The sequence below is a fragment of the Candidatus Lokiarchaeum ossiferum genome, from assembly GCA_025839675.1.
Taxonomy (GTDB): domain Archaea; phylum Asgardarchaeota; class Lokiarchaeia; order Sigyniarchaeales; family Promethearchaeaceae; genus Lokiarchaeum; species Lokiarchaeum ossiferum.
Window position 1 is genome coordinate 4,554,233 of the sequence record CP104013.1, and the last position, 57,671, is coordinate 4,611,903.

General features: G+C 33.2%; 51 protein-coding genes and 1 tRNA gene (2 of these 52 running past the window's edge). 28 read left to right on the forward strand and 24 right to left on the reverse strand.

Going from position 1 to position 57,671, the window contains the following annotated elements:
* Positions 1-103, reverse strand: the 5' portion of a protein-coding gene (locus NEF87_RS19560; RefSeq protein WP_371803162.1) for a hypothetical protein. The gene continues 953 nt to the left of window position 1, outside the view; only the first 103 of its 1,056 coding nucleotides appear in the window; it begins with the start codon at positions 101-103; the stop codon falls past the left edge of the window.
* Positions 104-451: 348 nt separating this feature from the next.
* On the opposite strand from NEF87_RS19560, the gene NEF87_RS19565 reads away from it, so the two are divergent.
* Complete coding sequence (locus NEF87_RS19565; RefSeq protein WP_457917156.1) at positions 452-1,876, forward strand: hypothetical protein; 1,425 nt, start codon at positions 452-454, stop codon at positions 1,874-1,876.
* Positions 1,873-3,291: a hypothetical protein gene (locus NEF87_RS19570; RefSeq protein WP_457917157.1), complete on the forward strand. Its 1,419-nt coding sequence runs from the start codon at positions 1,873-1,875 to the stop codon at positions 3,289-3,291. The genes NEF87_RS19565 and NEF87_RS19570 overlap by 4 nt, the downstream gene beginning before the upstream one ends.
* 94 nt (positions 3,292-3,385) lie before the next feature.
* Here NEF87_RS19570 and NEF87_RS19575 read toward each other — a convergent pair whose 3' ends face one another.
* The gene (locus NEF87_RS19575) at positions 3,386-4,411 is read right to left on the reverse strand and encodes an ABC transporter substrate-binding protein (protein WP_457917158.1); all 1,026 of its coding nucleotides are present in this window, start codon (positions 4,409-4,411) and stop codon (positions 3,386-3,388) included.
* Between the two features lie 125 nt (positions 4,412-4,536).
* Between NEF87_RS19575 and NEF87_RS19580 the strand changes: the two genes are divergently transcribed.
* The 6 genes from NEF87_RS19580 to NEF87_RS19605 all read left to right on the forward strand — a co-directional run bounded on the left by NEF87_RS19580 (position 4,537) and on the right by NEF87_RS19605 (position 10,358).
* Positions 4,537-5,205 carry a hypothetical protein gene (locus tag NEF87_RS19580; protein WP_457917159.1) on the forward strand — a complete coding sequence of 223 codons (669 nt, stop codon included), beginning with the start codon at positions 4,537-4,539 and terminating at the stop codon, positions 5,203-5,205.
* Positions 5,206-5,209: 4 nt separating this feature from the next.
* Entirely contained in the window at positions 5,210-6,049 is an 840-nt protein-coding gene (locus tag NEF87_RS19585) for an ABC transporter permease (RefSeq protein ID WP_457917160.1), read from the forward strand.
* On the forward strand, positions 6,049-6,801 hold the full coding sequence (locus tag NEF87_RS19590; protein WP_457917161.1) for an ABC transporter ATP-binding protein: 753 nt from the start codon (positions 6,049-6,051) through the stop codon (positions 6,799-6,801). The genes NEF87_RS19585 and NEF87_RS19590 overlap by 1 nt, the downstream gene beginning before the upstream one ends.
* A 231-nt stretch (positions 6,802-7,032) precedes the next feature.
* Positions 7,033-8,499 (forward strand): MFS transporter, encoded by a 1,467-nt coding sequence (locus tag NEF87_RS19595; RefSeq protein ID WP_457917162.1) that lies wholly within the window; start codon positions 7,033-7,035, stop codon positions 8,497-8,499.
* Positions 8,500-8,612: 113 nt separating this feature from the next.
* The gene (locus NEF87_RS19600; RefSeq protein ID WP_457917163.1) at positions 8,613-9,641 is read left to right on the forward strand and encodes an alpha/beta fold hydrolase; all 1,029 of its coding nucleotides are present in this window, start codon (positions 8,613-8,615) and stop codon (positions 9,639-9,641) included.
* A 78-nt stretch (positions 9,642-9,719) separates the two neighbouring features.
* Positions 9,720-10,358, forward strand: a complete 639-nt coding sequence (locus tag NEF87_RS19605; RefSeq protein WP_457920138.1) for an HAD family hydrolase — start codon at positions 9,720-9,722, stop codon at positions 10,356-10,358.
* Here NEF87_RS19605 and NEF87_RS19610 read toward each other — a convergent pair.
* From NEF87_RS19610 to NEF87_RS19620, 3 genes are read right to left on the reverse strand one after another with little or no spacing between them, the layout of a single operon-like run.
* Positions 10,355-11,398, reverse strand: a complete 1,044-nt coding sequence (locus tag NEF87_RS19610) for an alpha/beta hydrolase family protein (RefSeq protein WP_457917164.1) — start codon at positions 11,396-11,398, stop codon at positions 10,355-10,357. The two genes, NEF87_RS19605 and NEF87_RS19610, sit on opposite strands and share 4 nt — an antisense overlap.
* Positions 11,399-11,413: 15 nt before the next feature.
* Positions 11,414-12,199 carry a hypothetical protein gene (locus tag NEF87_RS19615; RefSeq protein WP_457917165.1) on the reverse strand — a complete coding sequence of 262 codons (786 nt, stop codon included), beginning with the start codon at positions 12,197-12,199 and terminating at the stop codon, positions 11,414-11,416.
* A gap of 33 nt (positions 12,200-12,232) precedes the next feature.
* Positions 12,233-12,850 (reverse strand): hypothetical protein, encoded by a 618-nt coding sequence (locus NEF87_RS19620; RefSeq protein WP_371803173.1) that lies wholly within the window; start codon positions 12,848-12,850, stop codon positions 12,233-12,235.
* Positions 12,851-13,220: 370 nt separating this feature from the next.
* Between NEF87_RS19620 and NEF87_RS19625 the strand changes: the two genes are divergently transcribed.
* Positions 13,221-14,690 carry an MFS transporter gene (locus NEF87_RS19625; RefSeq protein ID WP_457917166.1) on the forward strand — a complete coding sequence of 490 codons (1,470 nt, stop codon included), beginning with the start codon at positions 13,221-13,223 and terminating at the stop codon, positions 14,688-14,690.
* Between the two features lie 199 nt (positions 14,691-14,889).
* Here NEF87_RS19625 and NEF87_RS19630 read toward each other — a convergent pair whose 3' ends face one another.
* Positions 14,890-16,332, reverse strand: coding sequence for an aspartate aminotransferase family protein (locus tag NEF87_RS19630; RefSeq protein ID WP_457917167.1), 1,443 nt, complete (start codon positions 16,330-16,332; stop codon positions 14,890-14,892).
* 123 nt (positions 16,333-16,455) lie between these two features.
* Here NEF87_RS19630 and NEF87_RS19635 point away from each other — a divergent pair, with 123 nt between their 5' ends.
* Entirely contained in the window at positions 16,456-18,063 is a 1,608-nt protein-coding gene (locus tag NEF87_RS19635; protein ID WP_457917168.1) for a 1,4-alpha-glucan branching protein domain-containing protein, read from the forward strand.
* A 151-nt stretch (positions 18,064-18,214) separates the two neighbouring features.
* The gene (locus NEF87_RS19640) at positions 18,215-20,332 is read left to right on the forward strand and encodes an endonuclease/exonuclease/phosphatase family protein (RefSeq protein ID WP_457917169.1); all 2,118 of its coding nucleotides are present in this window, start codon (positions 18,215-18,217) and stop codon (positions 20,330-20,332) included.
* Positions 20,333-20,474: 142 nt separating this feature from the next.
* Here NEF87_RS19640 and NEF87_RS19645 read toward each other — a convergent pair whose 3' ends face one another.
* Positions 20,475-20,837: an Hsp20/alpha crystallin family protein gene (locus NEF87_RS19645; protein ID WP_457917170.1), complete on the reverse strand. Its 363-nt coding sequence runs from the start codon at positions 20,835-20,837 to the stop codon at positions 20,475-20,477.
* A gap of 213 nt (positions 20,838-21,050) precedes the next feature.
* Between NEF87_RS19645 and NEF87_RS19650 the strand changes: the two genes are divergently transcribed.
* Genes NEF87_RS19650 through NEF87_RS19670 form a run of 5 tightly spaced genes read left to right on the forward strand, consistent with a single transcriptional unit; the run spans position 21,051 to position 28,004 of the window.
* The gene (locus tag NEF87_RS19650; protein WP_457917171.1) at positions 21,051-21,263 is read left to right on the forward strand and encodes a hypothetical protein; all 213 of its coding nucleotides are present in this window, start codon (positions 21,051-21,053) and stop codon (positions 21,261-21,263) included.
* Between the two features lie 2 nt (positions 21,264-21,265).
* A complete protein-coding gene (locus NEF87_RS19655; RefSeq protein ID WP_457917172.1) occupies positions 21,266-23,881 on the forward strand; it encodes an AAA family ATPase in 2,616 nt (871 codons plus the stop codon).
* A 13-nt stretch (positions 23,882-23,894) separates the two neighbouring features.
* Positions 23,895-24,440 carry a hypothetical protein gene (locus NEF87_RS19660; RefSeq protein WP_457917173.1) on the forward strand — a complete coding sequence of 182 codons (546 nt, stop codon included), beginning with the start codon at positions 23,895-23,897 and terminating at the stop codon, positions 24,438-24,440.
* A gap of 20 nt (positions 24,441-24,460) precedes the next feature.
* On the forward strand, positions 24,461-25,384 hold the full coding sequence (locus tag NEF87_RS19665) for an AAA family ATPase (protein WP_457917174.1): 924 nt from the start codon (positions 24,461-24,463) through the stop codon (positions 25,382-25,384).
* A 31-nt stretch (positions 25,385-25,415) separates the two neighbouring features.
* Positions 25,416-28,004: a VWA domain-containing protein gene (locus NEF87_RS19670; protein WP_457917175.1), complete on the forward strand. Its 2,589-nt coding sequence runs from the start codon at positions 25,416-25,418 to the stop codon at positions 28,002-28,004.
* 5 nt (positions 28,005-28,009) lie between these two features.
* On the opposite strand, the gene NEF87_RS19675 is transcribed toward NEF87_RS19670, so the two are convergent.
* The 9 genes from NEF87_RS19675 to NEF87_RS19715 all read right to left on the reverse strand — a co-directional run bounded on the left by NEF87_RS19675 (position 28,010) and on the right by NEF87_RS19715 (position 38,962).
* A complete protein-coding gene (locus NEF87_RS19675) occupies positions 28,010-29,155 on the reverse strand; it encodes a hypothetical protein (protein ID WP_457917176.1) in 1,146 nt (381 codons plus the stop codon).
* Between the two features lie 146 nt (positions 29,156-29,301).
* Positions 29,302-29,823 (reverse strand): hypothetical protein, encoded by a 522-nt coding sequence (locus tag NEF87_RS19680; RefSeq protein ID WP_371803185.1) that lies wholly within the window; start codon positions 29,821-29,823, stop codon positions 29,302-29,304.
* 65 nt (positions 29,824-29,888) lie between these two features.
* On the reverse strand, positions 29,889-32,465 hold the full coding sequence (locus NEF87_RS19685) for a hypothetical protein (RefSeq protein ID WP_457917177.1): 2,577 nt from the start codon (positions 32,463-32,465) through the stop codon (positions 29,889-29,891).
* 1 nt (position 32,466) lies between these two features.
* The gene (locus NEF87_RS19690; RefSeq protein ID WP_457920139.1) at positions 32,467-33,555 is read right to left on the reverse strand and encodes a hypothetical protein; all 1,089 of its coding nucleotides are present in this window, start codon (positions 33,553-33,555) and stop codon (positions 32,467-32,469) included.
* Between the two features lie 49 nt (positions 33,556-33,604).
* Positions 33,605-34,297, reverse strand: coding sequence for a hypothetical protein (locus NEF87_RS19695; RefSeq protein WP_457917178.1), 693 nt, complete (start codon positions 34,295-34,297; stop codon positions 33,605-33,607).
* A 28-nt stretch (positions 34,298-34,325) separates the two neighbouring features.
* Positions 34,326-34,667: an ArsR/SmtB family transcription factor gene (locus tag NEF87_RS19700; RefSeq protein WP_371803188.1), complete on the reverse strand. Its 342-nt coding sequence runs from the start codon at positions 34,665-34,667 to the stop codon at positions 34,326-34,328.
* A 3-nt stretch (positions 34,668-34,670) separates the two neighbouring features.
* Positions 34,671-35,474, reverse strand: a complete 804-nt coding sequence (locus NEF87_RS19705; RefSeq protein WP_457917179.1) for a metalloregulator ArsR/SmtB family transcription factor — start codon at positions 35,472-35,474, stop codon at positions 34,671-34,673.
* Between the two features lie 157 nt (positions 35,475-35,631).
* On the reverse strand, positions 35,632-36,510 hold the full coding sequence (locus NEF87_RS19710; RefSeq protein WP_371803190.1) for a PHP domain-containing protein: 879 nt from the start codon (positions 36,508-36,510) through the stop codon (positions 35,632-35,634).
* 1 nt (position 36,511) lies between these two features.
* On the reverse strand, positions 36,512-38,962 hold the full coding sequence (locus NEF87_RS19715) for an ERCC4 domain-containing protein (RefSeq protein ID WP_457920140.1): 2,451 nt from the start codon (positions 38,960-38,962) through the stop codon (positions 36,512-36,514).
* 225 nt (positions 38,963-39,187) lie between these two features.
* Between NEF87_RS19715 and NEF87_RS19720 the strand changes: the two genes are divergently transcribed.
* Both NEF87_RS19720 and NEF87_RS19725 read left to right on the forward strand, forming a co-directional pair.
* Positions 39,188-39,466: a histone gene (locus NEF87_RS19720; protein WP_371803191.1), complete on the forward strand. Its 279-nt coding sequence runs from the start codon at positions 39,188-39,190 to the stop codon at positions 39,464-39,466.
* 97 nt (positions 39,467-39,563) lie between these two features.
* On the forward strand, positions 39,564-39,980 hold the full coding sequence (locus tag NEF87_RS19725; protein WP_457917180.1) for a GNAT family N-acetyltransferase: 417 nt from the start codon (positions 39,564-39,566) through the stop codon (positions 39,978-39,980).
* Positions 39,981-39,987: 7 nt separating this feature from the next.
* On the opposite strand, the gene NEF87_RS19730 is transcribed toward NEF87_RS19725, so the two are convergent.
* The 3 genes from NEF87_RS19730 to NEF87_RS19740 all read right to left on the reverse strand — a co-directional run bounded on the left by NEF87_RS19730 (position 39,988) and on the right by NEF87_RS19740 (position 40,789).
* Positions 39,988-40,236 carry a hypothetical protein gene (locus NEF87_RS19730; protein ID WP_457917181.1) on the reverse strand — a complete coding sequence of 83 codons (249 nt, stop codon included), beginning with the start codon at positions 40,234-40,236 and terminating at the stop codon, positions 39,988-39,990.
* A 128-nt stretch (positions 40,237-40,364) separates the two neighbouring features.
* Positions 40,365-40,440 (reverse strand) — tRNA-Val (locus tag NEF87_RS19735).
* Between the two features lie 55 nt (positions 40,441-40,495).
* Positions 40,496-40,789 carry a DNA-directed RNA polymerase subunit K gene (locus NEF87_RS19740; RefSeq protein WP_371803194.1) on the reverse strand — a complete coding sequence of 98 codons (294 nt, stop codon included), beginning with the start codon at positions 40,787-40,789 and terminating at the stop codon, positions 40,496-40,498.
* Between the two features lie 219 nt (positions 40,790-41,008).
* On the opposite strand from NEF87_RS19740, the gene NEF87_RS19745 reads away from it, so the two are divergent.
* Positions 41,009-41,509 (forward strand): GNAT family N-acetyltransferase, encoded by a 501-nt coding sequence (locus NEF87_RS19745; protein WP_371803195.1) that lies wholly within the window; start codon positions 41,009-41,011, stop codon positions 41,507-41,509.
* A gap of 98 nt (positions 41,510-41,607) precedes the next feature.
* Positions 41,608-42,150 carry a Rab family GTPase gene (locus NEF87_RS19750; protein ID WP_371803196.1) on the forward strand — a complete coding sequence of 181 codons (543 nt, stop codon included), beginning with the start codon at positions 41,608-41,610 and terminating at the stop codon, positions 42,148-42,150.
* Between the two features lie 38 nt (positions 42,151-42,188).
* Here the strand turns inward: NEF87_RS19750 and guaA are convergent, their stop codons facing one another.
* Together guaA and NEF87_RS19760 are read right to left on the reverse strand one after the other, a co-directional pair.
* The gene (guaA, locus tag NEF87_RS19755; protein ID WP_457917182.1) at positions 42,189-43,757 is read right to left on the reverse strand and encodes a glutamine-hydrolyzing GMP synthase; all 1,569 of its coding nucleotides are present in this window, start codon (positions 43,755-43,757) and stop codon (positions 42,189-42,191) included.
* Between the two features lie 62 nt (positions 43,758-43,819).
* Positions 43,820-44,776, reverse strand: a complete 957-nt coding sequence (locus NEF87_RS19760; protein WP_457917183.1) for a HEAT repeat domain-containing protein — start codon at positions 44,774-44,776, stop codon at positions 43,820-43,822.
* A 130-nt stretch (positions 44,777-44,906) separates the two neighbouring features.
* Between NEF87_RS19760 and NEF87_RS19765 the strand changes: the two genes are divergently transcribed.
* The 5 genes from NEF87_RS19765 to NEF87_RS19785 all read left to right on the forward strand — a co-directional run bounded on the left by NEF87_RS19765 (position 44,907) and on the right by NEF87_RS19785 (position 53,586).
* Positions 44,907-45,986, forward strand: a complete 1,080-nt coding sequence (locus NEF87_RS19765; protein ID WP_457917184.1) for a hypothetical protein — start codon at positions 44,907-44,909, stop codon at positions 45,984-45,986.
* 122 nt (positions 45,987-46,108) lie between these two features.
* Positions 46,109-47,515: a hypothetical protein gene (locus tag NEF87_RS19770; protein WP_457917185.1), complete on the forward strand. Its 1,407-nt coding sequence runs from the start codon at positions 46,109-46,111 to the stop codon at positions 47,513-47,515.
* An 83-nt stretch (positions 47,516-47,598) separates the two neighbouring features.
* Complete coding sequence (locus tag NEF87_RS19775; protein ID WP_457917186.1) at positions 47,599-48,516, forward strand: alpha/beta hydrolase; 918 nt, start codon at positions 47,599-47,601, stop codon at positions 48,514-48,516.
* A gap of 145 nt (positions 48,517-48,661) precedes the next feature.
* On the forward strand, positions 48,662-51,811 hold the full coding sequence (locus tag NEF87_RS19780; protein ID WP_457917187.1) for a hypothetical protein: 3,150 nt from the start codon (positions 48,662-48,664) through the stop codon (positions 51,809-51,811).
* A gap of 131 nt (positions 51,812-51,942) precedes the next feature.
* The gene (locus tag NEF87_RS19785) at positions 51,943-53,586 is read left to right on the forward strand and encodes a HEAT repeat domain-containing protein (protein ID WP_457917188.1); all 1,644 of its coding nucleotides are present in this window, start codon (positions 51,943-51,945) and stop codon (positions 53,584-53,586) included.
* Here NEF87_RS19785 and NEF87_RS19790 read toward each other — a convergent pair.
* On the reverse strand, positions 53,583-54,206 hold the full coding sequence (locus NEF87_RS19790) for a Loki-CTERM sorting domain-containing protein (RefSeq protein ID WP_457917189.1): 624 nt from the start codon (positions 54,204-54,206) through the stop codon (positions 53,583-53,585). The genes NEF87_RS19785 and NEF87_RS19790 overlap by 4 nt on opposite strands.
* 72 nt (positions 54,207-54,278) lie before the next feature.
* Here NEF87_RS19790 and NEF87_RS19795 point away from each other — a divergent pair, with 72 nt between their 5' ends.
* From NEF87_RS19795 to NEF87_RS19805, 3 genes are all read left to right on the forward strand, one after another.
* Entirely contained in the window at positions 54,279-55,202 is a 924-nt protein-coding gene (locus NEF87_RS19795) for a TatD family hydrolase (RefSeq protein WP_457917190.1), read from the forward strand.
* A gap of 203 nt (positions 55,203-55,405) precedes the next feature.
* Positions 55,406-55,600, forward strand: a complete 195-nt coding sequence (locus NEF87_RS19800) for a 4Fe-4S binding protein (RefSeq protein ID WP_371803206.1) — start codon at positions 55,406-55,408, stop codon at positions 55,598-55,600.
* A gap of 84 nt (positions 55,601-55,684) precedes the next feature.
* The gene (locus NEF87_RS19805) at positions 55,685-56,107 is read left to right on the forward strand and encodes an arsenate-mycothiol transferase ArsC (RefSeq protein ID WP_371803207.1); all 423 of its coding nucleotides are present in this window, start codon (positions 55,685-55,687) and stop codon (positions 56,105-56,107) included.
* Between the two features lie 25 nt (positions 56,108-56,132).
* Here NEF87_RS19805 and cdhD read toward each other — a convergent pair whose 3' ends face one another.
* Both cdhD and NEF87_RS19815 read right to left on the reverse strand, forming a co-directional pair.
* Positions 56,133-57,326, reverse strand: coding sequence for a CO dehydrogenase/acetyl-CoA synthase subunit delta (gene cdhD, locus NEF87_RS19810; RefSeq protein WP_457917191.1), 1,194 nt, complete (start codon positions 57,324-57,326; stop codon positions 56,133-56,135).
* A gap of 50 nt (positions 57,327-57,376) precedes the next feature.
* Positions 57,377-57,671, reverse strand: the 3' end of a protein-coding gene (locus tag NEF87_RS19815) for a translation initiation factor IF-2 subunit gamma (RefSeq protein ID WP_457917192.1). Its footprint extends 1,136 nt past the window's final position; 295 of the gene's 1,431 nt are visible here — the last part of the coding sequence; its start codon lies off the right edge, out of view; its stop codon occupies positions 57,377-57,379.

Genomic DNA, 57,671 nt, shown 5'->3' on the forward strand with positions numbered 1-57,671 from the left:
TCAATTTGGCGATGTGAGAATAGAATTCTGTAAGTATTTCTTCAAAAGATTTAATTTTACCCTCAAATCGAAAATCGTGATTATACATATTTTTCATGTTCATTAAGTCCAAAATCGTTAAAATGCTTTTTTTCTAAATACAATAATGGGTGCAACACCTAAAAATATATTGAATTTTGATATTATATGCAACACGGCTGAAAATACTGAATAAACCCTATTAAATTATTTTAAATTATAATATCTGTAATAATATTTGTTATATCAAAGAAAAATGGAATAATAAAACTATATTGTGGATTATCGTAATTTTGTGTAATACAATTTTTCTATTATTTTAAAATTCATTTTCAGTAAAATTTATATTGTCGAAGTTATTCAATTTATTTGACCTGACTCGTGTCAAAAAAAGAAAGTAATTACATATTTCATAAAATTTAGGTGTTTAAAGATGAAAAAAAAAACTGGAATTGCATTTAGTGCTGTTGTTATTCTTTTGGCCCTTTTTATTTCTTCGTTTATTGGAATTGTTGTTGCAGATAGACAAAGAACTTATCATGAAGAATTTAGCATTAGCAAGGAACAGTATGATGTTTCTACCATAGAAATTTATAATAGAGCAAATAATATTGATATAGATTTCATCTTTTTACCACAAAATTCTACTAATATATTAGATGCATTTATGAACTGTTCTGTTATCGAATCATATCTGCATATTCCGCTTGAAATATCCATTTCCCATCGTAAGAGTGGAGAAGCTTTAAAAATTTTCATTCGGGGATCCTATCATGAAGATGATTATTTCTCTAAAACGCTTTCCTGGAATTATACTATCAAAATTAGCTCAGATTATGAAAGTTATATTTTTGACAGTGATACTCGGGATGCTAATATTTATTTGAGCGCAAAAGGCGATTTTGCTTTTGAAGAGTTCAAAGTATCTACTCGAACAGGGAGTTTCGCAGGATATCTTAATCACACTTCCATAAAATCCGATATATCTTTGAATTCTAAATCTGGTGATTTACTTCTAGTTGCAGATCAATTGGAAATAGAAGGTAATTTATATGCGGAATCTGAAAGTGCTACAATTACATTAAATTTTTGGGATGTTATCTTCTCTAAACCATCTAAGTTAAACATGACAAGTGATACAGGCTCTGTGATATTATTTTGGGCTCAACATGCTAAGTACAATAACTGTGTGGATGTTTGTTTGAATTCAAATTTCCTGTCAAAGGTAAAATTTTGGTGTCGTAATGAGTTTATGAGAATGGATCTAAAAATGATTACTGAGGGAACACTTGATTTTGGATCAAAATATTCTGGTATTTTCAATAAAATTAGTGAAAACCATTATCAAAATACAAATTATGCGGATCAAACATTAGATTTTTTCAAGCTCCTAGTTTCAGGAAAATTTGAATCCGATGTTTATATCGTGAATTGTTTTAAACCTGTTCGATATCATATGGTTGGCGAATTACTACCGGATGGATGGTCAAAGAGTATGAGTTCTTTTAGATCTATAGCTGGGAACTACACGCTTATGAATTCTGATTTTGAAATCACTGAAATCCAATTTACCAATAAGGCTGTTGAAAATTTTGATATTCCTTCAAATCTTAATGTAACGATTGGATCTTTAAATACTACATCTGACAGCATTCTTGAAGCTTCATGGAAATTAAGTTATAAAATTGGAAGTAATTCTGGATTTGGCTCTCTACTTCCAGCATTTAACTATACTGTTGAAAAATCGATTCTATATCTTGATTTATTTTTGAATTTCGATATTACTCGAATTTATCCTCAATTTACAGATGGAAATCTAATAATAAACATTCATCCAGCACTGGGTGTTCAATCATGAAAAAAAAAACTGGAATAATAATTGCTGTAGTTGTGCTTTCTTTAGCACTTGTAGGATCTTCCCTCTATGGTATTTTTGAAATGGAAAAGAGGCGAACATATGTTGATGAATACAGTATCTCAAAGGAACGCTATGATATTTCCAAAATTGAGATCTATAACCGCGCAGATAATATCGACATGAACATTGTATTCCTTCCCCCAAATTCAACCAATATTTTAGATGCCTATTTAAACTGCACAGTGGTTGAATCATTTCTCCATGTTCCATTAAGTATTTCCATTTCTCAAAGAAAAAGTGGTGACACCCTGAAGATATTTATAAGAGGTATATACCATGAAGATGATTATTTTTCTCGTACGATTGACTGGACATACAACATTTGGATAAGTTCTGATTATGAAAGCTATATCTTCGATAGCGATACTAAAGACGGTGATGTTTATTTAGATGCTAAAGGTGATTTTGAATTTGATGAATTTAAAGTTTCAATAACAACAGGCAGTTTCATTGGATATCTTAATAAAACATCGATAAATTCTGATGTTATTCTGAATTCTGACTCTGGTGATATGAATATTTATATGGATCGTCTGAACATTCGCGGAAATATTTTCTTTGAGTCAGAAAGTGGAAATGTACAACTTGATTTATGGGAAGTCATTTTTCCACAACCTGCTTTTGTCAACTTAACGAGTGATGGGGGATATTTAGTTTTGTTATGGGCTCAACATGTGAAACGTAACAATTCCGTGCAAGTTTTTGTTGATACAAACTATTCAGCCAAGGTAAAATGTTGGATCCGAAATGAATTTGTAAGGCAAGATTTAAAATTAAAAACGGAAGGAGTTCTTGAATTTGATTCTAGAACTTCAGGTTTTTATACTGAAGTGGGTGAGAATCAATATCGAAATACAAATTATGAAGACCAAACAGCCGATTATTTTAGTTATGTTTGTTCTGCAAAAGAGAAACTGGAAGTTTATCTTGTTAATTGCTTTAAGCCAGCTCGTTTCCATGATCGTGCAGGTGGTTTTTGGAGCAGTTTACCACTAACTCGAACGATTTATGGTTCTTCCATGCTTAAAAAATCGGATTTTTCAATTGATTCAATTCAATTTAGTCATAAAGCGCAGAATCATTTTGATATACCTTCAAATTTAAATGTTACTTTCGGAAGTTTACCTTCATCTTCTGATAATATTTTCGAAGCCAGTTGGAATTTAACCCATGGTATATCTGGAAATCATGGTTATGGGGCTTTAACGCCTATTTTTAATTATACTGTTGAAGGATCAATATTATATCTTGATCTTTTATTGGATTTTGATGAAACTCTAATTTATCCTGTCTTTACAGATGGTTTTTTAACTCTAAACATCCATCCCGACATAAACTTGACTGAGTTGAAATAGAGTGTCCTTTTTTTTATTTTTATTTAACAAAAGTTACATTTTGTTGATTGATTTAAAATTTTAGAAGAAAAAGAATTGGAAAAACAAAAAAATTTTAGTCTAAAGCTGCCAGATAACTTCCATCAACAAAATAATCAATAAATTGAGTTGATGTTGTAATTTCAGATGGAATATATTCCGAATCCAAACTGACATCCGGATTTAATTCTACAAGTTTGTCCACAAATGCGGTCATTTGAGTTAGATCATTAGAATAGACATAACCAATGTTAGCCATGGCTTCGGTGGCTTGTTCTGCGGATAGATTCATTTTTTCCATTGCAATAGATTTAGCTTCTTCCCAATGATCTAAAATCCATTCTGTTGCGCGATAATGGACATTGATGACTTTTTGTACGGTTTCAGGATCTGCATCAATGAAATCTTCATGGGATGCAATTACACAACAAGGATGGTTGGACCAAACATCGCTGCTGGTATATAAATACTTCCCTCCTATTGTTACAGTGGTACCTTTGACATTATGAGGCTCCCAAGCAATATAGCCGTCTATATTCCCATTTTGAAGTGCAATTATCATATCGGATGGTCCCATGACAATAATTTCTCCTAAATCGTCATGAGTTAATCCTCCTTGGTCGAGAATCATTGCCAAAATAAAATCTTGCATATTATGTCGGGCTGGAACCGCAATTTTCAATCCTGCAAGATCAGCAGCGGTTTGAATTGAATCATCATCTCTGACAATTAGTGCAGATCCGTTTACATTTACGCTAGCTAACACCTTGATGTTAGCAGCAGGGTTATTAAATCGATGGTATAAGGCGGGGGCAAATCCTAAGTATGAAATGTCAATAGAACGTGTGGCCGGAGGGGTTTCAAAAGCTGCCATCACTGCTCCCCCATTTGAAAAGGGAACTGCAGTAACATTAAGTCCTTCGTCCGTATAAAATCCCTTTTCTTGAGCAATATAAAAAGCAAGTTGGTGTAAATCTCCTTCTAAATAACCAATTCGAACACTTTCGGGTCTAGATTTTTCATAGATTATAATTGCTGTTGTTAATCCCGCTAGTAGAATTATTCCTCCTATAAAAATTGTAATTGTACGTTTTCCTCTCATAGTAGTTCACTTTCCAAAAATCCAATTTCAGAATTTTTGATAACTAAACTTAAAAGATGATTGCTACTATATATACACATCGAAACATTTCTTCTCATAAAAAACATAAATGTGATTTATAACTTATGGTAAATCAAAAACAGGAACCAAGAGAAAAATCTTATAGTCTACATTCAAAAATTTCCGAAGATTATCGTTCAAAAATTAAAAAAATGGCCTTAAAATATGGATCAATACAAAAAGTAATCGAAGAAGCGCTTGATCTTCTCCAAGTGAAATGTGCTATGGAAGATAAATTTGAGAAAGAAAAAATTGAACGGAGTGCGATGGACGAATATCGATTATCCCACCTTATGTTAAATGACTTTAAAATGATGGCTGTTGGGCGCCGTACATTTTTAAGTTACATTGAATCCATTCCAGATGCGCCGATTCATGAGAATAATGCCATCGAATTAATCGAATGGTTCTATAATCACAAATATCATATAACTGCCTTATCTTTGTTCCAAATTCTCGATGCTATCAAAAAATTGTGGATCGCTGGGAATTATTTCACCGGGTGTCAAATTCAAGCCCTTGAAGGGAACCAAATTCAATCTTCTAAAAAATTTAAGGTCATATTTACCCATGATTTTAATGGGAAGAAATATGGTATGTACTGGAGTAAATATTTCACTTATGTCTTAAGCAGTCCTCCAAATGACTTCATTGTCAGCGATTTGGTTGTTAGAAATCAATCATTTTATTTTTTTGTTCAAGAAACACAAACACGTAAACCGGAGCATCAATGAAGTCATGGAAATAGAGTCTTTATCTAATCGTAAATCGACCCAATATCTAATTAAATTGGGTTATCTCCTATTGAGTTTTCTAGTGTTTATCGGAGTTTGGGCCCTTTTCGTTGTTATAATTAATGAGGGGATGAATAACGGCATACGTGTATTGCCTTCCCCTTTTGAAGTATTTCAAACTTTTTTTCATTTATTGGTTACTCGAATAGATGGTAATAATCTTCTAGATCATGTGGGAGCCAGTTTATTTCGCGTCCTGCTAGGTGTTCTTTATGCATTTTTTATTGGTGTCCCTTTAGGTGTGATTATTGGGTCGAGTCCTCTTTTTGATAGGATTCTAAGACCAATGCTTGAACTTCTTCGCCCTATTCCTCCCATTGCATGGATTCCAATGGCGATCATTACTTTTGGTCTGGGGATATTGTCAAGTTCCTTTGTAATTTTTGTAGGTGCATTTTTCCCCATTTTTCAAAATGCTTACGATGGAGTTCATCGCAGTAATCAAGTCTATGCGGATGTTGCACGTTCTCTTGGTGCAACTAAGGTCGATATTGCGTTGGAAATTACCTTACCTGCCATAATTCCAAATATTTTAACAGGATTAAAAGTTTCTTTTGGGGTGGGATGGATGTGTGTAATTGCTGCAGAAATGATGGGTATTGATGTTAATATTGGCGGTATCGGCTATTTTATTAATTATATGAAGGATGTTGGCAATTATGCAAATATGATGGCTGGAATGCTAATGATTGCAATTGTTGGTTTAGGTATCAATGGAATTTTTGAATTAATCGAACGTTATATCTTACGCTGGACACCAAAAAAACAAACGGAGGAAGTATAATGCTAGATATTAATATTGAATCAAAACAATTTCAAACCCCTCAAAAGACTACCAAGGAAGTTCTTTCGCAAATTCACTTTAAGTTGTCCGATCATGATTTTATTTCGATCATTGGTCCAAGCGGTTGTGGAAAGACTACCTTATTGCGAATTCTCGCTGGGTTTGATGATGATTTTGTTGGAGAAATTGAATCTTCTGATCATAACCGAGCAACTAGAAAATTCTCTCGACTAGGAAATATTGGATATGTACCCCAAGATTTTTCTCTTTTTCCGTGGTTAACTGTTGAAGATAACATTAAATTTGGATTACGGATTAAAAAATATTCTAAAGATGATCAAACAGATATTACAACTCGTTTACTTCGATTAGTGGAGATGGAAGAATTTCGCAAATATTACCCTAAAGATATTTCGGGAGGTATGAAGCAAAAAATTGCCATTTGCCGTGCTATTGCTAGCAATCCTGCTAGTAATCTTATTGTAATGGATGAACCCTTCAGTGCTTTAGATGCTCAGACCCGAAATTCGATTCAAAATGATTTATTGCACATTTGGCATGAGCAACATCTTACGATAGTCTTTGTAACTCATAATATCGACGAAGCGGTTTTTCTCAGTAATAAAGTGATTGTTCTAGGGAAGGATCCTGCGAATATTCAGAAGATTGAATCGATCAATCTTCCACATCCGCGAGATCGAACTAGTACGGAGTTTAACTCAATTCGAAAAGAATTATTAACTTTTTTGTAAATACATTATTGGTTGTTCTATAACATTATTTTTAGGAACAATTTTGTGGATATATCTCAAAAATTGAATCAATTATGTTCAAAATCGCCTTTTATCAACTATTTTAAATTTTGCAAGATTGATATTTTATATAGATAGATCCTTATATCAATCAAATATCTATTTGATATAAAGATCAAAAACAACATCAACAAAATTTCGTGTTTTGAAAAATTATCTGGATTTGATTTTATGACACAAGAAACTATTAAACAATCATCAGGAATTGCAGAGATGGAAGTTCAATATTCCCCACTTCCAAAAAAAACTCGAATTGCCTTTGGCTTTGGACCTTTAGCAGATCAAATGTCCCATCAAATGTTTCAATTTCTGGTATTTACCTATTACTACGCTGTGGTTGGAGTCAATATAAATCTTCTTGCTGCATCTTTTGTAATTTTTGCCATTTGGGATTCAATTAATGATCCTCTACTCGGACCCATTAGCGATAGAACTAAAAGTCGCTTTGGAAGACGCGGTTTTTGGGTATTAATTAGCATTGTTCCCTTTGGGTTAATAAACATCTTTTTATTTACTCCACCCTATTTTTGGACAAATAATGCTTCCGATATTGCCAATGCTATCTATATGATTTTGATCATAATGGCTTATGATTTATTCTACTCGATTTTTTCGGTCAATCAACTTGCTTTATTTTCAGAGATGTTTAAGTCGGAAGAAGAACGAGGGGAAGGAAATATGTGGAAAAGCATTCTTACTATAGTAGGTGTAATTATTGGATTTGTTTTACCCACTATTTTTATAAATCCGATGGCTCCAAGTGATGATACACCCGCAGATGTTGTTGCAAAAATACCTGGGATGTATGTGGTTGCAGGGATTGCTATTGGAATTCTTGTGATCATCACAGGATTTATTTTCTTTAAATATGGTATGGTGGAAGATCCTGTTAATAAATCTGTTGAACAAAACGACGACATGCCGAGTATGATTCAAATGCTCAAGGATACCTTCTCAAATAAAGATTTTATCGTCTTTTGTGTTGCTAATTTATTGAAATGGTTTGTATTTAAAATGTTAACAACAATTATTCCTCTTTATGCCATTCATGTTTTAGGTGTGCAAGGAATCATGGTGAGTGTCCTTTTATTAGCTGCATTTATTTCCGCTGCTGCGTGTTTTCCCTTGATGAAAAAGATAGGTGCACGATGGGGTTGGCGAAATGGATTTATTTTTACTCAAATCATTTGGATTTTTGTCCTTATACCATTTTGGTTCTTTGACGGTCAACCAATTTTAGCCATAATCGGAATGATTTTTATGGGAATCGCCCTTTCTGGTGCAATGTACTTCGTTGAACCCATCTTAGCTAATGTAATTGATGAAGATGAATTAAAAACAGGGAAAGCCAGTGCAGGATCTTACTATGGTGTAAATGGTTTAATTAATCGTTATTCTACAATTTTGGTTTTCGCAGCTATTGCGATAGTCTTAACGGGCTATGGGTGGGAAAATTATCTCGTTGGAGGAGATTTAGACGTGTCTGGTCTTCAAACGGGGTTAAAACTTTTATTGGTTCCGATTAGTATTGTTGGGAATATTTTGGTCATTTTGCTGTTAATGAAATATTCCTTGCATGGGGAAAAATTAAAAGACGTTCAAAAGAAGTTGAAAGAAGCGCGAATGCGCACGAAATAACTTTTCTAGAAATTTTTATACTATCCCCTTTTTTTATAAATAAACATTCAATAAAAGAAAGTATCTTTCTATTGAATTGTATTCTTCTAACATATTATTGACCTTTGATTCCTATGATATCCTCTGAAAATTTTAACAAGAATCCTAGTTCCGATCCAATTAAGGAACCAATATCTACGGATCCATATTTTTTCTCCATGCCAAAAGAATTAAAAACATCTCTTGACTCAATGCTCGAGTCTTCTCAAAATAAAAACGCCCCTAATTTCTGGCATAAAAATATTTGTGATGAACTATACGTACCAGTTGATGATGGTGAAATTCGAGTGTTTCATTATCTCCCCAAAGACCCGATTTCCAAGCGCCCCTTAGTTTTTATTCCAGGGTGGGGTGTGAATCCAGCAGGGTTTCAAGACTTATTTTCTGCCATTTATGAAAAAGTGGAGTTGTATTATATTGAAAGTCGGGAGAAAAAAAGCAGTCATATTCGGTTTTGGGAGTCTAAGTTTGATATGCATCAAAAAGCCAAAGATATCAGTGCGACTATTACTTACCTCGATTTAAATGAGAAAAATTATGTTCTAATGGGACCTTGTTGGGGTGGGGCAGTAATTATGCAAGGATTGATGGATAAAGTTTTGACCAAAGCTCCAACAGTCATCACAGTTGATCCCATGCATCGGTTGTGGTTCAGTAAATTTGCGTTGAAATGGATTACTCCTTTTATCCCGACTTTTATGTTTACACTACTTAAACCCATTATTAAGTGGTTCAAGTTACACAATATGCATGAGCCTACTCAAAAAAGCCGCGCTGAAGCATTTATTGCGGATGCTGTGATGTGGAAATGGAAAAGGGCGGCACAACAAGTAAATGAGTTTGAATTATTTGGAAATTTAAGCGCTGTGGACAAGGAAGTCTTTGTGATCAATGGTACCAATGATTTAATTCATGATCAACGAGATTATCCTAAAATCGCTGCGGAATTACCAAAAAGTCGGTTTTTATTTCTCGGAACCGATGAATCTAATCGCGAATTGTTAATGGGTATGGTCGCCGAGGAATTTACAAAAATTTTGCAAAATGACCAAATTCCCCCTAGTTTACTTCCTTTTGAAAAGGCAATCCAAAGGGGATCTTAGGATATAATTCGACCACTTTTTTTCTTAATATGTATTTGATTATGTAGGTGAATCATAATTAGTTCTGGAAAAAAAACAATCCTTTGGGATTGGAATGGAACGCTCTTAAATGATGTTGATATTGTCGTGGCCAGCATCAACTCTATATTACTCAATTATAATTTACCCCAAGTATCTGTGAATTATTACAAATCCATTTTTACTTTTCCAGTTATAGAATATTATGAAAAATTAGGGTTCAATTTTGATGATATTGATTTTTCCGAGTTGGCTAAAGAGTTCTACAACGAATATTTACCACGTTTAGAACAATGTGGATTGTATTCACAAGTTCAATCCATTCTGACCCATTTTAATTCCATAGGATATCAGCAACACATCGTTTCGGCCATGCAACATGATCATTTAGTCGAATCTGTTGAAAATTTAGGAATTGCACACAAATTTGATTCTGTTAATGGGCTTCGGGATTTGTTTGCTGCGAGTAAAGCAGAACTTGCTCATCAAGTCATAATTGCTAATGATATTGATGTGAAATCCACCTGGTTTATCGGAGATACAATTCACGATTTTGAAGTGGCTAAAGAAATTCAATGTCAACATGTTTTAGTAAGTAATGGGCATCATACGCATCAAAAATTATTGACAGTTACCTCTCGAGTTGTTCCTGATTTGTCAAAAATTTTCGGGATAATTAATAAAGAAGAAAAAATTTAGTTGGTCATTACTTTTCGGATAAAATCCGCAATTTCTAAGGAAACAAAATATTCATTTCCTTCAAAACAGTGTCTACCGTGTGCATAAATGTGATAATTTTCTGGAGGTAGATTTAATGCTTCAATTGCTCGTTCCGTATTTATGACTCTTACCGTGGGATCATTGCGATTTGCAAGTAGAAGTACACGTTTATGGTTTGGGGTTGGTTCTGTGTCACCGCGCAAAATAATTCCTTCAGGTTTAAAATAATTGGTTCCACTGTATTTCATTAAGTCTTCTTCGGGGACGGCAAAGCTGTAACCAAATAGTTTGAAGATAATTTTTTCTTGCACAGTCATGATTTTTTTAGTCAAAACTAAATCAAAGGGCCCGGATAGCATGACTACCGCTTTAATATCAGGATGGGGGTACGCAACTACTGCAGTTTTTGCAGCACCTAAACTCATTCCAACAACAACAATATTTTTTTTGTCCACAAATGGTTGTTTCAAAACTAACTCAATAAAGTCTTCAGCATCCTCAACTTGTTCAAAATCACTTTTGTTTCCAGGGGTTTGTCCTTGTCCACGAGCATCATATGTAAAATAAACATAATTTTCTTTCAATACAATGGGTAAGCAATAACGATCCATTTCCCGATGGTGAGATCCCCACCCATGAAGTCCAATGATGGTTTTTTTGGGGGATAAATCTTTTTGTAGATCAATTGCTTTCGAGTGGTATATATAAGCATAATTTTTTACTCCATCCTTATTCACAAAGTGAAAATCTCTTTTGATCAAGTCAGAATAATCCATATCATCCCAGTTTGTAGCTAAAGTTCCCATACTGAGATGAAAAAGTAGAAAGAATGATGTTAAATTTAATCCAATAAATAGGGTCCAAATAGATGCGAGTAAAAAACCCTGAATTTTGCTTTGGAAGATTAGTAGGCATAGAAGCGCAAGATCTAGTAATATCCACACTAGTTTAATCCGTAAAATGAGTGTTTTCCAAATTTTTTTTGGAAAGTAGTCATGTAAAGAGTTTTCGATTGTCATTTTTGGTAGTTCCATTTAATTTTCGGATGGAGATGGTTTTACTAATGTCGGGCGAATGTATCCCATAAATGTAGTAAAAACTCCAATAATCGCTGAAATCCAACCCATATAGTAGAAAACTGTGTATCCTTCACATCCTTCTACAAATATTATCATTGCACGATCAAATAACATACCTAATAAGATCATGAGAAAACAAACACACATAATTCCAAGAGATATAAAGGCTGTTTTGTATACTTTGGCTGCTTTTTCCATTTTAAATCCCATTTTAAACGCATGAATCATAAACGGGATGTAGCACATAAGCATAACAATAAATGCCAACCCAAAAGTGATCAAATCAAAAATTTCTTGGGAAGGGAAATATAAGATCAAAGAAACTAAAATTGTGCTGATGGTCAAAACGAGTATAATTTTGTTTCGTAATTGTTTTATTTCTGTATCGAATACCATTCCTTGAAACTTATTAGTAAAATATGTTCCAATGACAATGAATGTGAAGCTTATTCGATATTGAGTTATTCTTGCAATCAACCATAAATTTGGAGTTTCAGGTGGAAATAAAACAATTGAATTATATCCAAAACTCAATTGAATGAGTTTGGCAATCCACGAAAAAACTAAACCTAAAAAGTAACTTGTAAAAGAAGCTAAGAGAATCGCGGTCATCTTAGATTTTTTTTTTCGGTAATGATTAAGAATGATTAATAGTAGAACTAACCATAAGCAAGCTACAATGCCTTCAAATAAAAAACCTTTGTAGACATTTTCTAATTCTGATGTAATTTCAAACCCCATATTTGTGTCAACCTTGTTTCTATCTTTGTTATTTCATTCCGATAGTTTTGTTTCTAAATCAAATTTTAGTTCTATGCCGAAAGTACGGATCTCTTGCACTTTTTTTGAAGTAAAAACCTCTTCTACTAAAACATAATTGTGCATTTTTGTATAAGCACAGAGTAAATCCCTTACATATAAAGAAAAATTATTTCCCAATTCGTGAACTCCAGATACTATAAGAACATTTTCGTTAAACTGATAATCTATTGTATTAAACCAATTCTCTCCATCTTCAGAGAAGACATACGTGACCAAAGTTTCAATTTGATAATTTACTTCGGTTTTTTCTTCAGTTTCATAAATGACTTTTGGATGATAATTTTCGAGTTTTTTCATATCGGTAGTTCCATTGCCGATAGAAATATCAACCAAAGTCCGAATTTCTTCTTCTGTCAAACATTGAATGATATATTTAAATTGATTCTTTGCAAAGATGAGTTTTGGATTAACTTGGGGATTATAGATTATATAGGCATATGTCAATAGAGCTTTTCGGGCCACTTGACTCATTTTCATATTGTGTTGATCACAAAAATCTGAAAAACGTTGATAATCTTGTTCTTCTAACCTAATGCCCAATACTCTTTCTTTTTTTTTTTTAGTTTCCATGGTTTTCAAATTAGCGATATCCTATGAAATTGATGATGTAAAACAATTATTATTTTACTTTGTAAGTATTTATAACTTTGTAAAACATTTTCAAGTAGTACCCAATTTTTTTTAAATATTTGTAAAACGCTGAGAGCAATTTTACACTAAATACTATGAAAAATTCTTATTAATTAGGATTTCTGCAAACTTGGAAACATTGATTTTTATTTTTTTTTGGTGTAATTTAAGCATTTTTAATTGGCGATCTCATCACAATTATTTGATAAAATGATCATTTTAATAAAAAAAGATTTCAAATTATAATTAATAAAAATAGTCGGTTTTTTATTTTTGCAAAGTAAGAAATCTTCTTAGAATGTGATTTATTGTGGAAATTAATGAAAAAAATGTAAGTTCTGCAGTGGATGATGTGCAGAATTTCAATTATAATACAAAACATCCTACATCCACAACTGTGTGTTTCGGATTTGGTGCGATGGCGGATCAGATGAGTCATCAAGCCTTTCAATTTTTAGTCTTTTCATATTATTATGCAGTTGTAGGTCTTAGAGTGGATGTTCTTGCAGGGGCGTTTATTTTATTTGCTATTTGGGATTCAATTAACGATCCTCTTCTTGGTCCTCTTAGTGATAGAACAAAATCTCGTTTTGGAAGGAGAGGTTTTTGGATTTTGGTTATAACTGTTCCCTTTGGATTAATAAATATATTTCTATTCACCCCTCCAATGTTTTGGTCTAATTCAATTGATTCACCACTATGGAATACTGTTTATATGATCGTAATCATCATGTTGTATGATCTGTTTTATACGGTTTTCAGTTCCAATCAGTTAGCATTATTCCCAGAAATGTTTAAAACCGATAAAGCTCGCGCTCGCGCAAATAAATTTAAAAATATTATGACGATCGTGGGATTATTATTGGGTTTCGTCTTCCCTACTGTCTTAATTGCTAATTTAGTTCCCACAGAGACAGTTTCAGCTCAAGAAGTCAATTCCATGTACGTTACTACAGGGATTGTTATTTGCATTTTGGTTGTTATCTTTGGATTCTTATTCTTTAAGTTCGGTATGAAAGAAGATCCTACGCACATAACCAAACCGGATGAAATGTTAGGAATCTTTGAATCCCTAAAAATTACTTTGAAGAATAAAACTTTCTTGATTTTTGTTTCAGCAAATCTCTTTGTTTGGTTTATCTTTAAAATGTTGACAACTATTATTTCTCTCTATGGGATTCATGTGTTGGGGATCACTGATGGAAACATATTACTCACTGTAATGCTTTTAGCTGCTTTTCTTACGGCCGCTGCAATGTTTCCTTTTATGGAATGGTTAGGAAATAAATTCGGAATGCGAAAAGCCTTTATGATGACCACATCATTTTGGATCCTTGCGTTGGTTCCATTCTTCTTTTTGGATAATCTTCCAATCCTGGCAATTGTATGTATGATGTTTGTTGGAGTTGGGTTAAGTGGAACGATGTTCTTTGTGGATATTATTATTGGGCGTGTTATTGACGAAGATGAATTAAAAACGGGACGCCGACGTCAAGGTGCATATTATGGGGTAAATGCATTAATTAACCGTTACAGTACGATTCTTGTATTTTTAGCTGTGGCAGGAGTTCTTTCTGGCTATGGGTGGGGAGAATATATTGTAGGGGCATCCTTGGAAGAAGCAAGTGGTATTGCGAGTGGATTAAAACTTTTAATGTCACCGATATCAATCGTAGGACTTTTGATGGTACTATTCTTTCTATGGAAATTTCCGCTACATGGAAAGCGGTGGGAAGAAGTCCAACGCCAATTAAAAGAAAAACGGGCTCAAAATCAATAATTTTTTACTTTTTTACTTTCATTTTGTTTTGAATTTTTTATTTAATCTTCTAAGTTCATTTGAACAATATTCAATCATGAAATGTGAATATGGTCAAACCGCTACAAAATCAGTAGGTTGGTAAATTGATTGGCTTGTGGAAACATGGAGGGGACTTATATACTTAGAAAAGTGGAAAAAAATGTAATTGATGAAAAAATTAAGATAAATCTGCAAGGGCTTCTTTAAAGGATTTTTCAAAGAGTTGACAGATTTTTTCGGTCTCATCATCGGAAATAATTAAAGGAGGTTTAATTTTTAGCACATTGCGCATCATTTCGCCACTCGGTTTTAAGATGGGCATACATTCACCAAACATTATATTGTTTTTCATTCCTTTTTCAATGATTTTTTCTGTTAATTCATTATTAGGTGCTCTCGATTCTGCGTCTTGGACTAATTCTATTCCAATAAATAATCCTGGTCCTCTTATGTCTCCAATTTGAGGATATTTGGTTTGCATTTCTTTAAGGAATTGAGTTATTTTTGCTCCTTGTCTCGCAGCATTTTCTGGAATTTTTTGTTTTTGCAAAATTTCAATTGTTACTAAAGACGCAGCCATTAATACGGGTGAAGATGAATAAGTGGTATGCTCCTCTGCTTCTGAAAGCATTTTTAATTTGGGTTTCGCAATACAAATCCCAAGGGGATATCCACCAGCAGCTCCTTTGGTTGCTGCCAAAATATCTGGGGAAACATCTGCACCTGCTTGTTCACTTAGAAGTTCTGTCATCCACATTTTTCCGGTCCGTCCAAAACCAGTTTGACATTCATCATAAATTAATTTCATCTTATTCCGGTTGCACACTTCTTTTAATCCAAGCAAAAATTCGACTGGGGCAGGAATTTGACCTCCTGCACCTTGGTTAGGTTCAATTAGTACGGCTGCAACTCCGGAGGTATGGAACGTTTCCAAATGTTGGGTAACAACAGCAAGGCATTCTAAATTGCAATTGGGGTCCTTCTTCCCTTCGAGTCCGCATTTATATCCAAAAGGACATCGGTAACAATACGGGTACATGGTTTTCAAAAATCGATCGATTCCAAATGGACGGTACCGCATAGCCATCCCAATTTGTTGGGTGGCTCCAGATAATGCCAAACTCGATCCATGATAACCTCGCCAGAATGTTGCAATTTGATCTCCACCCTTCCGTGTATTGATATAGGCTGTCCGAATGGCACATTCAATCGCACCTCCCCCTCCTAAATTATTTAAAGCTATTTTTCCCCCCTTCAATTGCCCCGGGGCAATATCAGCCAAACGATTAATTAATTTTACTCGAATAGGGGTCAAATAGCCATATCTAACATGTGTGCTGTGTTGTGCCTGAAGTTGAACTGCATAATTCACATCTGCTGGTGCGTGCCCTAAGTTCAAAGACCATGCTTGGGCGGTACAATCTAAAATAGGTTCTGTTTTACCTCGAAATTTAAAATAAGCCGTTCCTCCTTTTCCAGGTTTTGTTGTACCTTCTATAATATCGTCTAATACTGGGACTAAGAGATGATTTTTACGACATTTTGCGATTTCTGCATCAGTTAGCTCATTGTTGATTAATCCTTCAATTTCTTCCTTAGATAACCATTTTGTATCGAACATTTTTTTCTCTACTTTAGGTTTAACAGAAGAGGAAAAATATCTTTCTTGAACATTTTTTTTACCTTGGCTAGTTAAATTACCAACAAAATTTTGAAATGCTTGAACATCTAATATAACTTTGACATGAAAAAAATGGATGGAAACTTTGCCTTAATGCTTCATGCTCACATTCCTTATTGTCGGAAATCGGGGACATGGCCTGCTGGAGAAGAATGGTTATTTGAAGCCATGAATGAAACTTATATCCCCTTACTGTCGGTTTTTCGTCGATTTCAACAAAAAAATTTAAAACCTCACATTATGCTTGGTGTTGTGCCGATATTAGCGGAACAATTGGCTGATCCCTATATGAATGATCAATTTTGTGCTTATATGGAAGATAAAATTAACCGTGCAGAACAGGATATTGATCGATTTTCTCACGAAAAGAAGAAACAAGCCGTAGCACAATTCCATAAAGATACTTTTGAGAGAACCTATAATACCTATAAAAACGATTTCTATCGTAATGTTATCGGAACTTTAAAATGGTTACAAGAAGAAGGTGTAATTGAAATTCTTACCTCAGCGGCCACCCATGGATTCCTCCCTTTGTTAGAATCTGATTCCGGAATATATTCCCAACTCAAAGTCGGAATTCAAACCTATGAAAAAAATTTTGAGACTAAACCGAAGGGGATCTGGTTACCCGAATGTGCTTATCGTCCTCGAGACTGGTCTGAACGTTATAATTATGAGCGACGATCTATAGATGAATGGCTTGCAGATGAAGGGCTTTCCTATTTCTTTACGGAAGATATTGGGATTACTAATGCAGAATTCGTTGATAATAGACATGGGGAATCTCATCCATCCACCTATCGGGGTTATAAACTCGAATCAGGAGTATGTGTGTTCGGGCGTAATTCGATAACGGGAAAACAAGTTTGGTCTCCCGAAATCGGGTATCCTGGTGATCCCTACTATCGAGAATTTCATCAAAAGGATTCTCAATCTGGGCTCCATTACTGGCGAATAACTGGAGACTCTCACAAGGACATCTACGATCCTTCTCGTGCCAAAGAAAGTGTTCAAAATCAAGCGGAACATTTTACTTCATTGGTTTTAAACACATTAAAATCAAAAAGGGAGGAGATTTCAAACTGTCTTCCCTTGATTATGTCTCCATATGATTGTGAATTATACGGCCATTGGTGGATGGAAGGTGTAGATTGGTTAGAGGCGGTATATCAACGTTTTGCAAAAATGCCTCAGATCAGAACGATCTCCCTTTCTACCTTGGTTGAAGAACAACAAGATAGTTTTTCTATCATTAAGATGCAACCCAGCACTTGGGGTGAAAATGGGGATTTTACTGTGTGGAATAATCCGGAACATGCTTGGTTATGGCCATATATCAATTCAAGCATCAAGGATTTTGAAGAAGTATTAAAACTCATTATTGATTCAAAACGCGTATATTCTCAAAGAGACAATCGAATTTTACGTCAATGTGCTCGAGAACTATTATTGATGGAAGGGTCTGACTGGCCTTTTCTTCTTTATACAAAACAGGCAAAAGAATATGCTAATCAGCGTTTTCATAATCATCATCAGCGATTTAACAAGTTACTTTGGGCTGCTAAAAATTTGGATGATTTAAATCGAATCTCGGATGGAGAATTACATCAAATCGAGGAAATTGACAATCCTTGGCCAAATCTCGATTTCAATCTTTTTCAAGAAAAATAAACTATGAACTCCAATTCCATTTTTTTTATTAATTGTTAGTCGTAGAACATCAATCTAACGAAAATTTACATTCTTTAAAAAATTGAACGAAATTGATCATTTTATTTTACATTTCAAACCTTTTATAAGGATCTTGCTATAAATAAAAAATATGGAATCTAATCATTTTCTATGGAAAGTGGGATTTTTATCCATTATTTTTCTATTCTTTTTACAACTTGCCACGTTCCTAATTGGTGCGATCTATTCTGTCAACCTACTTGGGTCTTCCCTAAATCTGTATGCTGCAGGAATCGCTTGGATGTTTTCATCTGGATTACTGATTTTTCTTCCCTTAAAAATCAAATTACTTAGGAAACCTGAACTATCTCAAAATTCATTTCTTTCCCGTTTAAATAAATTCTTTTTCCAGGGATCTTACGAAGAACCTTTGGTTTATCGAAGGATTTCTCAGATATTCGCTATTTTTGTAATTATTTTTCGCTTAATTTCACCTTGGTTAAAAACTCGACCGACGATCATTTTTGCAGGCCTTGGAGTTGCGTTTTTCTTCTTGTTCTATCCCCTATACTTACTTCAAATTCCTAAAGATTTCCATAAAGAAGAAGGCCTTGCTCAGGGTATAAGTTTAGCTATTGCGACGCTATTATCTATTCTTTTTCGCACAATTGGTGCTTCTCTTGATTCTTCTATCTTTGGATGGACTCAACTAATTGGATGGGTTTTGGGCATTATTTGCATGTTTGGAATTTTCAATTTTGGAAAAATTATTGAAATCGCGCCCCCTCAAGAAGAAAAAGTTTCACTTCCCCCTTCGAGCAAGCAGCAAAACCACCGTAGTTTTTTAGCGAGTTTTTGCCTTCTAAATTTGTTCATTTTGATTGTTTTTGGATTTGAGAGTCCCACAGTCTTCGCTCGCTGGACTCAAGGGAATTATATTGCTATTGTTGTAATTTTAGTGATTGTAATTCTGAGTCTAGTTATAGTTTCTGCCCTCAAGCCTGATATTATCTCAAAGATACCTCAATGGGGGTTATGGGCATGGAATATCTTCTTCACCATTATGCTCGCCCTTACTATTATTGTGCATACCGTCTCTTTTCCTAGTGCTCCTGATTCGGCTGTTGTTGTTGTTGGATCTCCATATTGGTATCAGCAGATTCCTCTTTACATGATGCTAATTTCATCACCAATTATATTCCTAGATATGGTTTTATTCTGCTCTCAATTGATCCATTCTTCCCCTAAACTCTCAACTTTAACTGGAAGTTTTACCCTTCATGGATTGTATTTTATCATCCTCATTTTCATGGCTATTTTTACAAACGTCTGGGGTTATGTGAAACCGGTGAGTAATTTACTTCGAAATCTCTATTGGTTACCCTATTTAATTATCGGATTGGGGATGATTGGTGGGGTTTTTGCCATAAATCTTACCCAACATCAATTCAATGTGATTTCAATTCCCAAAATTGGGAAACAAAGTATCGCTATCCTATCTTCACTGGTTACTATTGGAATTATCATCAGCGCTTTTCTTGTGGTGCCTTCACCCGCTAGTGATGGCAACGAATCTATTTCGTCAATTACTGTTATGACATATAATATTCAAGAAGGAAATAACCAATCGGCTGAAGCTAACTACGCAAGCCAACTCGAAGTAATTCAGAATTCGGGGGCTGATATTATTGCTCTGCAAGAGTGTGATACTACTCGGATTGGTCTTTGGAATAATGATCTTGTTCGCTATCTTGCTACTGCGCTCGATTATTACTCGTATTTTGGACCGAAAACTGTAACTGGGACGTTTGGTACAGCAATTCTCTCCCGATTTCCAATCACTCGTGCTGAAACATTATTTTCTTACAGCAATAAGGATGAAACTGGGACTGCATATGCAACCGTTTTGATAAATAATGAAGAATTTCATATCTTCTCATCCCATCCGGATGGTAATGCTGATAATCACCGTGAACATATGAATGCAATTCTTGAGAAAATTGAAGATGAATCTCTGAATCACGTAATTTCAATGGGGGATTTTAATACAAGGCAAGATTCAGAATATTACAACATGTCCTTAACAATGCTAGATGATACATGGTTACGTGTTTATCCTACTGGTGTTGATGAATTTGGAAATAATATGACCCGGCGCATTGATCATATCTTTATATCTTCTGAATTTGAGGTTGAGAATGTTTGGGTTATTCCTGAGGGACCTTCCCAATCCGATCACAATGTATTCTGGGCAAAGCTTACGTGGTAACTTTCAAAAGAATTCTTTTTTTCCTTTCCTATTCCTTAATTCCATTATATTGATCATGATTATATTTGTATTTTGAAAGCTTAGTATCTTAAAAGCAATATATTTAAGTAAAAATAAAAAAAAATTACTAAAATTCACTCTTTTAATTAATTGTTAACCTTTGTGCATCTTTATATGGATCTGGGCATTCTACTGGAACTTCTAATGTTAAAATCCCATTTTTATAATTGGCGGTGGGTTCTTTATCCAAAGTTGCTGTGCACGAGAACATATATTCTGAGATGTAATCTGTTTCAGCATTGCGATGTGCAATCATACGGACTCGATCCTTTGTTACATCAAGATGGATCTTATCTTTATCCACACCTGGAATCTCAAAAGTCAGGGTTTCAACATTTTCTTTGTCATCTTCATCGGTACATCCGCAATCGCAAGTAGGACAGGCGGGTACCCATATTCTTCTCTTAAAACTAGTAGTTTTTTTTTCTTCATTTTTTTTATCCATTTTAATCACCTAATTATTTGGTTATTTTGGATTAATTGATCAATTAGTACAAAATCAACATCAAATAGGTTCACCTTACAGAATAAAAGGACTATCTGGAAATTACAAATAAGAAAAAAAAATCGGAGTTTTTAAGTAACTTTATGCAACAAAAGATAATTCTAAAACTTTCAATTCAAAGTCTAAATTGAATAAAATGGGAGATATATTTTATTGAGCATAAATTTTAACATAGATGCACTTCTTAACAAATCTGGATTATCCAAAACGGAAATTCAAGGACTTTCTCAACTTTTTCAATTTGTACAATATTTATATGATGATGAAGGCAATTTAACAAAAACGTTCAATTTGAATAAAAAGGCAAAGGATCTTCTCAATGACCGCGTGGAGGAATTATTTGAGTATAATATCCGGAATGATTGAAAATGATAAAGAGTATGCGATTAAAGAATTTTCGAAAACACTTAGATTATTCTCTCCAGTTGGCTGATGAGTTTAATTTAATTCATGGGCGAAATAATGCTGGAAAATCCACTTTATTTTATGCTGTGGAATATTGTCTTTTTGGAACTGTACAAGGGTTCAAAAAAATAAACCAATTAGTTCTCTACGGACAAAAAACAATTGGAGTGGAGCTATTTTTCAAAGGAAAAGATAATCGACAATATAAATTGCAACGGATGCACAAAATATCTGGTAGAACTAATTCCGCAAAAGGATTTTTTACTTTGAAAGAACTACAACCTCAAGAAAATGGTATGGATGGCAATATAGATGAAGTGTATATCTTATCTACAGATTTTGGGGATAGAGAAGAAAATTTACGATTAAAACTTGTTGAACTCACTGGGATCTCCAAACGATTTTTTGAAGCAGGAATGTTTTTCAAACAAGGCACTATTAGCAATATATTAGATGGTTCCAAGAATTTAGATGTTATTTTTGGTATAACTGCTGCTAGTGCTTTAGCAGATACCTTTAAAAACAAAATTAATTTATTGGAAAAAAAAACAGCAGGAATTGGGAATATTGAGATTCTACTAAACAAATTACGGGAAGATAAACAAAATAATCTTGCAGAAATATTGAAACTAAATACAGAGATTAATATTTTCCAAAGCAATGTAGAAAGTCTCAATAAATTCAAAGATGGTTTTTCTTCTATTTTAAAGCATTTTCTTGCTCTCCAATCGATTTTAAATGAACGTGAAGATTTGCAACATGATAAAGATAACGTTCAAACAAAATATGAGACAATTCAGGAGAAATTTCTATTAATTCTCAAAGATAATCATTCCTTAGAAGATATGGATGATAAATTTCATGAATTTAAGGAATGTGCAAAAGCGATAAACGATGAAATTGAAAATTTTGATAAAAAAAAACATGAAATTGAACAGTTGACACAACAATACCAGTCGAAGATCATGGAACTCGAATTAAATCAGAAAAATCGTAATGTATTGCTTGATGAATTGACAGAACAACAAGAGGAATTTGGCGATAGTTGTTCGATTCAGCAAAAATTGAACCAAAGTGAAATCAAATTATCCAATAATGGTGAAATTGAAGACGAACTTAATCAAAAAATTGACAAACTTGTTTTAGCTGAGAAAAAAATGGAATCTGATATTGGAAATATTGGAGGTATTCTAGCGAGGCGTCAAAAATCTTCTGAAAGTCCATTATGCGAATATTGTGGAAATTCTATTGATAAAAATGCAGTAATTAAGGAAATCAAAAACTTGGAGTATGAAAATTTAAAATTGAAGCAAGAAAAGAAAGAAATAAATCTCCAAATCGAGACATTAAAAGACACAAAAAAAACTCTTTTGCATGAAAATCAAAGCATATTGCTCGAGAAACAAAAATTGTCTTTAAAATACACTCAGTTGAAAAAAATTCATGCTCAAATTGCTATTCTTGATGGAAATGGTAATATCTTAAGTAAATTATCCGAATATGCGCAAATTCAAGATCAAAATGAAAAAGAATGTAGTGAGATACAAAGAATAATAGCAAACAAGCAGATTCAGTCACAACAAATATCTGCTCAAATGGCTCAATTAAAAACCCAATGCGATTTAGCTCATGATATGAATATAAGCCTAAAGCAAATTGGGGGAGAAAAGGAAAAAGTCAATCAAAAAATTCAAGAAAATCTTGACAAGCTTATAGAATCTATTAATCAATTAAAAATTTGTTTTCAATCCCTTAAAGAATCTGATTTTCTTGATAAATCTGAAAGAAGTGATGGATTAGTTCAACAAAATCATAATTTTCAAGAGAATGAATTTTCTGATTCTTTTTCTCCAGATATAATATTCAGTGAATCTCAAGAGGGATTACTGGCGATTTCCACTGATCCATTAGATTTTTTATCAATCAAAAAATTTACTGAAAAAAATGTTGATCTAATTAAAAATCTCGGTAGTAAATTGGATACCTTGCTTAATGTAAGTCACCAGGAATTGCAGAAGGTTAATAAAAAATTAATTGAAAGTCAACAAAATTTAATGGAATTGGACAAAGAAATCAGCCATTACAATGCAAAGTTGATTAATATTCAAAGAATTTTGACTTTACTCTCTAAATATACAAGTTATAAACAGATATTTGAAGAAATTCAAAACACTATTCGTGAAAATGCTTCTAAAGCCTTAGAAGGAAAAATTTTAGACTATCATAATTGTCTATCTTTGGAATCAGAATTTAGTAAAATTCAAGTGGATAACACAGATTATAGTTTAAACGTGACCCCAATTGATGCCGGAACCGATGATATATATCCAGCAAATGTTTATCAAGGGGGTGGGCATAAGTTAATGTTGGGGTTAGCATACAAATTTGCAATTGGTGATCTTATTGGTAATCCTCCTGTATTGCTTATTGATGAACCTACCGAATTTATTGATTCGGAAAATCGTGAAAATGTATTATCCCATTTACATAACATTACTCAACATAGCCAAGTTCTACTTATCACACACCAAGATGTCGATAAAATTACTTCCCAACAAAAAATCAGAATTCAAACATAGGATTGAAAAAACAATGCAAACTAAAATGGACAATTATTCCGATCAAAACCAACAAAATAATGCGGTTGAAGAGTTCAAGGCAAAATTTAAGCAAATTTATGCTGGTCCTAATTATGTGGTGGAGGAAATGCTTGAAAATGTACAATCCGATCCCCAACCCCTCGGAAATACTTCCGAAATGCTGATCCAAAAATTTATGATGGAGATCATTCGGAAACTTGTGAAATTTTTGCAATCAAATAAGATTCGGCATGATTTCTTTAAACTAGGTTTAATGAAAGCAGATCCAATCTGGACCCCTGTCAGAAAAATGGTGATTGTAAAAAGAATCGAAGAATTTCGTCAAAAAAAGGTGGTTCAAAAGGGAAAGAAATATGATATTTCGGATCTGAAATCTTCGATGCTTGGAAAAGAAGTGGTTAAGCGGGTTGGATTTGGAAATCGGAATATTTTATCAAAAGTGGAATATGCTTTGGTGACCGAACAAATAAAAAAACTAAAATATGAATCACCAATAGTGATAAAACCTACTACGACCGAGATATTTTTTAAAAAATAACTTTTATGGAGAGAATTCAAATGAGTGCAGAGAATCAAACAAAACCTATTTCAGAATTTGCGAAATTGATGGAATCGAAACGAATTGTTGATATTCGGGAAAATATTAATATTGTAATGGAAGGTCAATATGAATATGCTTATAATGCGATGTTAGATGCGTATAATGCAGGGTTGTTTGTTGGACTAGTTGGACCCGTGGGCTGTGGAAAAACTGCTTTATGTCGGAAATTTGCTTATGATATGAATCGCGATTTTTATTGGGTAACCTTTTCAGATTTAGTGCGCCCGGCGACATTAATCGGTTCATTTGATCCTACACTTGTATTTAAGTATGGTTTTTCAGCAGAAGCATATGTACCCGGACCCTTTACATTAGCTGCATTAAAAGGGGGCGTGTTTTTAGCCAATGAGCTGAATCGGGGTGATGAATATGTGCTAAATAGTATGTTGGATGCAATGGAAGAACGTCGATTATATATTCCCCAATTAAAATCATGGCTTGAAGTAGATTCTAATTTTTACGTAATTTCGGCCATGAATCCCTCTGAAATGCGAGGTACTCGAAAATTACCATCTGCAATAAAGGATCGAATAAAAGTCTGGATTCACTTGGGGTATCCTTCCCGTGCTTTAGAACAAAAAATCATTCAAAGTAATTGTTCAGAATACAATTTATCTGCCATGACTCACGAAAAAATATTAGAATTGATGATTCAGTGTCGTAATGATCCGAATGTTGAAAAACCTCCTAGTCTTCGGACTAGTATTGGTCTGGCCCGATTTGTGGCTGAACGTTCGAAGCGATTAAAGGTTCCTATTGATAATCAATTATTGGCAGATTCAGCAAAACTCATATTAAAAGATTCACTGGAGTTACGTCCAGGGAAAAATCTTGATACATTTATTAAAGATCTTCTAATTCGGGTAGTTGGAGTTGCCTAAATAAATTTCTTAATTGAAGGGATGAGAATCATTGTTAGGTAAAAATCAATCTTTAATTGGGGACCCGCCATGTTTAAACAATATTCAAGGTGTAATTCTTACCCCTATCCAATTTTCCATTGAATTTATTTTTAGAATGCGCAAGTCTAAATCACTCTTATTTAATGTACCAAGTTCAAGACAAGCTCTTGCCATCCCAAAGCTTCTAACGGCCATGTACTATAGGAAAAATATTCTCACTCCTGAAAATTTTATTACTTCTGCTGTGATAACTACTCCCATTGAGGATCAGATTGTTGCTAAGCGAATAGCCACTGAGATTTTATTTCCCGATAACAGATCGATTGATTTATCTGGTTCTACAATCGCCTCACCAACTGCAAGATCTATTTCTGGAAAAAATGTGTCTCAAGTTAAAAAAGAGGATCTATTTGATGATTTTTTAGCAGAAGTTGATGATTTAGGTCTTGATTTGAATGAAATTAATTCTCAAGCTTTTGATGGAACTGCTGATCTCAAAGAATTCGAATATCTTATGGATTTTATCCAAGATTTTTACGAAAAAGCTGCAAATCAGCAAGATCCATTCTTATCTATAGCCAGCATTTTTGATCAGCGCCAAGGGTATATAGATATGTTACATCGAGGCATCAATACTTTACAGAAAGCTCAAGATCATGCCCACCAATTAGTATCACAATCTGTACAACAACTTTCTCCAAAAGATGTTCAAGCTGCTACAAATTTAGGTTGGAGTGATGAGTTGCTTACACAAACGCATGCACCATGGATAAAAATGGGCCTGGAATATTGTGCAAAATCTTCAGAATATGGACAACATCTAATTGATCTTATCAAAACTGCTGATATTGGTACGTGTACAAAAACTCTTCAGTTTATTAAAGATTTGGGTGAAAAAGAATCGATATTAAAGTGTCATGCTGCTCAAATTCAACAAAAAATTAGATCGTTATCTGATGTTTGGGAAATGTCACAGATTTCTGACCAAATCCCTGTATTTAACAAAAAAAAAGTATTTAAACAAAGTTTGCACAAGAATCTCGAAAATGCGTTTGATATAGCTCGAAGAATGTCTTCAAAATTTGATTCCCCAATGGCTCATGAATTGCACGATCAGTGGGCCCAGCAAAATCAGTCTCCCGATTTGGCAGATCTCTATCATGCACAATATCCTGTTCCACAGTGGGATCAAAATTTAACTCAGTTCGTAAAGGATGCTTTGGCTAAAATTTCAACTTCTCAGGACCCTCAATCTCAGAAGAACTCCGCTCAAATTAATGAATTAATTCAAAATCTAATGCAATATTCAGAAAGATGTTTTTATTCTCATTGTGCTGAGAAATTTAAAGAAGAAGCATCTCAATCCGGTTTTGTTTCTTTAAAAAACTGTGCTTCTCCTGAAGAATTCATACACCAAGTTAAATTCCTACTGAAAATACAGATTCCCATGGTTATTAGTAAAATGTATGATATTGGAACTCAAAAAGGAATTTCGGAAGAACGTCTCATGGAAATTATTGGTGGTTCTTTTGAAATTTTGAAGAAGTTATTTGCAAAACAATTGAACTCCCATGAAGTTTTTTCAAAACTTCTTGACACATGTAAATCTTTATCTAAAAGTCAACTTGCTGATCTAACTCAGATAGCGGCAAACAATAAAAATTTCTATGGTTTAAGTGCTTTAGCCCATAAAGATTTCAGTTGTACAATGAATTGTATTTCTGGAATGAATCAAAATGCTCAAAATTTGTTTATTGACAGTTTATCGGCTGGACCTGGTGAAAATCTTCTTTTGCAATGGTTTCATCACCGTCGGAATATTCCAAAAGACATGAAAAAGCGGATTCGAGAATTAACTAAATCCATGTTGATTAGAATTGCTTTGAATATTGTTTCGAATCAAAGGGGAACTGGTGAAAAAGGATTGATTCCCACCTCGAAATTACGGCCTTATATTGAAGGAGATCCAATGGATTTGGTCGATATTGACGCTTCCATTGAAAACATCATTACATCAGGAAAAAATCTTGAACATGTTTGTGGGGATGATTTATTCGTCCAAGATTCTCAAAAAGGGCGAGTATCCATTTGTTTCCTATTGGATATTTCAGGATCCATGAGCGGTGATAAATTAGCTGCTTGTTCCATTGCCACTTTAGTCCTAATTGGGCATCTTAAAACCGAAGAAGTAGCCATTGCATTTTTTGAATCTGATACCCATACTGTTAAATCATTTGATGATGAGAAAGATCTTGATGATATTGCTGACGAACTTCTTGATCTTCATGCACGAGGAGGAACTCAAGTACAAAAGGCTCTTGAATGGGGTCATTCACAACTAGAAAGTTCAACAGCTGAATACAAGTTATGTTTTTTGTTAACAGATTGTGAATTCTTTGAATCTTTTAATGTTGTTAGAAAGGAACTTGAGAAATATGTAAATTTACGCGCTCATTTTCTTCTTGGTGTGAATACACGATCTTATTCAAGAAGCTATGCAAATTTAATTCTTGATACAACCCAAGGAGAATTACTTAAAATCCTCAATATTGCTGAAATTCCGCAAATCATTATGGAAACCTTGGAAAAAATTGGATAAATTGGTTATACTGAAATTCGTAAAGATTTTTGCTTAGGAGCTTCCCTTATATATCCGATGATATACGCAATTCCTACTAAGGAAGCTATTAACTTTGTATTTTCCAACATTCGATCGATTTCTGTATCGGTGCGGAGTAATATTGCTAAAATAATTATACAAAGAATTAGCATATAGAAGCTTCCGGGCATAACTCCAACATTGTCACTTTTATAGATTTTTTGCTCAATGAAGAAATAGATTCCAGCAATAATTAATCCATTTAATGGTGCTGCGATCCACCAATATTCAAAATGTAGTGTATTTAGTAGAATATATTGGACGATGCAAAGAATATACAAGACAATTAATACTAAAAGGCCATAGAATTTATCTTGAATTAAGGAAACAATTTCCATCCCAATACCAGCAAAGATGATGGTTATTGCCAGATTTCGAATCCATTCTGTGGAGTTGATGGTTTGAGTTTCAGGAAACAAAACTACGGATCCATTATATATTATTGCCACAATCGTCACCAAAATGGCAAGAGCTTTGAAGGCATCAATGATATAATTGTAAAATGTTGCCCGTGAATAAGAGCTTACTAATTTATGGGGTTTAATATGGGGAACAACCTTTGGTTGGCCCATCAAGATGATAAAGAATGGATAAACTCCCATTATTAATGCAATGCTGATCATAAATGCTCCAGGGAGGAAAAATTCGAATAAAAAGCAAATTCCACAGATCCAGAGTGCCCAAAAACTGGTGTTATATAGAGGTTTCTTCTTTTTAGGTGTTAAACCGTGTTCGGCTCGGATAAAGAACCATCCCAAAAAGGCAAAAGAATAGGAAAGTATAGATGCCCAAATAATTATTTCTGAAAGTGCTATTTCCCACCCTTTTTGAATATTAATGAATAGGAAAATGCTCGCAATGGCACCTGTAATTGAAAAAATAAGTGTAATTAGGCGACTTATTCTGTCTAAGTATGATGTTTTCATACTCAGATAATCCATGACAAATATAATGACAAGAATTGAACTTTCAAATATGATTATTCGGGAAAAAACATTGAAATCAATGTTTTCTAATGTAATTTGTGAAATTTTGATTGTAATATAGGGGAAAAAGCACACTAACCCAAGATAGTAGTATATTTTCATCATGAATGAATATACTTGATCTATTCGTTCTTTTCCACCGGTTTCACGGGATGTTTTTTTTTCTTGAATCAGAAGTCACCTAAGACAAAAATCGGTTATTAAGATCAATAAGAAATAAGGTGTTAAAAAAAATGGGTATTTTCTCCTTTTTAACTGCGCATGAATGAAGGTAACATAAGATTGAAAATTTGTAATATTTCCTTTAACTTTGATTTTTCATTCACTAATGTACCAATCAATATTGTTTTCATAAGAGAATCTTTGCTTAAAGGGCCACTCGTGAATAGTGCTGATGATGGAGACCAAATGAGCAAATATTTCACATTTGGATTATTAATTAAATCGATTCCTTGAGTTGCTTTTAATTTATCATATATTTTAGCATATTCATCAGGCCATAATCGTCTATCGTTCAAGACAATTTGGACTTTAATTCCATTTTTTGCCCGATCTTGTAAAATCAAAGCAAATTCTTCCGTTATATAAGGTGCAACAATTTTAATTTCAGTTGCATTGGTTATAATTTCCGCAATATGGTTATTCATCTCGTGTTCTTTTCCCGCCAGTCCTCCGGTAAAAATTTTAATTGCTCCCACTAAGCGGAGAAGTCGGTTTTCGAGATCTTCAATTCTCTTTTTTAATTTCATATTTTCGGCTGCTAATAAAGACATAAATTCACCCTTATGATCAATTAGTTCTTGTTATTTTTGAACATTAAGTTTGTTAGTACTATTTTCTATTCTAGTTTTAAAGAAGGATCTCCAATAAAAACGTAGTGTGATTCTCGTAAAATCATTTTTAATCTTGAATCTTCTTCATTCTCATCTGAAAAGCTTTGGGATATATTGAATAATTGTTTGTTGACTTTAAGATGGGCGCTACCTATAGATTCATTAAGAAAGATATGATTAATAAATTCCCCCAAGTATAATTTTAGCATATCATTGAATTCATTAGATATTCGAGCAAAAATTCCAATGAAATGACGTGAGCTGATTGATTTGGTAATGTTATAGATTTGTGTGAAAAATCGTGGGATTGATTTATTACTTTCATCGATTATCCGGACATCTAAAATCAACAAAGGTCTAAAATAGGGTAATCCTTGAAGTTCGTTTCGTTGTTTTGCGTAAGATAACATATCAATTATTTCTTGTATGCTGAGTACCTCATTGTTTGAAGTAAGGAAGTAGGATTGGCTAGGATTCTGATCTAAATAGAACATATTTGCAGAAATGTGAATTATATTATAAATACCTGATGTAATTTCTTTTTCAATACTATCTTTTGAACTATATGAGGGATCAATAGAAGAAAAACGATCTACTAAATTCTGAAGATTATTAATTTTCTCCTCAATAAATTTCCGTTGTATTTCACCATTTTGGAACTTAAATAATGGGCAATATTGTTGTTCTTCCTCGTTCCAAACATGGGGAAACTTCTGATTTAAGTCACCTATACTTAGCATGGTGAATTTCAGATTAATTTCATCTTGTGATTTTCCCACCTTGATTTTTTCCATTGCAAGTTTGGGTTCTCGAAATCTATATCCAAAAGCGAATTTTGATCCAAATGATGATCTTTGATCATTTAGCATTTCAAGAGGAAAATTCGGCTCATCCATAATTACATAAACTTCGGGGGTATGATCCGATCTTAAATTCAATTCTTCAATAAAATCTCGTATATTTTGAGGTAAAAAAAGATAGGCCAACATGCCAAATTGTTGTTGTTCTAAGATAACAGTCTCATTTTTTTCAGAATGGGTTGCATTATCTATGGTCGTGCCATAAACAGGAAGATTTAGATATAATTCATTTAAATATGGTTCATCCCAGTATTCCTTGGTTTCAATATTGTCCATTTTCGAAAACCCTGATTTATAGTAAATTTCGGAAAATAATTTAATCGGTTTTCGGGATGGAATCCTTAATTTTAATAAAATCTCTGAAGGCATCATTCCGCCAATATCCGCTTCTTTTCGGGAAATTCGACGCTCTTTTATACGATTAATTGTAAAAGGAAGTTGTTCTTCTATAAGTTGAATAAAGCATGGGTGATCTTGAATTCCCAATTGTTTAGCACTTAACGTAACTATCTCCAAGTAACCTTCTTCAAAAAACCCTCGATGTAATGCCGCCCACCAGAAGTCTTCTTTTGAAGTAAAAATGTGGCCTCGACATATTAAATAATATTCATTGCGTGCATAGCAATAATCCTTAAAAGAATAATAATCATCAGGAACTATGAGCAAATCTCTGTATTCTTTGATGGCTCGCACAAAATATTTTTTGTCTTTTAAATTTCTGAATTTTTTTGCCGCTTCAGCCCAAATACTTACCAAATATGTGGGAAATCCCTTAAAATTTGTGAAAAATGTGGCTAAATGTTCATACGCAAGGAATGCTGTCTGATAGCTGCCTTGTCTGTAGCAGGTTTTTATAAATTCCCTTAAAAATTTTTTTGCTTTTGATAATTCATTATTATTTTTTAATTCTTCACAATAATTTTGCACGATAGAATAAGCCCAAGAATTTTCTTTAATCATTTGAAGATTTACAATTGTTTGTTGCGTCAAATCTAAATTTTGTCCCGGATCCATAAGATGAACTTTTTCTTTGATCAATATATGAAAAGCTTCTTGAACGCTTTTATCAATTTTATTAAGTGAAACCAAATAAATGGTCTCAATAAATTCAATGTATTTAATAGAACCCTCAAAAAACTGTTGATAAATATTTAAGCTAACACTTTTTAGTAAAATGGGGCGTTGATCATGGGCAATTTTTCTTAATATTTCAGAGAGTTTGGCTAAAGTACGTTCAAAATAATCATTTCGTTGATAATTTTTCTTGAAAAATAAAGACAATAGTAAAAGTTCAATGGTTTCTTTAAAATAATCCGCACGAGCGGTAAAAATTGCTAATGAATCTAAGAAATTCGCAATGCTGAAATCATTTGAAAAGCCAATTTTAACAAGAACTTTGGCTAATCGAAGCCCATTATAAATCAAACGCGAAAAATCTTGAATTAAAAAAAGTATTTCAAATAAAAAATTATAGGCATTATAGATAAGAGGCCAATTAGCATAAAAATTTTTAACCAAGACTCGTAGATGATGCTCCCATAGATCAATTAAAATTGTATATCGGCGCATAATTTCGGAATTAGACAAATTACTTGTCTGTATTTCTTTAATTGTTGTGTTACACAATTGAATTGCCCAATATTGTTGTTCTTGATTTAATAGTTTATCAATATGTGATGAAATTTCATCAAAATCATCGATTACATTTGTACCGTGGATCATATTATTCCCATTCCATCCTTTTTTGCGAATTACGATAAATTTGTGATGCACCTTTCCAAATTGCGTTGGGATTTTGACTATCTTCGAATATTTGCACATTCAATGTGATTGGGAAGCGTTTCTTAATTTGTTGTTGCAATTTAGATTTTAAATTTGGAATTTTGACCCCTTGACCACAAAGAACTATATTTTCGAGCATTATTGGTATTTGATCTCTCTCCCATGCTCTAATTGATCTCATAATAAATTCAATTAGATTATCGGATCGAATATGCGCGAGCTCTGGGATGAAGTATAATTCACTCGCAAGAAATTTTTCTTTGTTGATTGTCAACTGATTTCCATCCGGTAAATAAATTGTAAAATCGTATTCTTGTGATCCTGTAGCAATTTCGTCAATTATTTCATCAATTCTTAAAGAAGATTCAACTACATCTTCCTTTATTTTTTGGGCAATACTATATAGTGGATGAGTGGAAGAATATTGATATTTTTCAAATATCACATCAATAAGATATTGCGTGATATGGTGGCCTCCGATAGGAAAAATAAAATTACTTTCAAAATTTGGAAATCCTTTAAAAATACCTTCAATTCGCGTTGAAAAATGTCCAAAATCAATGATTGTTCCTGTATCTTTTCCTAAGGCGGTCAAAATTGCTGCAGAATTTGGAATAAAGGCAAATTTTGGAAAACTCATAATTTCTTGCAATATTCGTTTTAGTTCATTTAATTCTATTTTTGAAATATAAGATGGATAAACAATGATTAGATTTGATTCTGAAGGGATCCAGCCTTGATTTTTGAAGATTTCAGCTAAAAAATATGCAAAGGATGAGAAATCTTTGGTCTTAAGAAAATATTTAATGAGCAAGGTATCTTTAAATTTGAGTGCTTTATTTCCATAATGACGTTCTTTTCCCATCTTGGATAAACCTGTTTGGGATGAAATTTTAACTATGGGTTCATCTGAATCTGCAAATATTGATGGGTTGATAATTTTAGGCTCATAATCTCCCGCTATACCTATTTTCGTTTCAAAACTTCCTAATTCAACAAGAATGTCAAATTTTACGTCTGTGATATGTATCCCCTAATATTAATTCAAGAAAGATTCCTAAAAAGATAGTGTAAAAGAATTAATTTACATAGATATCATATAATTCACTAATACTCTGTTGCAATTTGAATTCCCGGATTTGCATATTTAACAAATCCATGGTTTTCTTAAAATCTTTTATCACTCGTTTATAATCAATATCACTAAAACGTTCTACTTCATTTCGCTTCATGGAAAAATCTTTCAATCCGGAGTTCAATTTTAATTCTAAGTCATTGATGGATTTGATTAAACTTTCGGTGTTGGATTCATTAATTCTTCGCATTTTTCGTAGAATCGTTAAAATCGAAGAAGATGTTTGATTCCAAAGTGAATATCTGTCTTCATAAGACTTTCCTAATTGTTTAAAAAAAATCTCTGAATCACCCCAGAAATTTCCAGTTGGTGTATCATCTATTTGAACATTGGATTTAACAATCGTTGGTTGTTCTGGAACAGAAGTGGGAGGTTTTAATGTAATTTGTTTTGGTGAAATCAGGGGTTTGCCAATCAATTTCAATTTTCCTTCTTCAGGAAAGGGGGATTCGGAAGGCTGATCCTCTTTAAGAAATGACGGTGTAGAAACTTTTCCAACATCTGCACTCGTTGTGGTTTTTAACTTTGGAATTCCATCATCATCCAAATCACTTAACATATTCTTTAATTCTTGAGTTTGTTCTAATTCCTTTTTTTTTTCCTCTGGATATTTTGAATTATTAGAATCTTCTGACATTTTCCATCAATTCCTTCTTTTTTAACGTTTACCAATTCGATATTGCAGAAAACCATTCTATTAGTGACGAATTCATGCGTTTAAAACTATCTTTTACTAACTCATATTCTGTAAACTTTCCTTGTTTAATTCCCATGATCAAATTCTGCTGTTGAAGAATTTTGATATGATGGGATATTGTGGATTGTGATTTATTCAATGCACCTTCCAGTTCAGTAATGGTATAGCTCCTTTTTTTTAGAAGATTTACTATCGCAAACCGATCTACATTTCCGATTGCTTCGATGGAGGCGCGTAAGTTTAATAAGTCAGAATTATTTGCAAGATTTTCTTTTATTTCATTAATTTCTTGTGGTGTCAAATCATCCATAGATCAATGTTCTCCTTTTTTCTTTATATCTTTTCTTTCTATCCATGCATTCCATAGATCGAGAAAATTTTGAACTTTTTCTTTGTCAATACTATAATAAGTAAATTTACCTTTTTTCCATCCTTTAATTAGACCCTCACTTTCCAATTTTTTAATATGGTGGGATGAAGTGGATTGACTTTTCTTAATCAATTTTTGGATATCGCTTAATTTCAATTGGTGAGTTCTTAGCACTTCTAAAATGAGAAATCTGTCCATATTCCCCAAAACTTCTAATTTTCCAACAAGTGTTTGAAAATCCTTCTCATTATGAATTTTTGTCGATATATGGCTTGTTCTGACCTTTAAATTTTCCTTATTCTTATGCTTTCCTTCTTTCAATTCATCTGAAGCTATCAAATCCTGAATAAGTTTTAATTTATCATCACTCATTTTCAATTTTTGTTTGATGTTGAAATTATGAAATGCTAGTTCAATAGCAGGAAGTAAATCATTAACAGTTTGGATAGGTTTGATGATATAACTTGAAGGTTCAACATTTTTTGCTTTTTGTAATGTTTCAATATCTTCATGGGCAGTAATGAATATAATTGGAATATCATGTTTTTTTTGAATTTCATTAGCAGTATCAATTCCATCCATTTTTCCATCTAATGTAATATCCATTAAGAGAAGATCAGGATTGCTTAATTCTACTTGCTTTATTGCTTCCTCTCCTGAACTAACAATTTTTAATGGTTCATAATTCATATCGCTTAGCAAGCTTCCGATGCCCATCGCGGTAACGATTTCATCTTCAACTATCAAAATTTTTTTGATTATTATTTCCCCCTACTAATTAGAATCTGCTTTGATGGAATAAAAAGATTTGACGAAACTTTATTTAATTTTTTTCTCAAATATATTATAAGTTATTAACTAATTTACTTAAAGAATTTTCTTTCTTTTTTTTCCTATAAGGAATTCAAAAATCATCATTTGAGAATATTTTATGATATTTCCATTCATTCCGATTTATGAAATTAATTTTCCTAATTTCCAATATTCTCTCCTCGAATTGCTTTAAAGAATGGCAATCAGAACCGATAGAAAATGGAATGTCATTGGCGAGAAGGTGATGGAACATATCCAAGTTTGGAAATGACTCTTTCCATGGATAATAAAGCCCACTTAGATTTATCTCATACAACATATTTGAGTTCCTCACCAAATGACCTAATTCGATTGTTGGAAAGTATTGTCTGTATTCGGGAGTGAACCAAATATGATGATTTGTTAAAAATCGAAAAATGACATCTGGATGGGCCACTACATCAAAAAGCTGACTGTGAATCAATTTATGCAATTTATCAAAATATTTGCCAAGAACTTTTGAAAAAGATCCATGTTTTTCAACCAACCATTGTAAATCTCTTAGAACTGTAATTGCTCGGAAATCTTCTATCTCATGGGCACTTCCTACAATCAAATCGAATTCATTTTGATAGTCCTCTAAAAAATTCTGGAGTTGGTCTTCTCTTTCGGGATAATATTCTAATTCCAAGCCTGATGAAATATGTTTGTAGTGTTCTTTTGCTGAATCTATTTCTTCTAAATATTCTGATAAGGTTTCAGGATTTAAGATAGAATTTCGCGTGTTAATGTGGGATTTCTCAAAACATGCCAATTCGTAGTGATCTGCAAATCCAATATGAATCTTATATTTTTCAGATAATTGAGCATATTTTTCAATTGTGGCTCCTGAAGAAGCATCTATGGACCAATTTGTGTGTACATGGAGATCAAAATCCCAATTAGGTGCAATTTTTCGGAATATTCTGTAATGATTCGCTCTATTTGGCATCTCATTCATCTTTCTCGGAATTAACGTTTCCATGGTCTAAATAATCGGCATTTGCATACTTGAAAATATTTTGTGCAATAGCTGGGCCGATATTTGGGACTTTTTGAATTTTTTTTTCGTTGGCATTCAATAACTCACGCAACGTTCTAAATTCAATCAATAAATCTTTAGCTCTCGAAGCATTTATTCCTGGAATTCCAGAAATTATGAATTCTAATTGTTCGGGTATTTTTTCGGGAAATTTTTTGAATCTAATAGAAAAATGTTTTGAAGGTTTGTCTGATTGTTCTTTTTTAGCTAAAGCTATTAAAATCTCAGCTGTTTCTTCAGGGGAGGTTGTTTGATATAAAAATATCCTCATTTTTAACAAAATACTGGTTAAAGTTCCTAATACGGCTGCTCGATTAATTGATGTTATCGAATTTATTCCTCCCTCAATTATTAAAATTGGAATCGTGAATTGAGTCTTTAGCCGTTGAAGTTCGTTAAAAAGTCGACCATCTTTTATTGAACTAATAAAATCCGGAATTGATTTTCGCTCTATTCCACACTGCTCCGATATTATATAATCTCCCGTTGGTAATTTTTGGATTGATACATTTGCATTTCTTTCAGCTAACTCACGTGTTACTGAAGATGCCGTTTCTCGAGAATCAACTAAGATATAAGGTTTTGATTTGTCTAGGGGTATAGAAATCTTTCCTAAATTATCTGATTGGAGTAGATCTGGTGCAGAATTTGGTTCTTTTGGATCATTTTGCAGTTTAGAGTCTTTTTCTTGGGGGGATTTTATTTCCTTATTTGGGTTATTTGGTGTTTTTTTTAAAAATGCAGTTAAGCTCTTTTGCCCCCGATTTTCTGATGAATTTGCCATTGGTTGTATTTCTCTTCGAATATCATTTAAAACTCTTTTCATTTCCTTCTCACGATGTTTTTCAGCCCAAAAATATCCTTCTTCCCGAGTTCCCATGGTTTTAAAAATTATGACTTTTCCCGATCGGTTTCGTCCAGTTCTTCCTCGTCTTTGGATTGCACGAATTTCACTAGGTACCACATCAAAGAAGATTACAACATCACATTCTGATATGTCTAATCCTTCTTCTGCAACTGATGTCGCTACCAATGTATTATATACTCCACTCTTAAACTGTTGTAAAATTTCAAGTTGTTGTTTTTGAGACAAGCCTTTTTCTTTTCCTTTTTTCTGTTGTCCCACAAAGCTATGGGGGTGGATTAATGTATTTTTCTCAATTTGCTCAACGATATTCTTGACCGTATCTCGGAAATGGCAGAATACCAATACGCGGGAGTCTGGGCTTTCAGTGAATTGTTCCATCAGTAGACTCATCAGAAGTGCCATTTTAGGATGATCTATATGGTTTTTGGTGAGATGAGATATTTTTTCCATAACGTCTTGCATCTGAGTGCTCTGAAAGAGTTCCTTTAGCGACTTTCCTCCTTTCCCTTGTTTGACTTGTTCTACATTTTTATCAAGATATGCTTTCAAAGAATTGATTCCTTGAGCTTCCAATAATTCGCTCATATGGGAAATGCGAATTGCATTGGCTAACAATTTCTTACAAAATAACAAACGGGGAAGATCATTTCCTTGTTGTGCCTTAATGATCATTCCATCTAACATTTTTCCTGCTGCAAGTAGATCTTTGCGTGAAATCTTACGAATATCTTCGGAATCTAAAATTTCATTTTTCTTGAGTTCGCTTAAGATTAATTTTTGCAGGTTCTCAAATGCTTTAAGCACTTCGAGCATTTCTTCCGGAAGATCGACATTTTTCCATATCGTTTCCACTTCTTGAATATAGGGTTTCACATCTGGATCTGAGTCAGTTCTAATTTCAATAGCATCAAGATATAGATTTTGCATAACCTCTTTTATTTTCTCTCTATTTTTACCTGGAGATGCTGTCATTGCCAGTATTTTTGGATCATTTGCATTTTGCATATATCGTTTGGCTAAGAAGGTATAAGCATAATTTCCTGTTGCCCGATGGGACTCATCAAAAATCATTAATGATATGTTTTTTAAGGAAATTCGGCCTGAAATTAGATCATTTTGCAATATTTGCGGAGTCATGAAAAGACATCGCGTGATATCTTCTTGATAAAGTTGTTTACGTTTTTCTGGGGTTATGATTCCTGTCATCATTAGTAGTGAATCAGGATCAATGTTGGTTAAATTCTGAAAGGTACGTAAATGTTGTTCCACCAAAGGACGTGTGGGTGCAAGGAATATTATTTTAGTATCATTATTCTTTAACCTTTGTAAACTTAACAGTAGTGCGATTATGGTTTTTCCCAATCCCGTTGGAACTACCACTAAACAATTTGATTTTGTACAAGTCACGAAAATATCGACTTGAAATTTGCGCTTTAGTAAAACATTCTCTTTCAAGAGAGGGTGGTTAATAAATTGGGTATTTGCTATGCAAATTTCACCTCGTACATTCTATATTAAAATCATTTGCTTACTCTTTATAAAGTCCTAGGTTTAGATGCTTTTCTTGTTTATAATCCAAGTAAGAATTAAATGAACGAAATCAAAACATCGATGAAATTCGCATAACCTATTTAAGTAGAAAAAATGAAGATATATTAGAATTCTGTTTTCTGATTGGGTAAAATCAATTGGAATGGCAGTTTTTTGGAGGATTTAATCATGGCAAAGAAAAAAGCAGCAGCGAAGAAAAAAGCACCTGCTAAAAAGAAAGTCGTCAAATCGACTTCTGAAAATCGTAGTTCTTTTATCTCGAAAGCACCAGTACGTCGGTTAATGAAGGGAGAAGGGGCTGGTTTAGTTAGTGATGAAGCAGTCAAGCTACTCATTGAACAACTTGAAAAAAATGCAATTCAAACCACCAAAAAAGCTTTAACTCTAGTCAAAGATGAAAAGCGAAAACGTTTAACTGCAGAAGATATTACCTGGGCAACCCGATAATTTCTTCCCTTTTTTTAATTCAACAAAGTAAATTTCTTTTTTCTCGGTTTTGATGGTATTAAAAAAGTTAAATTGTAAGATTTTCTTTGAGATCTTAATGAAAATCATTAATTTTTCTCCTGATATGTATGAAGAGGTTTATAATATCTGGGTACTAACCGGTCTATCCCTTGGAAGTTCAGATACCAAAGAACAAATAACAAATGTCTATCATCGCAATCCCAATACTTTTTTGGTCGGCATGCTCGATAAAAAGATCGTTGCTGTTGTTATGGGTGGTTCTGATGCCCGGAGAGGTTATGTTCATCATCTCGCAGTCCATCCTGATTATCAACGCAAAAATTACGGTAAAGTTATCATGGATGAGCTCATAAAACGATTTATTTCCCTCGATATCAAGAAAATTCATCTTTTTATTGAAAAATCGAACAAAGGAGTAGAGTCCTTTTATCGAAAAATTGGCTGGATTTTGCGTGACGATCTAAAAATGATGAGTTTTGTTCTTGAAAGATAATTTTTTTTTATAATTCGTTGTTTTCTTTATCTAAATTGCTTGGAAGGGCATGAGGTGGTTTTTGCTTTTCAATCGAAACAAAATTTTCTAACATCTCGCATGAGATTTTGTCTATCTCATTAAAGGAGAGTAGTTTTATGACAATATGGATGATATAGTTAAAAAGATTCTTCAAAAGTGGATAATTTGCGTAGATTGCATAGAAATAAACATTTTGGATAAGCTTTAGAAGTTTCTTTTTATCGTTTGAATTCATATTATTTCATAGGGGGAAATCGCCAAAAATAATAGTCATGGTAAAAATTTTTTAGATTTAGGGTGATCGAAAGTAAAATTATTGCAATCCTTAAAATTAGAGAAAATTGATAATAAAAATGCAAATTATGGTAGGGAAACAGGGACTTGAACCCTGGACTTCTTGCGTGTGAGGCAAGCGAAATAACCACTAGTCTATTCCCCTATTTTTGAAAAGGAAAAACTGAGCTTTTGAATTTTAGAAGATTAAAAAATGTTTCTTAATAGTTTTCATTGATCAACCAAGCCACAGGAACCATTTGATTGGACCCGTCTGGTAAGCTTCGTCGAATGGTTATAGGGAGGACTTTGTGTTCCAATTCATAGGCCGCAATTTCCATCGGATCAGTTATAAGTGGTGGTATATCAGTAAAAGGTGATGCTTGAAATGAAATTTGTAAAGCTCGGGCTCCAATGATTCGCGATCTTTCATATCGAGTAATAAATATACTACCGATCTTGATTCGTTTTTCCGCTGCAGTATAATCCTCATAACGTTTAAGAGTTCGTGACATAAGATTTTCTTCCTTTCGTTCAGAAAAATAATAAGGTAATAAACCATCCGTTTGTAAAAAATTTTATCATTGACCGTTCATAGAACGTAAAAAATTTATCTAAATCAAGCTTAATTTTTCCTAGCGATAAAACGGCGGTTATTTTTCACGAGAAAAAAAAAAAACGATATTGCTCCAGAGACCGTAGAGTTGAAAAACGGAAGGAAAGTCCTTCTGCGTATGATTCAAAAAGCAGATTTAGATGGGATTTGGGAGAATTTTAATGTTGTGGTGGCAGAAGGTGTTTATTTGCCCGTGTACACTCCAGTTATTTCTGATTGGGAAAAAAAAACTTGGTATAACGATCTCTTTGAAACGGGAAATTTTTGTGTGATAGCTCAAGATTTAGAGGGAGTACAAAAGAATCTTGTTGCGGGGCAAGTCACCATTGAAAATTTGAACTGGGAAGCTGCAGATCATGTAGGATTACTTGGAATTATCGTTAATAAAGATTTTAGAAACTTGGGTTTGGGTTGGGCTCTTATTGAATATACTAAAAAGATCGCTTTAAGACGAGGAAAATCAAAATTGAACCTTTCTACGCTTGCGACTAACACTCGAGGGATTCATTTATATCAAAAATGTGGATTCAATGCGATTGGGTTTTATTCGAAACAATATTTGATCCAAGAAGAATATGTGGATGAATTGCTCATGGAATGTTTCCTCGAAGAAGTCTAGGTTGAGTTAAAAAAATCTTGTTAAAGATATTAAAGTAGAAAAAATAATAGTATTATGCAGTAATCATTTTTTATTTGTAAAAGTTGGAGCTCGAATCTATGTCAGAAATCCCTGTTATGAAAGTTTTCTTTGCTGGAGAAGGTGGTGTTGGTAAATCTACTATGGTAGAGCGAATTGTGACCGGAATTTTCAACGATAAACTAATCATGACAATTGGGGTGAATCATGCTGTAAAGACCATGAAGACAGATGATGGGAGAGATGTCACTCTTCAAATCTGGGATATTGGTGGTGAAGATCGGTTTCGATTCGTAGTACAAAGTTATGTAAAAGGGTCATCAGCCGGAGTTATTGCATTTGATACCACGCGGATGTCCACATATTTGCATCTTACTCATTGGTTAGATATCATTCGAGAAACAATACCCTCAGCGCCATTATTTCTTGTTGGGATGAAATCTGATCTTGATACTGCAAATTTAGACAGAGATCAATATAAGGAACTAGTGGAAAAATATCATTTGGAAGAATTAATTTTTACAAGCAGTAAAACTGGAGAAAATATTGAGGAAACTTTTCAAAAACTTGCAAATTGTTTGCCACAAATTCCTCAGTATTACCGAAAAGCAGAAGAAGCTTAAAAAAAATAAATGGATTTCAAAATCCATTTTACTAAAGATTATTCGAATTCAATTGTTGATGGGGGTTTATTTGAGATATCATACACCACGCGGTTGAATCCTTTAACCTCGTTGATTATTCGCGTGCTTATATGTTCTAATACTTCCCAATCTATTTTTGCAAAGTTGGCTGTCATAGCATCAATACTCTCAACAATCCGCAAACCACAAAGATATTCATAGGTTCGAAAATCTCCCATGACTCCAACAGATTTCACTGGGAGGAATACCGCAAATGCTTGCCAAACGTGATTATATAAACCTGCATTTCGAATTTCCTCAATGACAATAGAATCTGCTTCACGAAGAATTTCAAGTTTTTCTTTGGTGATATCTCCGATACATCTTACTGCTAAACCTGGGCCAGGGAAGGGATGGCGTTCAATCAATTCTCTGGGCAATCCGAGTTGTTTTCCCAGTTCTCTTACCTCATCTTTATACAAATCCTTAAGTGGTTCTAAAATTTTGAGTTTCATATCATCTGGAAGTGCTAAATTATGATGTGATTTAATTTTACTGGATGTTTTTCCTCCAGAACCCGCTTGAGATTCAACTCGGTCGGGATAAATCGTTCCTTGAGCTAAAAACTTAATATTATCAAATTTTTGTTCCAGTTCAATGGCTTTTCTTTCAAATACATCAATGAAAGTGTGTCCTATAATTTTGCGTTTCTTCTCTGGATCCTCCACACCTTTCAAATTCGTTAAAAATTCTTCTTCTGCATCGGCTAAGTGAAAATTTGCAAATTTAAATTTATTCTGAAACCAATCACAGACTTGTTCTACTTCATTTTTTCGCAATACTCCATTATTGACAAATATTAAGTGAACTTTATCACCAATTGCTTTTTTCAATAATGCTGCGACAACCGAAGAGTCAACACCACCCGATAATCCCAAAATTACATGGTTTTCTCCCACTGTATTTTGAATATCTTTAATTGCATCATCAATCCAATTTTCAATCTTCCACTCAGGATTTGCTTTGCAGATTTGGAATAGAAAATTCCGGAACATGGTTTCTCCATGGACTGTATGGTTAACTTCAGCATGAAATTGAAATGAAAAGATTTTTTTAGCAATATTCCCCATCGCTGCAATGGGGCATGTATCAGTTGAGGCAAATATTTCAAACCCTTCTGGTAATTCTTCCACTTGGTCGCCATGGGACATCCAAACGATTTCTTCAGAATTTAAACTGTCAAATATGGATGTTTGTTGTTTCAAAGTAATAGTTGCTTTCCCAAATTCTTTTTCATCATGGGCAACTATTTTACCTTGGTAATGCTGACCAATTAAATGGTGGCCGTAGCATAATCCCAAAAGGGGTGTTTGATGTTCTTTGATATAATCCCAAAATTCTTCTAAGGGTTGAGGTGCTCCTTCCTCATAGACCGAAGATGGGCCTCCAGATAAAATAACCCCAATTGGATTTATCGATTGAATTTTACTTTTTGAAGTATTAAAAGGAAGAATTTCAGAATAAACTCCAAGATCTCGAACCCGCCTAGCAATTAAATGAGCAAGTTGAGATCCAAAATCAAGAACGAGTACTGTGTCCATGTACATAAACAGTGTGCATAATTAAAAAAATTTCTTATTAAAGACTTAATGAATATAAAAATGGGTTTCTATGTTTGAGTTTCGATTTTGTCCAAGTAATTTTGATAAATTTTACGTTTTGACTCATTTTTTTCATTTTTGACTAAATTTTCTAAAATCTGAAGAATTTCATCTCGAGTGAGTTGGGTAGTGACAAATTTTTTTAATTTCAAATTTTTCGGATCAGCCAGATATAATTTGAAAAGTATATTTGAAACAGGTTTTCCGATCGCGAGTAATGCTTTAACGGAATGTTCCCGCACTTCATCGTACATATCATTTGTTTTTTTGGCTAATTCTGGACCTGCTCGCGGATCTTTCAGTTTTGCTAAAGCTTTGGCAACATCTCTTCTAACATACCAGTATTTATCCATCTTTAAACGTTCTATTAAGGGTAATACGGCAGATCCATCTCCTATTTTGCCTAATGCGATCGCAGAAGCACATCGTACATCACCATCTGCTTCATCTTCTAATCCTTTTATTAGGGCTGGAACTCCAGCAGGGTCTTTGATATTTCCAATTGCTTTAATCGCACTAACGATAATATCGCTAAATTTGATTCCTTCTTCTTTCAATTTCGCTGAAGCTTCATTTTCTTTTGTATTCGATTGAGCTTTAGGATCACCCACCATGGCATATGATCTTTGATTTGGATCAACCATTTTCATTAGAGATGGGATCGCTCGTTTGTCCTTCAATTTTCCTAAACTCCAACAAGCGTTTGCTTTTACATAAGAATCAGGATCTTCTAGAGCTTTATCGAGTGCTTCTAAGATGGTGTCAAATTGATCTGGATCTGCGATCTTTCCTAAAGCTCGTGCGGCAGAATTTCTTACTACTGAATCGCTATCGGTTTCAAGTAATTGAATTAAAGTGGGGATTGCTTCCTTGACTTTTAGATCCCCAATTTTGAAAATACTTTTTTTTTTTTCAGCAAGATCATTTGAATTTAGATTTTTGAGTAACTCTTGAGCTTCAGACATAAATTAAATTAAAATAAGCTGTTTCTAAATTAAAAATTCACTGAAAATTTTTTGAAATTCATTTTTTTAATGTTATTATTTTTGAGAATTTTGCTCAAAATTCAAATAAAATGCATAAACAAAACACTTGATGGGAAAAAAAAAAAATGTTAAAGTGTCTGATTCTTTAGAGGATTTATTTGGAGTGGAATCAAGTGAAAGAAATGACAATACGGATACGAAAAATCAACCGACTTCAATAAAAGAAAGATTACAACCAAAAAAGACACATGCAGCTACAAAAAAAAGTAAATCTCATCGAATGTTAAATATTCCTCAGCTCACTGGAACAGAAATGATTGAATGTCCTCATGAAATCGATTCAGTTTTTATTACTCAAAAAGCCTTTGATGATATAATAATGATGGCTCGGGCAATAAACGAAATTAGTCGAGAAAGATGGGGATCTGATTCTCAAAAGTTGGAAGTTTTTTGTTATGTACTCACTAATGAATCAGATTTTAAAAATGATTTTCCTGCACGAATTTCGGAAATTTATATCCCTCATCATTCTGCATCTGAGACTGCCGTGAATGTTTCAACTGAAGCAGTAATAGAAGTGGGTGAATATATTAAAGAAAATAAAAAAATTTTGCTTGGTTGGGCTCATAGCCACGGACACTTTAAAGTTTATAGTTCTAAAACCGATGAGCAAAACCATAAAGCATTGTTAAATGATACCTCGAATTATATCACTCTAGGGCACTTTAAGATAAAATATTCTTATGGAATTACTGTTATTGAAGATGGAACTCATTTGGGTGTTATTTTGAGTCAATATCCTTGTGGACATATTGGACGAGTTGAAGACACATCCTTTGATATACAAGGGCCTCGATATTCAAGCAAAGAGAAAGAAAATCGTTATTTGCAAATTAAGGAACAACTGGAAGATCGCGTTGATCTAGTTCGCCCTTCTATTCAACCTTCCCGGGAAGATTCATTGAAAAACATTTCTGAAGAATTTGTTTCTGAATATATACGAAACTTAAGGAAAGCGAAAAATTTATTGTATGATAAACTTCCCGACGATATGGACAAACATTTCGAGCTCTTTCAACGTGTTTTGCAAGAATATGACACACTCCTAATGAGTACTGCTGAGGAAAGTTTTACAAATGTGTCCGAAAAACTTTTGTCGGCGATGAAACAATATAATAACAGTATTTAATTTTTTACACTTTTTCAAAAGTTCTTGTATGATCCAGATATTACCCGCAGATATTTAGCCCCAAACACCATATATTCTGTAGAACATCTCAAGTGGTCAGAAGGTCTAGTGGTGTAAAATCTATGGTTACTCAAAAAAAATTCTTTAAGTGTAATTCATGTGGTCTGGAACAAAATCTAGATCAAAGCGTTCATATCACGTTAAAATATTGTGTTAGCTGTTATAATAAGGAGCAAATTCATCGAGAATCAATGCGAAAGATCAACATGTATATCGCTTTACTAAAGGAAAAAAATAAATATTCCAAAATAAGGCGACAAAAAATCCAAGATATTATAAGAATCAATGAACTCATCTTACCCTTGACTATTTTTCAGCTCGAAGACGGTGAAGTGCTGGATTACTTACATGAATCAAGAAGAAATGCTTTTAAATCTGGATTAAAACAAATCACAGAAAAATATAACCTCTCGTTAAATCCCGATATTATCACTCATGAATTAATAAACAAGTTGGAACCAATTTGGAAATTTAGACGGGTACCTACTAGCCAAAAACTCGATGAACGTTTATCCCCTTTAGATCCGTTTATTGATAAACCCATTAAAGAAAAGCAACTGTTTTTCAAGGATATTAAAAAAGCAATTACAATGCCCTATTTTACCAAAGTGAAAGGAAAATACTTAATAAAACAAATGGCACCATTTAAATTCAAAGATTCCTATATTTTAAAGACAATTAAGACATATCGAAAGGCAATAGAGAAAGCCGCGACCCAACCCGAACAATTCAGACGGTTTTTGAAAGCTCTTGGGATGAATTGTCAATTCCAAACAATTGATGATCGGTTAAAGTTGGGGATTCAAGAGTACGCTAGAGATGTATCTGAGGATCAAATCAAAATTTTAACAAATCGAATGATCTCTGAAATAGATCAAGCTGAAAATTCCTTCTTAATTCCAAATATTGCGAAGCATATTATGGATAATCATGAACGTTTATTTGAAAAATGGTTTTGCTATATTTTACCCTTTGATAAAAGCCGGTTTATGTCTGTTCAAGCAAAAACTGGGAGTCGGACAGATTTTGTTGTACGACTTCAATATCATTTTAGAAAATATGAGCTAAAAATGATCTATGATGCTCTTTGGGAAAGTTCTGAATATTTAGTTCGTGCAAAAACTGAACAAAAATTAGCAAAAATAAAGAAAGATTCATCTCTTGCTCCTGAACAGAAAAAATTGAAAATTGCGAAAGCCCTTGAACGTTTAGAAAAAAATCTTGCTGCTGATAAATTACAGCAAACTCGGGAACAAAATGCTAAAGGATCCCCAATGGTCGCCCGATTTTTACTTTTGAACTCAGAAAAAGCGTTTAATATGGTGTTAGATAAAATCATTCGATATCATTATAAGCGATTGAATCTAACAACTCCTGTGAGTTACATCACCAATGTTCTTGAATCTGGTGCCGAAGAAAAGAAAGGGGAATTAAAAGCTTTTTACATGATTCAATCTCGTGAATGGTAAGTTTGCATTTTTTTTCATTTCTGCTTCTTTTTAATAACAAAGTGAAACTCCCTTTTTAAACATTAAAAGCTACTTCTGTAATTATGGAAAATATTACTTTTACTGATCATGCTGGTGTTAAAATCACCGCATATAAATGGGTCCCAAAAACTGGGATAACTCCGAAAGGTCTTATTCAGATTGTTCATGGCATGGCTGAACATGCCTTGCGATATGATTTCTTAGCAGAAGCACTCACAGATGAAGGATTTGTGGTATATGCTGAAGACCATCGAGGTCACGGGAAAACGATGGAATCGATGGATAAGGCAGGATCTTTGAATCCTGATGGGTGGGATGGTGTTGTCAAAGATTTAAAACAATTAAAGGATATAATGGTAAAAGATTATCCTGATTTACCAGTGTTTATGTTTGGCCATAGTTGGGGATCATTTTTAACTCAAGATTTCATCCAAAAATGGGGTGATGAATTAAAAGGTATTATATTAAGTGGAACTGCAGGAAAACAAGATACTCTTGGCTTATTAATTCTTATTGCTAAGTTACAAGTAAAATTGCATGGTTCTGATACTCCTGCCGGATTAATATATAAGTTAGGTGTGGAACCTTTAAATAGAAGATTTGAACCTGCTAAAAGTGCTTCAGCATGGTTATCAACTGTGGAAGAAGAAGTTCAGAAATATGATGACGATCCATTATGTGGTTATAGACCTCCAAATGGGTACTACTTGGAGATGGCATATGCTATGAAACGTTTATGGAAAAAAGAAAATGAATCCAAGATTCCTAAAAATCTGCCAATTTATATGATCGTGGGTGAACTTGATCCAGTGGGGAATTTTACAAAAAATTTCATGCCCCTAGTTCATCGCTATCAAAATCAAGGAATTGCAGATGTGAGATACAAAATATATAAAGATGCTCGTCATGAAATTTTGAATGATTATTGTCGTAAAGAAGTGGTTCAAGACACTGTTAACTGGTTTAATAATCATATGTAATATTATTTCTGTTTTTCTTTTTTCTTCATTCATTACCCTTTATTCAGAAATTTTTTATTCAAGATGCTCACAAATAAGCATAGGTATTAAAAACCGAATTTCAAGTTATAAATCATCCATAAATTCGGTTGTTGGTGAAGCAATTTTGGAAAAAACACAATTTGATCGAAAACAAGAGATACTTTCTGCATCAAAGAATAGGATTGAGCAACAATTGAATGATCTGGAAAAATCTTTGAAAATTCGAGACCAGAAAATCCATAAATTACAGAAATATCTAAAGGAAAAGCATCGGGAAATTGTGGATACTAAAAAGAAAATCAAAAGTCTTGCTCATATTGAAGAACAATCCAAAGCTCAAATCGATCAAAATATCGAAATGTTGACTTGGTTGGTGGATTCTGTAGATGGAACAGTAACTGAACTCAAAGCCAATATGATCCTTAACTCTGAAAATGCGATCTTAGAAAATATTAGTGATTTTCAAAATTATGTGAAAGATCTGGAAGAGATTATGGAACCATTAGGCGAATGTTCTGCAATTTCCAATCAAAAAGAATTAAACATGATTACAAATTCTATTGCTTCTACTTTGGAACTTTTTTCAGAAAATATTGATCAATCTATTGATTCTATGTCTGAATTAGTCCAAAAAGCTGCTGTTGCTGCGGTAGACCGTTCTTCGAAAGAATTTGATGGGTTTATTGAGGATATTCATCAAATTTTTGATACTTTTAATAATATCTTGCAAAAATTAAAACTTTCAAATTCCACCAAAAAATATCTCGCTTTGGAAGAAATTTATATTGAATCTAATTCGCTATTGGGTGAGATGATTGAATTAAAGAAAAAATCATCCACTGAAAATGCTCGGAGGCTCTTATTTAAAAAGGATTTAGATATGCTTTCTCAATTTGGATTATCAAAAGATAAAAATAACCTTCGTAAACAATTAATCGAAATGCAAAAGACAAAAAGTGAGATTCAAGAAAAATATCATAAAAAGCAAAATATTCGCGAATCACTGGAAGAAAAAGTTGATTTCATTGAATCGGAAAAGGAAACTATTCGTACATGGTTTGAAGCCTTAACTGATGAAGTTGTTGATAATCAGGATACTGCAACTGAGACTTATAATATCATGTATGCAACTCTTGATTCCATTCATTCTTCTATTTCTTTTATAAAAGCAGATCTTCGAAATACAAGTGAAGCAACTATTCGATCTATCATAGAAGAATTCTCAAAAAGTGCAAAAGCCTTTGGTCGTATGGTTGCTATTATTAAAAAATTGGATAAAGTTGTCGATCCAAAAAAAAAGCAAAAGTCAATCGAATTAATTTATCAAAAATCTAAGTCTCATATCTCCAAAATTAAAAAAATAGTCTCCCGGTTATCAAAAGAAGTTAAAACTGCTAATCAAAAAGCCATCGAAGAATCTTTCATTGATTTTAATAAGTTCATTGAAGTGTTTAAAAATAAATTCTATGTTATTCAAGATGCTGTTTCTGCAATCACACTTTCAAGTTCCGCCCAATTGATCCATGATTTAGAAGATTTAAGTGAAAATCAGCTGGAATCTCGCGAAGAATTACAAAACTTAGATCTCATTTTATCTGAGCTTAAAATTCAACTGGATTCCTATGATGAAAAAATTCAAGGATTTGAAAATGAACTGAAAATCTTCGGACATTCGGATCGAAAACGAAGAAAGGTTTTAGTTATTACAAAATCGGTTTCAGAGGGTGAAACATGGTTAATGCAAGATGTTACATGGAATGTTAAAAATGATGGAATTGTTGCGTTTGAAGATATTCATCTGAACGATCTTGTTGTTCATAGCCACGAATGTCTCACATCCAATGTGAATTATGATAAAAAGGAATTTAATTCTTCTCATCAATTAATTTCTTGGAACATCGACACTTTGGATAAAAAAGATCATATAGATATTCATTGTCTTCGCCAAGGATTTCGCCCTCTTCATAAAAATAACAAAAATTATACGCGAAACATTAGTACCCCTAGGACTTTTCGATATCGGAATCTTGCCCAACCCATTTCTTTAACATTCATAGAAAGGGAGGGTGAAGGTGCCATGGTTCTTACCAATACTGGTGTAAGTGATACTATTTGGAATATTTCTTTAGAATTTAAAGAGACTTCTGAGGTTTCAGATATCCCTAATGTCAAAATTTTTGGTTTAAAACCTCAACAATCATTTATAAAAAAATATTCATATTCTCGAGCTGGTTCTTTGAAACCCCGCCTTTTTGAAGCTAGTTCCAAATATCTTGTGGGAATTCGGGAGCAGAGATCAATTCGTTCAGAAAATGAATACAGATGTGAACTTATTTTTGAAAATAAATCTGAATTTCTGCTTCATTTAACCTCATTCGAAGTTTATGATATTAAGAATCCCAAAACGCCCGTCATTCAGGTTAAAGACCATCATCTTGAAATATTGCGTCCTAATTTAGATTTTCGCAAAAATTATGATGTTGAAACAGCATTGGACCCTCCTCAATTTGTCATCGACTATTCATTCACTCTACATCTTGTGTATGAGTATGACACTACTAGCAAAATTGATCTTAGTGAATTGAAAGAAACTCCTGATCTTATTTACAATAAAGATATTTCTGCTGAAGCTCTCCAAGAGTTTATTCCAAATTTATATAATCAAAAACAAACTTCAATTGAAATACACCCAGAAATACAAATGATTAATGAGGAAATTGATGCTATACGTGATCAAATAAAATCACTTGAATCCCAGCTCCAAGAACAAACTATAATGCTTGAAAAGAAACAATCTGATAAAGAAAATTTATTGATTCTCATTAAAAAAGAAATGCAAGAAGAAAAACTTAAAGAAGAAAAGCGCAAGCAAGAAGCAAAAATTCTTGCTCAGAAGCAAGCTGAGGAGCAACAAAAATTACAAATTGAAAAAGAAAAAATTGCTGAAATGAAAGCTAAACTGGCCAAGAAAAAGAAAACACTGGCAAAGAAATCTATTAGTGTGAAAAAAGTAGTGGAAAAGGAAATCGCACCAAGGAAAGAAGCTGATAAAAAAAAATCTACTACCAAAAAGAAAAAATCTACTACCAAAAAGAAAAAATCTACTACCAAAAAGAAAAAATCTACTACCAAAAAGAAAAAATCTTCTACTAAAAAGAAAATATCTAAGAAGAAGAAAACCTCAACAAATAAGAAATCAACCAAGAAGAAGAAAACATCGACCAAAAAGAAATCAACGCTTAAAAAAAGTAAACAAAAGAAGTTAAAAACTTGATTGTCCGATTATTTATTAGATCTTTCTTACTTCTTTAACATTTTACAGTCAATAAAACAAATACTGCAGAAAAGAAAGATTAAAAAAGACTTATGTGAATATTAAGTTCATAAAAAGGAATCTAATTTGCTATGGTAAAGGATGAAGTTGAAGATTTAATTTATCGATTAAAATTTAAGAACCCAAAAGAAAGGGTTGAACTTATCAATACCCTGGGTAATTCTGGAGATATACGCGCAACTACGCCAATTCTTCAACAACTTATCTCTAAAAACGTTGATTTACTCGTAGCATCCATTTTTGCGTTAGGAAAACTAAAAGACGCTAGAGCTGTGTCTTCTTTGGTAGATCTACTCAATCATAAAAAAGAGAAGGTAGGCAAGTATGCAGCTCAATCTTTAGGAAAAATTGGAGATCCGAGTGCAGTTGAATCTATGTGTGCTTTATTATTGCAAGTTAAAATTCCAATTGCTCAATATATCTTGGAATCCCTGGGGATGATAGGTGCCAAAGAAGCAGTTTCTTCGATTCTATTGTATATTGAAAAGAAAAAACCAAAAGAAGAATTATTGGCTACAGCAATTAAGGCTCTATCCTGTATCAAAGATCCCAGCGCAGTTTCTGCAATTATTCCTTATTTAGATGATTCTAATCGAAATACTCGCGCATTTTCTGCTGAAGCTTTAGGTATTTCGAAAGATCCAAAAACAATTAAAATTTTGATTGATCATTTATCCGATCCAGATGATTATGTGATTGAGAAAATAGTTGAAAGTTTGGGAAATTTAAATCCTTCTTTCAAAGAGAAGTCCAAAGAAGAAATTGTATCCAAGGTGTACTTAAAATTAATCAAAACAAAAAAAGATTTAGCGTATCAAGAACCAGAAGATTTAATAACTCTCCTTAAAAAAGAGAAGGATTCTGAGTTAAAAGTATTCATTATTCATCAAATAGGGGAGAAACAAGTTTCAAAAGCCTTAAAACCTCTAGTAAAGATGCAAAAATCAGAAACAAATATTTTTGTTTTAAAAGCTATTCAAGAAGCACTGGATAAATTGAATTATTTACCCAAAGATCTCGAAAAATATATTAATCAATTTCGTTCAGATGATTTTCAACGAAAATTGAACGCAGTGAGCGCTCTTTCTATGATTCAGAATGATTCGGTATTTGAAGAACTCTTTTCTTATCTAAAAAACAATTATCAAAATCAAGACGATCAATTTCTATCGGTGAATTCTTCCATTATTGATGCTTTAAGCAAGTATGAACTTGAAAAAACTATAGAATTCTATAAAAAAATCTATCAAAGTTGTCCAATTGAACTATATGATGCAATAAATGGTGTAATTGAAAATTCGATGCATCCTATTGCTAAATCCCTATTATCACAACCTTATCGTTCTGATGGTAGATGGGGGAAACCTCTAAGTTTAATGGACATGGGATTTAAGAAAGCTGCTAAAAAGGAAGAAAAACATCTAAAAGAACAAGAAAAACTTGAAAAACAAAAAATTCAATCATCAATTAAAGCGAAAGAGGCTTTTGCCATTCAGAAAGAGAAAGAACAAATCGCTTTAAAAAAAAAAGAGCAAGAAAAATTGCGTCTTGAAACTAAACAAGGGCTGAAAAAGCAAAAAGAACAAAAAAAAAGAGATGCATTAAAGGCAAAAGAACTGGAAAAACATAAAAAAGAATTGGCCAAAAGAGAAGCAAAACGTAAGAAGCAGATTGAAAAATCTACATCTGGTAAAAGTTCAGAAAATAAATCCTAGTTTTTCCTTTTTGCTAAATTTTGTTTGGCCTTTCTTCTCAAAATAATTATTGTCAAAGTTGCAGTTGTAATAATAAAAATTGATGGGTAACCTGGAATAAAAGGGATATAATAGGCTTGAACGTCTTTATATTGGTTGTTAATCTTACTTTTCAGAACAAATGTATCTGGACCATTTTCAATCAAACGAATTTCTAAGTAATAAAGAGAATCTGCTGGTGCTTTATACTCCAAAGTAATGGTGTGGACTGTGTCATTCAATTTTGCGGAAAATACTTCCGTAGGTGTTTCATTATATGCAACCAAAGCGCCTCCGATTTCGGGATATTCTGTATTTTCAGTTAGGAAGTTTTCATTGGTTGGTCGAGCATTATAAAGGTATAAGTAGAAAATTCCTTGATATTTTGCGGTACAATTCAGGAACCAAGTATCATTCATTGTGAGATCAGTTAAATACAAACGACTAGCATTTTGTTGCATGATAAATTCTTCGGGTAAATACGTCTCATTTTCAGTTTCAGCTTTAACGCTTTGTGATCCAACTAAAATTTGTAGTGAAGAAATCCAAATCATAATGAGAGTAATTTTAACTGTTTTCTGAATTTGCTTTGATGAGTTCATGAATATATGTTCTCTATAGCTGTTTTAGCAAAAAAGGTTTTTTGGCGATCAAAAATTTTTATTTTTCATAAAATGGGAAGAAAAAATGATATAATCCCTATTAAACCTGAAAAGGGATTACCGTTAATTGACTGTCACTGTCATTTTCCAAGTGATGAACTACCAAGAAGTCTGAAAAAAGGAAATAAATCTATTGAAAAGCTAAATGAAGAGCAATACCGTGATTTTTTTGAGAATCACAATGGAAAATATATAGTTACATCTACTTCAATTTGGGGTGTTGATTTTCGTCAGAAATTCCGAGAAACTCATGATAATATGCTATTAACCATTGGATGGGGTGCTCAAGCAACCACATATGCGACTCCTGAAGAATGGAAAGTAGATTATCCAAAATACTATGAATACTTGGAAAAAAATACTGATAAATATGATGTTATCGGAGAGATTGGCATTGATTTTCACCACGCTAAAACTTTTAAAAAACGAGAACATCAAATCGATATTTTTGAAGAAATGATCCAGAAAACTAAACATTTGGGAAAGAAATATAGTTTACATGTAAGAAATCCTACTCAAAATGATAGAGATCCAAACTCTCCAAATGCTTCTTATAATGATCGGGATATTTGTAATGATTTAATTCTAGATATCTTAGAAGCAGAGAAAATTCCACCATCGGATGTAATGTGGCATTGTTTTAGTGGTCCCGCAGAATGGGGAAAAATGTTGGGTGATAAAGGATATTATATCTCTATTCCAAGTTCAGCGTATGGTTTCAAGAAATGGCGCCGAAATATACAAGATGTTCCTTTAGATCGACTTCTTGCCGAGACCGATGCAAGCGCCCAACACCCTTATACAATGGGGGCTTTTAATACACCAAGTAATGTGGAATATTCTTTAGCCGCTATTGCTTATGTAAATGAAATGGCGCAAATGGATATAGCAAAACAAGTTTTAAAGAATGCAAAAGTATTCTTTGATATTAATTAGTTTTTTTTTTCTACTTCTATAAATTTGGCTTGCTTAATTGAAAAGTCTATAAAAATATATTAATTTTGGTTTATCGGTTAATATTAAGGTAGAATGCTGATTTGTTTGAATTTCTAAGATTTTATGGTAGTGCATTAATTATGCACTAACTTTAAATATCATAAAATACTAAATAACATAACAAAGAATCCCAGTGAAAACTTATGAAATGCAATAAAGTTGAAGTTAGAGAATATTTATGTCCGAAAAATCATCCCTGTCCTTCGGTTCGTTCATGTCCATATGGGGCTATAGTTCAAGATAATCCTTACTCTGTCCCATATATTCTTGAAGAGAAATGTAAACATTGTGGGCTATGCACTCGCGCATGTCCCGTTTTTCAATGTGCAGTAGCATAAATTTTATAAATACTTGTAATAGGCATCGTTTTTTTTTACAATTCACCCATCACATTTATCAAGGTTAAAATTTATTAAGTTATCATGAAATCCGTTTTATTTTTAGGATTGAACAATACACGAGCGCCAATGGCTGTGGGTTTTCTTGAGCATTTGGCAAAGGATCCCGTTGAAGTTAATTATTCTTGTGCAAAATCTTTTAAAACAGTGCATCCTCATGCCGTTACTGTCATGAAAGAATTTGGGGTTGATATTTCTGCAAATTCTTATTTAGAAGATCCTAAAATTGATATGTTTTCTCAGAAGATAATTTCCATGGGGGTTGATGTGCAAGAATTTTATTCAGATCATAAGGTGATAGTATGGAAATCTGTCGAAAACTGGAATTTAGACAATCCTGATGGGGCTGATATTACATTCTTCCGCGACATCCGAGATAGAATAAAATATCTCGTGATTAAATTATTGGATGAGATGAAAATCGACTATATTCACGATGAAGAATAATAGAATCAGTTCTAATCAGTCATTTTTAATATTTAGCGGAAACCCAATCGAGATAATTATCAGGGGTTTGAAAGGTTACAGTTGATAGATCGTTAACCATTTCCTTAAATATTTGGGCCGAGAGAGGATGTAACATCATTGCTAAATTTAATCCTACTAAACTCATCGCAAGGGCAGTGGTTATTTCCCAAATTGGACCTCTTAAAAATCTATTACCTCCATGATTTGGAACGTGGTTAATCTTCTTCATATGTGATTCTCTGGCACCCCATGCATTCGTAGTTCCTGCTGAAAGAGGAAAATTAAGATTTGAATCTCCTTTCAAACCTGCAAGTCGGATTTGTTGGTAGATTGAGTAGGAATACTCCAATCCATACCCCAATGTTGCGCAAGTTGGGTCCAATACGATCTGATTTCGCGGTATTCCCATAGATAATGCATCCTCCACTAATTTTGATTGATCATTAATGTCCAATTGAGCCCAAAGCAATACATTATGCTCATATTTTCGAGCGATAGGAACTACTTTGTCAATTGTTATTTTATCTGCACTGGAAAGCATTAGACGCTCTCCTTGGGTAATTGCACCTAATTCTTCGAAAAGTTCTGTATCTTTCTTTTTATTTCCAGATCCTCCAATAATAACGGGACATTTTACTCGTTCCAAAACATCCTCTAATATTTGGCGAGCTTTTGATACTGGTGTATCATTCACTCCTGGATCGGTAGACACAAAATGCATAGTTATGAGATCTGCTCCATATTTTTCCGCTAATTCTGCCCAACCAGCAGGATCTGTCAAAACTTCTCGATATGCGTTCTTAATTACCTTGGGTAGTTTTATTTTCATATCAAAGACATCAAAGGTGACAACAGGAGAATTGGGATTTTTGAGTATTTTTCCATGTTTATCTTGCAGAAAAGTGAGATAAGGGAGAGTTTTATCTCCTCCTATTTTTACAGATCGTCCATTTGAACGACTAAATTCAATTTCTTCAATTGGATGAAAGGATTTTGGAGGGAGGGGTGGTATTTGGGTTGATACCCATTTAAAATCTGGAAGCTTTTTTTTCATTGCTTGCATTTGAGCCTGTTGAAGAACGGGGGAAATATGTGCTTTGAGTTGATCAACAGTAATATTTACATCCTCGAGAAATAAACTTCCTTTTTGATCTAATAAGGCTTTCAACTTTTCGAAAAAATCTTCCGAATTTTCCATATCTAAATTAAAGAAGCGTAAAAAAAAAGGTTTGTTAGAAGATAAGATTTTTATTCTGCTAAATAACCATAGCCTATTAAACGAAATCGATTATGAATCCTACGACTTAACGCAACAATTGATCCTCCAAGTGCACAGATTGGACGTTTCAATTGAAGACTCACGGAATTATGTTTTCCAATTTTAGAAACAACTCCAGCTGAAAGGGAAGTTCCAACAACAATCATGATTAACTCATTTTTCGCTATTGGTTTAACACTAATATCCTCTTCTGCTCCTAATACTTTTTCTAATAAGTGAGTTTCAATCTCTACGGTATTTTTTACTTCAGGAAGGGTTTCAGGT

What these genes read in the sequence shown, in the direction of transcription:
- NEF87_RS19680 (WP_371803185.1), bottom strand. Translation starts at nt 29,823, where the DNA reads ATGTCTTTATTAGCAGCCGAAAATATGAAATTAAAAAAGAGAATTGAA.
- NEF87_RS19785 (WP_457917188.1), top strand. Translation starts at nt 51,943, where the DNA reads ATGGTAAAGGATGAAGTTGAAGATTTAATTTATCGATTAAAATTTAAG.
- NEF87_RS19750 (WP_371803196.1), top strand. Translation starts at nt 41,608, where the DNA reads ATGTCAGAAATCCCTGTTATGAAAGTTTTCTTTGCTGGAGAAGGTGGT.
- NEF87_RS19635 (WP_457917168.1), top strand. Translation starts at nt 16,456, where the DNA reads ATGAAAAAAATGGATGGAAACTTTGCCTTAATGCTTCATGCTCACATT.
- NEF87_RS19600 (WP_457917163.1), top strand. Translation starts at nt 8,613, where the DNA reads ATGATATCCTCTGAAAATTTTAACAAGAATCCTAGTTCCGATCCAATT.
- NEF87_RS19570 (WP_457917157.1), top strand. Translation starts at nt 1,873, where the DNA reads ATGAAAAAAAAAACTGGAATAATAATTGCTGTAGTTGTGCTTTCTTTA.
- NEF87_RS19775 (WP_457917186.1), top strand. Translation starts at nt 47,599, where the DNA reads ATGGAAAATATTACTTTTACTGATCATGCTGGTGTTAAAATCACCGCA.
- NEF87_RS19655 (WP_457917172.1), top strand. Translation starts at nt 21,266, where the DNA reads ATGATAAAGAGTATGCGATTAAAGAATTTTCGAAAACACTTAGATTAT.
- NEF87_RS19760 (WP_457917183.1), bottom strand. Translation starts at nt 44,776, where the DNA reads ATGTCTGAAGCTCAAGAGTTACTCAAAAATCTAAATTCAAATGATCTT.
- NEF87_RS19730 (WP_457917181.1), bottom strand. Translation starts at nt 40,236, where the DNA reads ATGAATTCAAACGATAAAAAGAAACTTCTAAAGCTTATCCAAAATGTT.
- NEF87_RS19660 (WP_457917173.1), top strand. Translation starts at nt 23,895, where the DNA reads ATGCAAACTAAAATGGACAATTATTCCGATCAAAACCAACAAAATAAT.
- NEF87_RS19580 (WP_457917159.1), top strand. Translation starts at nt 4,537, where the DNA reads ATGGTAAATCAAAAACAGGAACCAAGAGAAAAATCTTATAGTCTACAT.
- NEF87_RS19675 (WP_457917176.1), bottom strand. Translation starts at nt 29,155, where the DNA reads ATGATGAAAATATACTACTATCTTGGGTTAGTGTGCTTTTTCCCCTAT.
- NEF87_RS19725 (WP_457917180.1), top strand. Translation starts at nt 39,564, where the DNA reads ATGAAAATCATTAATTTTTCTCCTGATATGTATGAAGAGGTTTATAAT.
- NEF87_RS19565 (WP_457917156.1), top strand. Translation starts at nt 452, where the DNA reads ATGAAAAAAAAAACTGGAATTGCATTTAGTGCTGTTGTTATTCTTTTG.
- NEF87_RS19630 (WP_457917167.1), bottom strand. Translation starts at nt 16,332, where the DNA reads ATGTTCGATACAAAATGGTTATCTAAGGAAGAAATTGAAGGATTAATC.
- NEF87_RS19645 (WP_457917170.1), bottom strand. Translation starts at nt 20,837, where the DNA reads ATGGATAAAAAAAATGAAGAAAAAAAAACTACTAGTTTTAAGAGAAGA.
- NEF87_RS19745 (WP_371803195.1), top strand. Translation starts at nt 41,009, where the DNA reads ATGATTCAAAAAGCAGATTTAGATGGGATTTGGGAGAATTTTAATGTT.
- NEF87_RS19740 (WP_371803194.1), bottom strand. Translation starts at nt 40,789, where the DNA reads ATGTCACGAACTCTTAAACGTTATGAGGATTATACTGCAGCGGAAAAA.
- NEF87_RS19695 (WP_457917178.1), bottom strand. Translation starts at nt 34,297, where the DNA reads ATGTCAGAAGATTCTAATAATTCAAAATATCCAGAGGAAAAAAAAAAG.
- NEF87_RS19615 (WP_457917165.1), bottom strand. Translation starts at nt 12,199, where the DNA reads ATGGGGTTTGAAATTACATCAGAATTAGAAAATGTCTACAAAGGTTTT.
- NEF87_RS19770 (WP_457917185.1), top strand. Translation starts at nt 46,109, where the DNA reads ATGGTTACTCAAAAAAAATTCTTTAAGTGTAATTCATGTGGTCTGGAA.
- NEF87_RS19800 (WP_371803206.1), top strand. Translation starts at nt 55,406, where the DNA reads ATGAAATGCAATAAAGTTGAAGTTAGAGAATATTTATGTCCGAAAAAT.
- NEF87_RS19585 (WP_457917160.1), top strand. Translation starts at nt 5,210, where the DNA reads ATGGAAATAGAGTCTTTATCTAATCGTAAATCGACCCAATATCTAATT.
- NEF87_RS19575 (WP_457917158.1), bottom strand. Translation starts at nt 4,411, where the DNA reads ATGAGAGGAAAACGTACAATTACAATTTTTATAGGAGGAATAATTCTA.
- NEF87_RS19795 (WP_457917190.1), top strand. Translation starts at nt 54,279, where the DNA reads ATGGGAAGAAAAAATGATATAATCCCTATTAAACCTGAAAAGGGATTA.
- NEF87_RS19640 (WP_457917169.1), top strand. Translation starts at nt 18,215, where the DNA reads ATGGAATCTAATCATTTTCTATGGAAAGTGGGATTTTTATCCATTATT.
- NEF87_RS19720 (WP_371803191.1), top strand. Translation starts at nt 39,188, where the DNA reads ATGGCAAAGAAAAAAGCAGCAGCGAAGAAAAAAGCACCTGCTAAAAAG.
- NEF87_RS19610 (WP_457917164.1), bottom strand. Translation starts at nt 11,398, where the DNA reads ATGACAATCGAAAACTCTTTACATGACTACTTTCCAAAAAAAATTTGG.
- NEF87_RS19595 (WP_457917162.1), top strand. Translation starts at nt 7,033, where the DNA reads ATGACACAAGAAACTATTAAACAATCATCAGGAATTGCAGAGATGGAA.
- NEF87_RS19590 (WP_457917161.1), top strand. Translation starts at nt 6,049, where the DNA reads ATGCTAGATATTAATATTGAATCAAAACAATTTCAAACCCCTCAAAAG.
- NEF87_RS19685 (WP_457917177.1), bottom strand. Translation starts at nt 32,465, where the DNA reads ATGATCCACGGTACAAATGTAATCGATGATTTTGATGAAATTTCATCA.
- NEF87_RS19665 (WP_457917174.1), top strand. Translation starts at nt 24,461, where the DNA reads ATGAGTGCAGAGAATCAAACAAAACCTATTTCAGAATTTGCGAAATTG.
- NEF87_RS19700 (WP_371803188.1), bottom strand. Translation starts at nt 34,667, where the DNA reads ATGGATGATTTGACACCACAAGAAATTAATGAAATAAAAGAAAATCTT.
- NEF87_RS19765 (WP_457917184.1), top strand. Translation starts at nt 44,907, where the DNA reads ATGGGAAAAAAAAAAAATGTTAAAGTGTCTGATTCTTTAGAGGATTTA.
- NEF87_RS19620 (WP_371803173.1), bottom strand. Translation starts at nt 12,850, where the DNA reads ATGGAAACTAAAAAAAAAAAAGAAAGAGTATTGGGCATTAGGTTAGAA.
- NEF87_RS19710 (WP_371803190.1), bottom strand. Translation starts at nt 36,510, where the DNA reads ATGCCAAATAGAGCGAATCATTACAGAATATTCCGAAAAATTGCACCT.
- NEF87_RS19805 (WP_371803207.1), top strand. Translation starts at nt 55,685, where the DNA reads ATGAAATCCGTTTTATTTTTAGGATTGAACAATACACGAGCGCCAATG.
- cdhD (WP_457917191.1), bottom strand. Translation starts at nt 57,326, where the DNA reads ATGGAAAATTCGGAAGATTTTTTCGAAAAGTTGAAAGCCTTATTAGAT.
- guaA (WP_457917182.1), bottom strand. Translation starts at nt 43,757, where the DNA reads ATGTACATGGACACAGTACTCGTTCTTGATTTTGGATCTCAACTTGCT.
- NEF87_RS19790 (WP_457917189.1), bottom strand. Translation starts at nt 54,206, where the DNA reads ATGAACTCATCAAAGCAAATTCAGAAAACAGTTAAAATTACTCTCATT.